Raw genomic sequence first — 57,026 nt, 5'->3', positions numbered from 1 at the left:
GTGACCTTCACGGAGCCGGAACCGGTCCCAGGCAGCGCTCCCGCGCCGTCCGCGACTGTGACCACCACGGCCTCGGCCAGCAGGTCGACGGGCACGGATGCTCCGGCGACGACGCGAGCACCCTCGTGCAGGGCCACCCCCGCCATGCCGCCGGCACCGCGCCCCTGCGGGCGCACCTTGGCCGCCTCGAAGCGCAGCAGGCGGGCATCGGAAGTCACCAGCACCAGCATGTCGGAGTCCGCGGCCGCCCCGGCGAAGACCACCCGGTCGCCGTCGGCCAGTGCGATCACCTCCCAGGCATCGCTGTGCTTGGGTTCGCTCCCCGGCTTCACCCGCTTAACCACGCCGCCGGCGGTGGCCAGCACAATCGGGGTGCCAGACGTATCTCCGGGGGAGCCGACGGGCACCAGGCCCACGATCCGCTCGTCCGGCTCGACATCCGCCAGCAGCCGCGCGGGCTGCCCGCCGGCCAGAGACGGCGCCCCCTCCAGGCGCGGCACCTCCGGGGTGGACAACACCTCCATGCGCACCAGCCGACCCGTATCGGTGATCGCACCGACGTGCCCGCGCGCCGTCGTCGCCACCTGGGAGACGAGGGCGTCATGGCGCTGCCGCCCGCCCGAGCGCGGCACCGGCTCCGCCCCACCCACACGGGCCACCAGCCCGGTGGCAGACAGCAGCACCCGACACGGGTCATCCGGCACCGTCAACGGCACCTCCCCGGCCCCTGCCATCAGGCTGACCGCGGCGGCCTGTCGCATCGCCTGCGAGGCGCCGCCACCGGCACCACCGGGCGCGCCCACGCCGCCGTTCAGCGCCCCCGCGCCCGTGCCCGCAGCCTCCAGCAGCACGGTGCGCCGCGGCGTGCCGAACTCCTCCGCCACCGCCGCCAGCTCGCGGGACACGGTGTCACGCAGCAGCGACTCGTCGTTCAAAATCGCCTCCAGCTCGGCGATCTCGGCCGCCAGCTCGTCGCGCTCCTTCTCCAGCTCGATCACGGAGAACTTGGTCAGGCGCCGCAGCTGCAGCTCCAGGATGTAGTTGGCCTGCGGCTCGGACAGGTCGAACACCTGCATCAGTCGCCGGCGGGCCGTGGCCGCGTCCTCGCTGGAGCGGATCACCTGAATGACCTCGTCGATGTCGACGATCGCGATCAGCAGGCCCTCCACCAGGTGCTGGCGCTCGCGTCGCTTGCCCAGGCGGAACCGGGTGCGCCGCTCCACCACCGTCAAACGGTGGCGGACGAATACGTCCAGCAGCTCCCGCAGGCCGAGCGTGCGCGGCTGGCCGTCCACCAGGCACACGTTGTTGATGCCGAAGGAGTCCTCCAGCGGCGTGTGCCGGTACAGCTGCGCCAGCACCGCCTCGGGGTTGTAGCCGTTCTTGACCCCGATCACCAGCCGGGTGCCGTGCTTGCGGTCGGTCAGGTCCGCGACATCGGTGATGCCCTGCAGCTTCTTGGAGGACACCGTCTCCTTGATGCGGGCGATCACCTTCTCCGGCCCCACCAGGTAGGGCAGCTCGGTGATCACAATGCCCTTCTTGCGGGCGGTGATGTTCTCAATGCGGGCCGTGGCGCGGGTGGAGAACTTGCCGCGGCCGGTGCGGTAGGCCTCCCGGATCCCGTCCAGGCCCACGATCATGCCGCCGGCCGGAAGATCCGGCCCCGGCACGAAGGCCATCAGCTCCTCCAGGGTGGCGTCCGGATGCGCCAGCAGGTGCCTGGCCGCCGCCACCACCTCGGTGAGGTTGTGCGGCGGCATATTGGTGGCCATGCCCACCGCGATGCCGGAGGCGCCGTTGACCAGCAGGTTCGGGAAGGCCGCCGGCAGCACCTCCGGCTCGGTGAGGGTGTAGTCGTAGTTGGGGGCGAAATCGACCGTGTCCTCGTCGATGTCCGCCGTGAGCGACAGGGCGGGTGCGGCCAGCCGCGCCTCCGTATAGCGGGGCGCGGCGGGGCCGTCGTCCAGGGAGCCGAAGTTGCCGTGCCCGTCCACCAGCGGCAGTCGCATGGTGAAGGGCTGCGCCAGCCGCACCAGCGCCTCATAAATGGCCACGTCCCCGTGCGGGTGCAGCCGCCCCATGACGTCGCCGACCACGCGGGAGGACTTCACGTGCGGCCGGTCCGGGCGCAGTCCCATCCGGTCCATCTGGAACAGGATGCGCCGCTGTACCGGCTTGAGCCCGTCCCGGGCATCCGGCAGGGCGCGCGCGTAGATGACGGAGTAGGCGTACTCCAGGAAGGAGGTGCGCATCTCCGTGGGCAGGTCCTGCTCGACGATGAGATGGTCGGTGGGCGGGGGCGTCGGCGGGGCGGACTTCGGCATAGTCGCATTGTGGCCCGCCGCGGCTTCGCCAAGGGGGCAACGACACCCGGGTGCGGCGGCAACAATGGCATGATCTGCCCCATGACGTGGACTGCACAGGCTCGCCCCGGGGATGAGGCCCCCACCCCGATGTCGTTGGTCGACGAAGTCACCCGCGCCGGCTACTACCCAGAACTCGTGCTCGGCACCCTGAACACGGCCGTCGCGGGAGAGGAGATCCTCGCGGACCTGGTGCAGGCCGAGACCGTGTTCGACGACGCCGTCCACCGGCACCTGACCGTTCTGGCCCTGACCTCCACCCGCCTGGTTATCGTCCATGTGGACGACGCCCCCCGCGAGGACGGCCTGCCCGGGGCCCTGGCCACCAGCGAGGCCGTGCCCGTTTCCCGCATCAACTCCGTGGGCCTGACTCGCGGCGTGTCCGAGCCGGCCAACGGCGGGGGCCGGCTCACGGAAATGACCCTCGCCCTGGCCTGGGGCTCGGTGCGCCGCATCGACCTGGAGCCCGCCGCCTGCGGTGACCCCGAATGCCAGGCCGACCACGGCCTGACCGGCGTGTCCGTCCCCGACGACATCGTGGTGCGTGTGGCCGCCGGCGTCGAGGGCGACGAGGCCCTGGCCCGCGCCGAACACTTCGCCCGGGTCCTGTCCGCCGCCACCGCCCGGGCGGCGGCACACGCATGAGCACTCCACAGCTGCGCCAGGTACTGGCCGCTGCCGCCGTCGGCGCCGGGCTGACGCTGCAGGCGGGACCACCGGGGGCGATCACCGCCGCCGAGGCCCTGTCCGCCGCCACCGATTGGGGATTGGCCAATCCAGACGCCGACACCCGCGCAGGGGTCGTCGTCGTCCTCGTCGACGGACTCGGCTGGCGGCAGCTCCAGGAGCGTCGCGGACACGCCCCCACCCTGCGTGCCTGGCTGGGCGACGCCGATTCCACCCCCGGTGGGGGCGTCGCCCGCACCTGTGCCCCCTCGACCACGGCCGCCGCACTGACCACTTTGGGCACCGGCGCGCTGCCCGGGGTCACCGGCATGGTCGGCTACAGCGTGCTCAACCCGCGCGTGGGCCGCGACCTGCCCGGTGACACCACCCCGGACGCCGCCCAGAACCTGTGCCTGATCACCTGGGAGGGCACCGCCCCCGACCCGCGCCGCTGGCAGGACGTGCCCACCGTGTTCGAGCGCCTCGCCGCCGGCCCGCGCGCCGCCGGGCCCACCTCGCTCGCCGTCACCATCGGCCCGGCTCGTTTCGCCGGGTCGGGGCTGACCGAGGCGGCCCTGCGCGGCCCGGCGCACCTGGGCGCCGACCGCATGGAGGACCGGCCCGCGCTCGCCGCCGGCGCCCTGGAGCGCGGCGTGCCCCTGGTGTACCTGTACGTGGGCGAACTCGATCATGCCGGCCACCGCCACGGCTGGCGCTCACAACAGTGGCTGCGTCAGCTCGAACGACTGGACGTCACCATGGCGGAGTTGCTGCGACGCGTGCCCACGGGCACCCGCGTGCTGCTGACCGCGGATCACGGCATGGTGGACACCGACGCCGCGCACCGCCTCGACCTGACCGCGCACCCCGCCCTGGCTCGTGACGTGGTCGCGGTCGCCGGGGAGCCGCGCTTCACTCAGCTGTACGTGCCGCACTCCGACCCGGAGGCGGCCGCGGCGGTCGCCGACCGCTGGCGCAGCGTGCTGGGGGAGCGGGCCGCGTGGGTGGGTACTCGCCGGGAGGCCGCCGGCCTGCTGGGCCCGGTGGGGGAGCGCGCCGAAAGCGTCCTGGGGGACGTGCTGGTGGCCATGGCCGACAACTGGGTGGTGGTCGACCCGCGCGTCCACTCCGAGAGCGCAATCGCCATGCCGGGCGTGCACGGCTCCCTTACGGACACCGAAATGACGGTGCCGCTCCTGCTGGCTCGGGCCTGAAGTCTGGAGGCCCGGGGCGGGCACGCGCCCCTGTTGGGGGAGTGCGGACGGTTACTCCGGTTTGGCGCCGAAGACGATCTCATCCCAGGAGGGCACCGACCGGCGGGAACGCCGCTTGGGCTTGGGCGCGGGCGCCGCCGGCATCTCCGGGAGGGCGTCCTGAGTGGCGGCAGCGTCACCGGAGGCGTCACTGGACTCCGCCTGCTTCGGAGTGGGGGCCGTGGGGGCGGCGTGCAGTCGGCTGCCCGCCGGATGGTTGCCGGTGTGGGCGCGGCGCCGCTCCGACATGGAGACCACCTGCGCCTGCCCCTGGGCGGGAGTGTCCGGTGCCGGGCTCTCTGATTGCGCCGCGGTGGTGTCATCCTCCTCGGGGGCCTGCGTCTCGATTCGGCGGCCACGGTTGGAGGCCAGGTCCGCCAGCAGCGCCTCGGTGGAGTCTGCCGGCGGCTCCGGGGCCGCGGCCGGGGTACGCGCCGACGCCGGGGAGGCCGCGCCCGGTGCGGCGGAGTCCTGGTCGAAGACGGCCGGTCGGCGTCCGGTTCCGGCCTCCGTCAGCCAACGGGCCTCGTCGTCCAGGGCCGACACGGAGCGGGCCGTCAGGTCCAGCTCCCAGCGCGCCCGCTTCGCCTGCGCGCCCTGCACGAAGGTAAGGATGATCTGCCATGGCTCGCGTCCCTCGCGCAGCGCATCCCACTCCAGGCTGTCCGGTTCGACGCCGCGCGTGGCCAGCCGGTCCACGGCCAGCTCGCCCAGCACGGGGGAGTCCTTCTCCCAGCCGATGCGGCAGGCCTGCGCCTGCTGCACCGCCCACAGGCGTTCGGCGATGACCGGCCCCTCGAAGCGGCGCACGTGCTCGACGTCCAGTCCGGTGGCGGAGGCGACCTCCTCCGCACTCGCGCCGGCGCGCATGAGTGCCTGCAGCTCCCGGGGGCGGACGGTCTGGCCGGGGGAGGGCGGAGGCGGAGTGGGGGCCGTGGCCGCGGGGCGCGCGCGTCTGACCGCGGCCCGCAGTGCGTCGTCGACGACGATGCTGTAGCGCTCACCGCGTGCGTCGGTCATGACGATGGTGTCGCCGTTGGCGCCCAGCAGCTCGAGTTCGATCATTTACGTGGGCCTCCTTACAGTCCCCCGCGGCCCGAGGCGGGCGGGCCGCACAGGGCTCAGCGTGCCATCTAAGCCGCCCCGTGTCCGGGAGGCGGGGCCGCGTGGCATCCACCAGCCGCCGCCTGTTCGCCCACAGCCGCTGCTGCTGGCCCGATCAGCCGGTTCCCGCCGCCGCCGCCTGGTGCTATGGTGCGCGTGCCCTGGCTCCCTGGGGCGGCGCACGTTCATTGAGCGGGAGCCGTTCCCGGCAGCCCGACGCTGCCCGGGAGCCCTAGGCAGAGCCGTCCACAACAGAAAGTGACGAGGCTATGGCAACCGACTACGACGCCCCGCGCAAGAACGACGACGAGCCCGAAGCGGACTCCATCGAGGAGCTCACGGCTCGTCAGAAGGACCAGTCCTCGGAGGCGATTGAGGAGGACGAGAACGAAGTCGCCGAGGGCTTTGAACTTCCCGGAGCCGACCTGTCCCGGGAGGAATTGAGCGTGCATGTCGTCCCCCAGCTGGAGGACGAGTTCACCTGCTCGGAGTGCTTCCTGGTGCACCACCGCAGTTCGCTCGCCTACGTCGATGACAAGACCGGCCTGCCCGTGTGCACGGACTGCGCCGGCTGATAGGAGGTACTGATGGGCCTGTTCTCCCGCCGTCACCACGACGCCGGAGGCGAGGCAGCCGCCCAGGAGGAGTCCGTTCCGGAGGAGCCGGTGGAGGCCGGCACCGGACCTTGGGATGTCGACGCCGTTCCCGCCGACTCCGCCCCCGCCGGCCGCATCGACCTGGGCGCCCTGCGCGTGCCCGCCGTCGACGGCATGCAGATCCGGATGGAGCGCGCCGGTAGGGATGCGGACGCATCCGCCGCGGTCCTCATCCTGGGCGGCTCGACCCTGGAGCTGCGCGCCTTCGCCGCCCCCCGCACCGCCGGCATCTGGGAGGAGCTGCGCGCCGACATCACCGCCGAACTGTCCCGCGCGAAGGCCACCTATGAGGTGGTCGACGGCGAGTGGGGCACCGAGATCCTCGCCCAGGTGCCCGTGCGCACCCCCGAGGGGCGGGCCGCCACCGTCGCCGCCCGCTTCATTGGCGTGGACGGGCCGCGCTGGTTCCTGCGCGGCGTCCTCCAGGGGCCCGCAGCCACCGACGCCGACGCCGCCCGCCCCCTGCGCGAGGTATTCGCCAACACCGTCGTGGTGCGGGACGGCGCCGCCCGGCCTCCACGCGAGATCCTGCCCCTGCACGCCCCCGGCGTCACGAAGGCGCCGGAAGCCGAGGATCTACCGGGCCTGGATCCGCTGCAGCCCGGCCCGACCATTGCGGAGGTCCGGTGAGTCGACCCGCCCGCTCGCTCAGAAGCCGTCTGACCGACCGGGTGCGCTCCCTACGCGCCAGCCGCGAGGACTTGGCCGCCGCCGACGAGCAGGACTCCGCCTCCCGGCGCGGCACGACTCTCATCAGGGACCTGACGCCCCGTCGGCGTGCCTGCGTGTCCGGCGTGCTGCGCGCCGTCACCTACCGGCCCGCCTCCGCCAAGCCCGTGCTGGTGGGCCGGCTGTTCGACGGCACCGGTTCGGTGGATCTGATCTGGATCGGTCGACGCGCCATCGCCGGTATCGCTCCGGGCACCCACCTGCGCGCCGAGGGCATGGTGGTGGCCGGCCACAGCCGCCCCAGCATCTACAACCCCGTGTACGAGCTCCTCGGGCAGGACGCATGAGCGAGCGGCCCGACACCGACCCGGCCACCCGCAGCGGGCTCGGCGCCCTGGACACCGACCGCTTCGACGCCGCCGCCGCGGTCGGCGGCTGGCGCGGCATCCTGGAATCCGCCGCCCCCACCCTGGTGTTCGTCTGCGTACTCGCCGCGCGCCCCCACGCCCTCGCGCCGGCCCTGCTAGCCTCCCTGGCGGTCAGCGCCGTCGCCCTGGTGGCCCGGCTGTGCGCCCGCCAGAGGCTCACCCAGGTGCTCGGCGGTGCCGCCCTGGCCGTCATCAGCGCCCTGTGGGCGTGGCGCTCGGGCAGCGCCACGAACTTCTACGCCACCGGACTGGTCATCAACGCCTGCTGGCTGGCGGTCACCGGCGGCTCGCTGCTGGTGCGCCGCCCCCTGGTCGGGCTGCTGCTGGACGCCTGGCACGCCGCCGCCGGCGAGTCCCGGCCCGCCGCCGCCGACGCGCGCCGCCGCTACGCGGTCGGCACCGGCATCCTGGCGGCCATGTTCGCCCTGCGCCTGGCGGTGGAACTGCCCCTATACCTGGCCGGTGAGGCGGCCGTGGGCGCCCTCGGCGTGGCCCGGCTCCTGCTCGGCCTGCCCCTGTTCGCCCTGACCCTGTGGTTCGTCTGGCTGATCGTCAACCCGACGCTCAGGCCAGTTCCGCAGCCCCACCCTCAGCGTTGACGTCGGGCTCGGCCACCGGCTCGTCGATGGTGGTGAAGATGGCCGGCACCTCGCTCAGCGCCGCCTCACCCGCCCGGGCGGTGAGGAACAGCAGCTCGTCGCCCCGCTCGAAGCGGTCGTCGCGTCCCGGCCGGATCGGCCGGTAATCGCGCAGGATCGCCGCCAGCACCGTGTGCGGCGGCAGCTCAACGTCGCTGACCAGCTCGCCGATGACGGGGGAGTCGTCCGGCAGCGTCAACTCGTGCATGATGGCGCCGGACTGGTGGAAGGTGAACACCGGCACCAACGAGCCGACGCTGACCGCCTCCTCCACCAGGGCCGTCATAATGCGCGGGGTGGAGACCGCCACGTCCACACCCCAGGTGTCATCGAACAGCCACTCGTTCTTCGGGTTGTTCACCCTTGCGACCGTGCGCGGCACCCCGTACTCGGTCTTGGCCAGCAGGGAGACCACCAGGTTGACCTTGTCATCCCCGGTGGCGGAGACGACGACGTCGCAATCGCCGGCGCCCGCGTCGGCCAGAGAACCCGGGTCACAGGCGTCCGCCAGCTGCCAGTCCGCCTCCGGCACGGAGGCGATGCGCATGGCGTCGGGGGCACGGTCCATCAAGGTGACGTGGTGGCCGTGGCTGATCAGTTCGCGGGCGATCGAGCGGCCCACCGAGCCGGCTCCGGCAATTAGAATCTTCACGCTCAAACCTCCTGGGCGGGCGGACGGGACAGGGCGCGCTGCATGGCCGGCAGCTGCTGGGTGGTGGCCGCCAGGTGCAGGCGATCGTGCTCCTGGATGATGGTTCCCGCCTGTGGGATGACGACCCCGGAGCCGCGGGAGATCCAGGCCACCCGCACCTCGAGCCGCTCCTCCAGGGAGCCGACCGTGGTGCCCACCCAGGCGGGGGAGATGTCGGGCTGGACCAGCCCGGCGGCGCCGGACGGGTCCATGAACTCCCGCGCCGTCCCGCCGGGAAGCACGTGTCGCATCATGTGCTCGGCCGTCTGCCGCACCGTTGCCACGGTGGGAATGCCTAGCCGCTCGTACACGTCGGCGCGAGTGGGGTCATAGATGCGGGCGACCACATGCTCGACGCCGAACAGCTCGCGGGCCACGCGGGCGGCGATGATATTGGAGTTGTCCCCATTGGATACGGCGGCGAAGGCGTAGGCCTCGTCGATGCCCGCCTGCTCCAACGCGTCCCGGTCGAAGCCGATGCCCTTGACCTTACGACCATTGAAGTCGGCCGGCAGCCGCCTGAAGGCGTCGGAGTTCCGGTCGATGATGGCCACCGAATGTCCCATGCGGTCCAGTTGCGAGGCCATGGAGGCCCCCACCCGGCCGCAGCCCATGATGACGAAGTGCACGAGGGGAACGGTACTCCGTCGACGTGGGCCCCGGTGGGCGGGAGGCTTGGCCCGGGCGGGAGGCGGACGTAGCATCGTCGTCCGTGCGTGACTTCGCCGACCGCGTCAAGCGGCTTCTCGTCGGTCGTCCGGTGCCCAGCCGGGCCCTGGGGGAGACCCTCCTCCCCAAACGGATCGCCCTACCGGTGTTCGCCTCCGACGCCCTCTCGAGCGTCGGCTACGCCCCCGACGAGATCCTCGTCACCCTGGCGGCGGCGGGCCTGGCCGCTACCGCCCTGTCGCCCTGGATCGCCCTGGCCGTGGTGGGTGTGCTCGTGGTGGTGGTCGCCTCCTACCGGCAGACCGTCCACGCCTACCCCTCCGGCGGTGGTGACTACGAGGTGGTCTCCACCAACCTCGGCCACCGGGCCGGCCTGCTGGTCGCCTCCGCCCTGCTGAGTGACTACGTGCTCACCGTCGCCGTGTCCATCTCCTCCGGCACCGGCTACCTGGTCGCCGCCGTCCCCGCGCTGGCCGCCTACAAGGTGGAGATCGCGGTGGGCATCGTCACCCTGCTGGCTCTGATCAACCTGCGCGGCAGCCGCGAGTCCGGCGGCGCCTTCGCCCTGCCCACCTACCTGTACATGGGGGCGGTCGGGGTCATGGCCGTGGTCGGCTTCATCCAGGAGCTCACCGGCACCCTCGGGCAGGCGCCGTCGGCCGGCTATGAGGTGGTTGCCCAGTCCGGCTGGGACCAGGGCCTGACGGGCCTGGCCGGCGCCTTCCTGATCCTGCGGGCCTTCTCCTCCGGCTGCGCCGCCCTGACCGGTGTTGAGGCCATCTCCAACGGCGTGCCCAGCTTCCGCCGGCCCAAGTCCAAGAACGCCGCCACCACTCTGCTGCTGCTGGGCATCATCGCCGCCGCCATGCTCATGAGCGTGGTGCATCTGGCCGGTGCCGTCGGCGTGCACATGGTGGAGAACCCCGCCACCGAGCTGCTCGACGACGGCGTGCCACTGGGCACGGGCTACCACCAGGATCCGGTGATCGGGCAGATCGCCGCGACCGTGTTCGCCCGCTTCCTGCCCATGTTCTACCTGGTCACCGTGGTCACCGGTCTGATCCTGGTGCTGGCAGCCAACACGGCCTTCAACGGCTTCCCGGTGCTGGCCAGCGTGCTCGGCCGCGACGAGTTCCTGCCCCGCCAACTGTCCCAGCGCGGCGACCGGCTGGCCTACTCCAACGGGATCATCGTCCTGTGGGCCGGCGCCATCGCCTTCATCGTCGGCTTCCAGGCCAACACCAACCGGCTGATCCAGCTGTACATCGTGGGCGTGTTCATCTCCTTCACGCTCTCCCAGATCGGCATGGTGCGCCACTGGAACCGGGAACTGGCCACCGCCACCGACCCCGGCGCCCGCCGGCGCATGCGCCGCTCCCGCATCGTCAACAGCATCGGCGTGGTCGGTACCGGCACCGTGCTGGTGATCGTCCTGCTGACCAAATTCACCCGCGGTGCCTGGATCACGCTGAGCGTCATGGCGGTCCTCTACCTGGTCATGAACGCCATCCGTCGGCACTACCGCCGCGTGGCCGAGGAGATCGCCATCTCCGACCTGCACGACGCGCGCCTGCTGCCGGCACACGTGCACGCCATCGTCCTCGCCTCCCGCCTGCACCGGCCCACCCTGCGCGCCCTGACCTACGCCCTGTCCACCCAACCGACCTCCATCGAGGCCGTCACCGTCGACACCGGTGACGGCGCCGCCGAACGGCTCCTGGGCGACTGGGAGGACGCCGAGCTGCCGGTGCCGCTGACGGTGCTCGACTCCCCGTTCCGGGACATCACCCGCCCCATCATCTCCTACGTGCGCAGCGTGCGGCGTGAATCCCCCCGCGACCTGGTGGTGGTCTTCCTGCCCGAGTATCTGGTACGGCACTGGTGGGAACAGGCCCTGCACAATCAGACGGCGCTGCGCCTGAAGACCGCCCTGCTGTTCACCCCGGGCGTCGTGGTCGCCTCAGTGCCGTGGCAGCTGGGCCTTCCCGGTGAAACTCACATCCGCCACGGCATGCGGTTCGCGACCCCGCGCGGCATCGCGGACGCCGACGAGGCCACCCGCCATGCGCACGCCAACCGGCTGACCACCCTGGAGTCCCCCACCTCGCCCGAACACTCGAAGACGCAGGAGAACGCATGAGCCCCCACCGCCGCAGTGCCCCGCCCCGGCGACCCGCCCCCGCACCCGCCACACCCGAGTACGTCACGCTCGCCGTCGGCGCCCCCGCCCACGGCGGCCACTGCGTCGCCCGTCCCGTGGACGACCCCTCCGGCCGGGTCATCTTCGTCCGCCACGCCCTGCCTGGGGAAACCGTGCGGGCGGTGATAACGGAGAAGAACTCCAAGATTTGGCGGGCCGACGCCGTGGAGGTACTGACCGCCTCCCCCGACCGGGTGCGTCCCCTGTGGCAGGACGCCGGCCCCGGGGGCGTGGGCGGCGGTGAACTGTCCCACGTGGCCCTGCCCGCCCAGCGCACCTGGAAGCGCTGGGTGCTGGCCGACTGCCTGCGCCGCATCGGCGGAGCAGAAGTCGTGGACGCCGTGACCGCCCTGCCCGGCGCCGCGGGGGGAGCCGTATCGGTTGAGCCAATGCCCGGCGACGCGGCGGCCGAAGCGGACCCGAACCCGCGGGTGCGCGAGCGCGCCGGCGCCGGCACCCGCACGCGCGTGTCGCTCGCCGTCACCGACGCCGGCGCGGCCGGCATGCACGCCTTCCGCAGCGGCACCGTCCTGCCCGTGCATTCCCTGCCGTTGGCGGTGCAGGCCATCCAGGACCTCGGACTGACCGAGCGGGCCCTGTGGCGCAAGCACTTCCGCCCCGGCATGCGCATTACCGCCGTCGCCCCCTCGGACGGCGATCCGCTGGTGCTGCTGGAGGACCCGGACGCCCCCGGGCAGGCCCCCACCGTGCTCACCGCCGCCGGCCACTCCACCGGCCGCCGCCGCGTCGGCGAGGCGGTGGACGCCACCGGCCTGGGCCTGGGACGGCTGCACTACTCGGTGCACGCCGACGGCTTCTGGCAGGCACACCGCGAGGCGCCGACCGTACTCGTCGACCGGGTGGTGCGCGCCGCCCTCGCCGAGACCCCGACGGCCGCCGGCACCCGGCCCGGCGACGAACCGCTGGACGCCGCGCGCACGGCCGGCACCCGCGTGCTCGAGCTGTACTCCGGGGCCGGCCTGTTCACCCTGCCGCTGGTAGCCCTGACCGGACAGGTCCACTCCCTGGAGGGCGATGCGCGCGCCGTCGGCGACGCCCGCCGTACCCTGCACGACTACGACGGCGCCCAGCTGTCGGTGGGGCGCGTCACCCCCGCGGCGGTGGCCCAACTGGGCCGCTTCGAGAACGCCGACGGCGCCGACGTCGTCGTACTCGACCCGCCCCGCCGCGGCGCCGGCCGCGAGGTGATCCAGGCCGTCGCCGCCCTGAACCCGAGCCGGGTGGTGCTGGTCGCCTGCGACCCGGCCGCACTGGCCCGCGACCTGGGGACCTTCCTGCGCGCCGGCTACCGGCCGGCCGCGATAAGCGCCCTGGACATGTTCCCCCACACCCACCACTTCGAGACCATCGCGGTGCTGGAACGCGGCTGACCGGTGCGGGCCCCCGCCGCGTGCGGGCGCCGACCGCCGTTTTCGTAAGCCGCGCGTGGCGTATGCGGCGGCGCACGCACGGCGGGGCTCTCCGGGTTGACACCGAATGACGCCGTATCCGCTAACGTGGCCGGCAGACCACCAGCCGCGTGCGGTCCAGCCGCCCCTGCGCGCCCGCGCACCAGGATGAACAGGAACGAACTTGACGAGTCTTGACACCTTCCACTCCCGCGCCACCCTCGACGTGGACGGCCGCCCCTACGAGATCTTCCGGCTCGACGCCGTCGACGGCCTGGACCGCCTGCCCTACGCCCTGAAGGTCCTGGCGGAGAACCTGCTGCGCACCGAGGACGGCGCCAATGTCACCGCCGACCACGTGCGCGCGCTCGCCTCTTGGGACCCCGCGGCCGAGCCGGACACCGAGATTCAGTTCACCCCGGCGCGGGTGATCATGCAGGACTTCACCGGCGTGCCCTGCATCGTCGACCTGGCCACCATGCGCGAGGCCGTGGCCGAGCTGGGCGGCGACCCGGAGGTCATCAACCCGCTGGCCCCCGCGGAGATGGTCATCGACCACTCCGTGCAGATCGACTCCTTCGGCCTGCCCAGCTCCCTGGAGCACAACAAGGAGCGCGAGTACGAGCGCAACGCCGAGCGCTACCAGTTCCTGCGCTGGGGACAGGGCGCCCTGGCGAACTTCCGCGTGGTCCCGCCGGGCACCGGCATCGTCCACCAAGTCAACATCGAGCATTTGGCCCGCACCGTCTTCACCCGCCAGACCGCCGGGGCCGACGGCGCCCCCGTCACCCAGGCCTACCCGGACACCTGCGTGGGCACCGACTCCCACACCACCATGGTCAACGGCCTGGGCGTGCTCGGCTGGGGCGTGGGCGGCATCGAGGCGGAGGCCGCCATGCTCGGCCAGCCCGTGTCCATGCTGATCCCGCGCGTGGTCGGCTTCAAACTCTCTGGCGCCATTCCCGCCGGGGCCACCGCCACGGACGTGGTGCTCACCATCACCCAGATGCTGCGCGCACACGGCGTGGTCGGCAAGATCGTGGAGTTCTACGGCGAGGGCGTGGCCGCGGTGCCGCTGGCCAACCGCGCCACCATCGGCAACATGAGCCCCGAGTTCGGCTCCACCGCCGCCATCTTCCCCATCGACGACGTCACCCTGGACTACCTGCGCCTGACCGGCCGCTCCGAGGAGAACATCCGCCTGGTGGAGGAGTACACCAAGGCGCAGGGCCTGTGGCACGACCCGTCCCGACAGGCCGTCTACTCCGAGTACCTGGAGCTGGACCTGTCCACCGTGGTGCCCTCCATCGCCGGCCCCAAGCGGCCGCAGGACCGCATCGAGCTGTCCGACTCGAAGGCCGCCTTCGAGAAGACCCTGCCGACGTATGCCGCCGAGCCCCACAAGCCCACGCCGGTCGCGCTCGCGGACGGCACGCAGGTCACCCTCGACCACGGCCACGTCGCCATCGCCTCGATCACCTCCTGCACCAACACCTCCAACCCGTCGGTGATGGTTGCGGCCGGGCTGCTGGCCCGCAACGCCGTTGCCAAGGGACTGCGCTCCAAGCCGTGGGTGAAGACCTCCACCGCCCCCGGCTCCCAGGTGGTCACCGACTACTACGAGAAGGCCGGGCTGTGGCCCGCCCTGAACGAGCTCGGCTTCAACCTGGTCGGCTACGGCTGCGCCACCTGCATCGGCAACTCCGGGCCGCTGCCCGCCGAGGTGTCGGCCGCGGTGAATGATGCCGACCTCACCGTCGTGTCGGTGCTGTCCGGCAACCGCAACTTCGAGGGGCGCATCAACCCCGACGTGAAGATTAACTACCTGGCGTCCCCGCCGCTGGTGATCGCCTACGCCCTGGCCGGCACCATGGACTTCGACTTCGCCACCGAGCCGCTGGGCCAGGACGGCGAGGGCCGGGACGTGTTCCTCGCCGACATCTGGCCCGACCCCACCGAGGTGCAGGCCGTCATCGACGCCACCATCGACCGGGAGATGTACACGCGCGACTACGCCGACGTCTTCGCCGGCGATGCGCGCTGGCAGGGCCTGGACACCCCGGAGGGGGAGACCTTCACCTGGGACGAGGACTCCACCTACGTGCGCAAGGCCCCCTTCTTCGACGGCCTGACCATGGAGCTGACCCCCGTGGAGGACGTGACCGGAGCCCGCGTGCTCGCCCTGCTGGGCGACTCGGTCACCACCGACCACATCTCCCCGGCAGGCGCCATCAAGGCCGACTCCCCGGCGGGCCGCTACCTGGCCGCCCGTGGGGTGGCGAGAGCGGACTTCAACTCCTACGGTTCGCGCCGCGGCAACCACGAGGTCATGATCCGCGGCACCTTCGCCAACATCCGCCTGCGCAACCAGCTGCTCGACGGCGTGGAGGGCGGATACACCCGCAACTTCCTCACCGGCCAGACCGAGTCGATCTTCGACGCCTCCCAGGCCTACCAGGCCGCGGGCGTGCCGCTGGTGGTGCTGGGCGGTAAGGAGTACGGCTCCGGCTCCTCGCGCGACTGGGCGGCCAAGGGCACGGCCCTGCTGGGGGTCAAGGCGGTCATCGCCGAGTCCTTCGAGCGTATTCACCGCTCCAACCTGATCGGCATGGGCGTGGCGCCGCTGCAGTTCCCCGTCGGCCAGTCGGCGGCCTCACTGGGCCTGGACGGCACCGAGACCTTCTCCATCACCGGGCTGACCGCCCTCAACGACGGCGTCACCCCCCGCACGGTCACGGTCACCGCCCGGCGGGACGACGGCGAGCAGGTCACGTTCGAGGCGACCGTACGCATCGACACTCCCGGGGAGGCGGACTACTTCCGCAACGGCGGGATTCTGCAGTACGTGCTGCGCGGGCTGGCCCGCGGCGAGCAGCGGTAGCGAGCCTTCGCGCGGAGGCCTGCGGGTGGAGGTGACCCTGGACGGCCCCGTGCGTGAGCTCGGTTCGCCGGGCGCGGGGCGCGACCTCGCACTCGGAAATTACGGAAAGGCTAAGTTGCCTTTTTGGTGCGGTCACGCGGCTTTTGCGGCGGGTCCCCCGCCCGTGGTTTGCGCGAGTCGGGGGAGCTGAACGCAGACGTTTCCGGCTGTGGCGACTCGGCCCGAATGCAGCCTCGCAGGTGCGGTCCGCCGCGTCTGTTCAGGCCGCGCACGGGCCGCCGGGCCGGACTGCATGGAGTCTCGGAACAGGCTGGAAGAATGGCGAAATTGCGCGGCCGCGGCCGTGGCCGCGGTGGGTGCGCCGCGCGCGTCGGGACCGTGGCGACGGCGTGCGCGGGCCCGGGCGAGGGGCGGCTGCGCAGCTCCGCTCAACGCTCCTAATTGTGCGGACAAATCCGCGTTCCGGTGGATCGCCGTATATGAGCGCGCTCACGAATCCGACACGGCGTCCTAAAGTCGGATCTGAGCGAACGCGGCGCCGAACAGGCACCGGGCAAGGAGGCCAAATGTTCCAGATCCGTATCCACGGTCGGGGTGGCCAAGGGGTAGTCACTGCGTCCGACCTGTTGGCGTATGCAGCCTTCAAGGAGGACCGCTACGCCCAGGCTTTCCCGTCCTTCGGCTCTGAGCGCACGGGAGCGCCGGTGGTTTCCTACTGCCGGATCGACACCCGCCCGATCCGCGCCCACGAGCCCGTCCTCACCCCGGATGCCGTCATCATCCAAGATCCCACCCTGTTGGGTGCCATCGATGTCTTCGCCGGTCTGCGCCCGGGGGGCTATGCGCTCATCAACTCCGCCAAGCCCTTTGACAGCTTTGACCTGGACCCGGCCACGGTGGCCGCCGTTCCCCCGGAGCACCGCCTGACCGTGCCGGCCACGGACCTGGCCATGGAGCACCTGGGACGGCCCCTGCCCAACGCCGTCCTGCTCGGGGCATTCACCGCCGTAACCGACGTACTCGGCATCGAGGCCGTGTGCGCCGCCATTGCAGACCGCTTCCCGGGAAAGGTCGGTGAGCGAAACATTGCCGCCGCCCGGGCCGCCCACAAGATCGTTGCGGACAAGCTCGCCGGCAACGTCTCCGAGTCCCAGACCGGGACCAACCACGATCAGGAGGAGGACGCCGGTGCTGCGTGAGATTGAGGGATCGAAGGCGGTGGCGGCAGCCGTCGCCACCTGCCGTCCGGATGTGGTGTGCGCCTACCCCATCTCGCCCCAGACGCACATCGTTGAGGAGCTATCGCGGCTGGTCAAGGTGGGTGAGTTGGACTGCGAGTACATCAACGTCGAGTCCGAGTTCGCCGCCCAGTCCGTTGCCATCGGCGCCAGCGCCGTGGGTGCCCGCGCCTACACGGCCACCGCCTCCCAGGGCCTGCTGTACATGGTGGAGGCGGTTTACAACGCCTCCGGCCTGGGGCTGCCCATCGTCATGACCGTGGCGAACCGGGCCATCGGCGGTCCCATCAACATTTGGAACGATCAGTCCGACACCATGAGTCAGCGCGAGAGCGGCTGGCTGCAGCTCTTCGCCGCGGACAACCAGGAGGCCGCCGACCTGCACGTTCAGGCCTTCCGCATTGCCGAGGAGTTGAGCCTGCCGGTCATGGTCTGCATGGACGGCTTCGTCCTCACCCACGCCGTCGAACGCGTGGACGTTCCCGAGCAGGAGCAGGTGGACGCCTTCCTGCCCCCGTTCCAGCCCGTCCAGACGCTCGACCCGGAGGATCCCGTCACCATCGGCGCCATGGTGGGGCCCGAGGCCTTCACCGAGGTCCGCTACCTGGCGCACCGCAAGCAGCAGGCGGCCGTTGAGGTGGTTGAGCGCGTGGGCCGGGAGTTCGCCGCGGCCTTCGGCAGGCAGTCCGGTGGCCTCCTGCACACCTATCGCACCGAGGGAGCCGAAACCGTGGTGGTGGCCCTGGGCTCGGTCACCGGTACGCTCAAGGACGCCGTCGACGCCCTGCGGGACGACGGCGTGCCGGTGGGCCTGGTGACACTGACCTCCTTCCGGCCCTTCCCGGAGGCCGCCATGGCGCGCGCGCTGGCCGGGGCCAAGCGGGTGGTGAGCCTGGAGCGCGCCTTCTCCCTGGGACGCGGCGGCATCGTCGAGGAGGACCTGCGCCGCGTCCTTTGGAACCGCGCCGGCGAGGTCACCCTGACCACGGTCGCCGCGGGCCTGGGAGGCCGCGACATCACCTCGGCCTCCCTGGTGGAGGTGCTGCGCCGCGCCGACCGCGGCGAGCTCGCCCCACTGGAGTTCTTGGACCTGGATGAAGCCACCGTTGCCGCCCACCTGGCGGCCGTCGGCCCCCGCACGGAAGGAGCAGCATCATGACGACGTCGACCACCGCCACCACCGCACCACAGCAGTCGGGCGGACGAACCCGTTTCTACCAGGTCGGCTCCTTCGCCGTCGGCAACCGGCTCCTGCCGGAGGTCCGTTCCCTCCAGTCCAGCCGGGAGCGGAACAACACGCTCACCTCCGGGCACCGCGCCTGCCAGGGCTGTGGGGAGGCGCTGGGAGCCCGCTACGTGCTCGACGCCGCCACGGCGGCGGCCGAGCGGGCCGGAGGCAGCCTGGTCACCGTCAACGCCACCGGCTGCCTGGAGGTCTTCTCCTCGCCCTATCCCGAGTCCGCCTGGCGCCTGCCCTGGCTGCACTCCCTGTTCGGCAACGCACCCGCCGTGGCCACCGGCGTGGCCGCGGGGCTGAGGGCCAAGGGACGCGACGACATCCGCGTGGTCGCCCAGGGCGGCGACGGCGGCACCGTCGACATCGGCTTCGGCTGCCTTTCCGGCATGTTCGAGCGCGGCGACGACGTCCTGTACATCTGCTACGACAACGAGGCCTACATGAACACCGGGGTCCAGCGCTCGGGCGCCACCCCGCCGGCTGCCCGTACCGCCACCACGCAGGCGGTGGGGGACGCCCCGGGCAACGTGTTCGGCCAGGGCAAGGACGTGCCCCGCATCGCCATGGCCCATGAAATCCCCTACGTGGCCACGGCCACCGTCGCGGACCTGCACGATCTGGAACGCAAGGTCACCTACGCGATGGGCCTGCACGGTCCGCGCTACATCCACGTGCTGGTGCCCTGCCCCCTGGGTTGGGGGGCGAAGTCCTCTCACACCGTGCGCATCGCCCGACTGGCCGTGGAGTCGGGGCTCTTCCCGGTCTTCGAGGCCGAGCACGGCGAGGTCACCGGGGTCAGTCCCATCCGCCGCCAGGTGCCGGTGGAGGACTACCTGGTGCTCCAGCGCCGCTTCGCGCACCTGTTCCGCCCCACCAAGGATGAGCAGACGATCGGCCGTCTCCAGGCCCTCGCCGACCGCAACATTCGTCGCTACGGCCTGCTGGGGCATCCCGACGCGGTACCCGTCCTGAACGACGAGGCCACCGGCGCCACCTCCACCCTGGGGGCACGCGCGGACCTCAACGACGCCCCCAAGGAGGACTGACATGACCACTATTTCTGCTCCTGAAGCCGCGCCCGCCGGGGGCGGCGCCGGGAAGGTACGTCCCTTCGCCGTCACCCTGGCCACGGCCTCCTCCCTGGCGAACAAGACCGGCGCCTGGAGGGTGGAGCGCCCGGTTTACCGCGACTTCCTCCCGCCCTGCAACGACGCCTGCCCCGCCGGGGAGAACATTCAGAAATGGCTCTATGACGCCGAGGACGGCTCCTACGAGCGGGCCTGGCGCACACTCATGCGCGACAACCCGCTGCCCGCCGTCATGGGCCGCGTCTGCTACCACCCCTGCCAGACCGCCTGCAACCGCGGCAAGGTGGATGAGGCCGTCGGCATTAACGCCGTCGAGCGGTTCCTGGGCGACGAGGCGCTGCGTCAGGGGTGGCAGCCCGACCCGTGCGCGCCGGATACCGGTAAGCACGTGCTGGTGGTCGGGGCCGGCCCGGCCGGGCTCAGCGCCGCCTACCAGCTGCGCCGGCGCGGCCACGCCGTCACCGTCCGCGACGCCGCCCCCAAGGCGGGCGGGATGATGCGGTATGGCATCCCCGCCTACCGTCTTCCTCGCGACGTGCTCGACGCCGAGATCGCCCGCATCGAGGGCATGGGGGTCCACTTCGTCCTGAACAGCAAGGTCGACAACATCACCTCCGAACTGGACTCCGGCGAGTTCGACGCCGTGTTCTTGGCCATCGGTGCTCAGGTCGGGCGGCGCACCTACATTCCGGCCGGTGAGGCCGCCCGCATCCTCGACGCCGTCACCCTGCTCAAGGACGTGGAGGACGACCGCGAGGCCGGCGACGACGCCGCCGACCAGCTCATGCTGGGGCGGCGCGTGGTGGTTTACGGCGGCGGCAATACGGCCCTCGACGCCGCCCGCACCGCCAAGCGCCTGGGCGCCGAGGAGGCGATCATCGTCTATCGGCGCACCCGCGACCGCATGCCCGCCCACGACTCCGAAGTGGTTGAGGCCCTGGAAGAGGGCATCCAGATGCGGTGGCTGTCCACCGTCCAGCACGCCGACGCCGGCAAGCTGCGCATCGAGAAGATGGAGTTGGACGAGACCGGCTTCCCCCAGCCCACCGGTCAGTTCGAGGACCTGGAGGCCGACTCCCTGGTCCTCGCCCTGGGACAGGAATCCGACCTGGGCCTGGTCGACGGGGTGGAGGGCTTGACGATCGAGGACGGCGTGGTGCAGGTCGATGACCAGTTCATGACCGGCCACCCGGGACTGTTCGCCGGCGGTGACATGGTGCCCTCCCAGCGCACCGTCACGGTCGGCATCGGACATGGCAAGCAGGCCGCCCGCGCCATTGACGCCTACCTGCGCGGCGAGGTCTACCAGCACCCGGAGCGCCATCGGCTGGCCGACATCGGCGCCATCAACTCCTGGTACTACTCCGACGCGCCCCAGCAGGTGCGCGAGCGCCTGGAAGGGGCCCGCCGCTCCCAGACCTTTGACGAGGTGGTCCAGGGACTCAGCGCGGATGACGCCCTGTTCGAGGCGCGGCGCTGCATGAGCTGCGGCAACTGCTTCGAGTGCGACAACTGCTTCGGGGTGTGCCCGGACAACGCCGTGATCAAGCTGGAGCCCGGCAAGCGCTACGCCTTCAACTACGACTACTGCAAGGGCTGCGGTATCTGCGTGGAGGAGTGCCCCTGCGGCGCTATCGAGATGGTGCCGGAGATGAGTTGACGGCAGCCCGACGCGGCGGTGCGGGCATACCGCGCCCGCGCCGCCGCGGGGTTAGGCGGGCGTGACGCCCAGGTTCTCGATCACCTCGGCGCCGGGCAGGGCGGCCAGCAGGGCCCCGGGCACCAGCAGCTTGGAGTGGCGCACGCCGGAGCCGATGAGCATCGTGTCGCGCGCGGCCACCTGCGCGTCGATCAGCAGCCGCCAATCGGCGGGCAGGCCGACCGGGGTGATGCCGCCGTAGGCCATGCCGCTCATCTCCACGGCCTGCTCCATGGGCAGGAAGGACGCCTTGCGCACGTCGATGAGTTGCTTGACCAGGTGATTGACGTCGGCGAAGTCGGTGGCCCGCACCACGCAGGCCGCCAGGCGCCGCTCGCCGGTGCGCTTGCCCGCCACCAGTACGCAGTTGCCGGTGGCCTCGGGGTTCAGCGAGTACTCGGCGTTCAGCGCGTCCGTGTCGGACAGGGCGGGGTCGATCTCCACCACCTGCGCCGCAGCAGCCAGGTCATGCCCCTCCGTGGTGTCTGCGAGGGCGTGTAGCGCTGCGGCGACGGGCGGGGCGAGCAGGTCCGTGCGCTCCAGGGCGGGCTGCCAGCCGAGCGTCTCGGCGAAGACATCGGCGGGTTCACGCAGTTCGGTCATACGGCACAACCTCTCAATTCCGGGCGGCGGGAGGAGTCCTTGCCGGAGGGGAGCTCCGCAGGGAGTCTACGGCGCAGTTGCCCCACGGTGGTGACCAACAGTGGGAATGAACCGTGCCATGTGCGGCGTTGCCACCTGCGACAGCAACCGATCGAGGCGCGCGCCTCACGAACACCGCCGCGGACCGGAGGCCCGAGTGGGCATGGGACCGGCCACGGGAAGACCGAGGAGAAGTACATGGGCGACACCACCGCCGTCACCGCATCCCCACAGGTCCAGGAGGTCGATCTACTCGTCGTCGGAGGGGGTAAGGCAGGTAAGTCACTGGCCATGCTGCGTGCCCGCAAGGGCGATACCGTAGTCATGGTTGAGCGCGACAAGGTCGGCGGCACCTGCATCAACGTCGCCTGCATCCCCACCAAGACCCTGATCTCCTCCGCGCGTGTTCTGCACCAGGTCCAGGGTGCGGCCGCCTACGGCGTGTCCCTGCCCGAACTGGGTGCCGACGACTCCAGCTCTCGCGACGACACCGCGCTGCTGACCCGCGCCCGCATCGACCTGGTCGCGCTGCGCCGCCGCAAGGAGAGCGTTGTCGGCGGCATGGTTGCGGCCCACGAGACCATGTTCGCCGACTCCGGGATGGACTTCGTGCGCGGCACCGCGCGCTTCGTGGCCCCGCGCACCGTGGAGATCGCCACCGCCGACGGCGCCGTGCGCCGGGTGCGCGGCAGCCGTGTCCTGATCAACACCGGCACCACCCCGGCCATCCCCAACATTCCGGGCCTGGCCGACACCCCCTACTGGACCAGCGAGGACCTGCTCACGCTGCCCGAGCTGCCCGGGCACCTGCTCATCCTCGGCGGTGGGGTCATCGGCGTGGAGATGGCCTCCCTGATGGGAATGCTGGGTGTGCCCGTCACGCTGCTCCACTCCGGGGAGCACGTGCTGAACCGGGAGGACGACGACGTCGCCGCCGAGGTCACCGCCGGCCTGGAGGCGCTCGGCGTGGAGGTCCTCACCGGCGCCCGCGTGAGCGCCGTGCGTTCCTCCGCCCGCTCCGGGCCGGTGGTGGTGCGCACCGAGGACGGCCGCGAGGCCACCGGATCCCACCTGCTCGTCGCCCTGGGACGGACCCCGGTCACGGCCGGGCTGGGCCTGGAGGCGGCCGGGGTAGAACTGACCGAGCGGGGCTTCGTGCGCGTCGACGACCACCTGCGCACCACCGCCGACGGCGTCTATGCGGCCGGAGACGTGGCCGGCACGCCCATGTTCACCCACGCCTCCTGGAACGACTTCCGGGTGCTGCGGGACCTGCTGGACGACCGCGAGGCCTCCACCGCCGGGCGGGTCATCCCCTGGACCGTGTTCGCCACCCCGGAGCTCGGGCACGTGGGCCTCACCGAGGCCCAGGCGCGGGCGGCCGGGCACAACGTGCGCGTCGCCAAGACCCCCACCGCCGCCGTTCCCCGCGCCAAGACGCTGGGCGCCACCGCCGGCTTCTACAAGGTGATCGTCGACGCCGACACCGACCGGATCCTCGGCGCCGCCATCATCGGTGAGAGCGCCGGAGAGGTCATCACCGCCGTCCAGGTGGCCATGCTCGCCGGCATGCCCTGGCAGCAGTTGCGCGACGCCCCCATCTCCCACCCGACCATGGGGGAGGGGCTCAACATCGTCCTCGACTCACTGGGCTGAGCCGCGTCTTGCGGCCGGACGCCGCGGCGGCGTCAGGACCGGAGGGCGCTTACGCCCCAGGCGGCATCAACCAGTTCGGAGTCGACGAAGTCGAAGATGAGTACGCCGCGCCCATGCGCCTGCCGCAGCAGCCGCAGCACCTGCGGATTGGTGCGCTGCGCATAGGCGATCGGCGTGCCCAGTCGTCCGTTGGTGGCACTGACATGGTTGAGCAGCAGGCAGTCGTCGTCGCCGCGGTGAGTGTAGAGCCGCTCAATCTGGGAGAGCTTCGCCGCGGGTTCGGGACCGTCCCAGTCGTCTTGCAGCAGGATGCGTCGATTGTCGTGCCAGGGCACGGCCCAGGGCCGATCCCCGACAGCCGTCAGGCCGAATTGTGCCGGTGCGCATTCGAAGGCGACCACCTTCCCGCGAATGCTCCCCAGGGCAGGCCAGACGGTGCCCCCGCCCGCTTGCTCCGGAGTCCAGAACAGGTCTCGATTCTTGGCGATGAGGGTCATCAGTGCGTTCCCATACGCCTCGAAGTCGTCTTTCGCCTCATTGGCGTTCTGTATCCGCGCGAGGAAGAAGTCCCGGGGGTGGGCGGTAAGGTGTTCACGTAGGGTCTGCAGGATGGACTCGGCGGAGATGTCACTGATCCATTCACGGTGGGCCGCAACCATGGTGCGCCGTAGCCGCAGGTCCAAGTACCGAACGCCGCAACCGATCTGCTCGGCCAGACCGAGATCCTGGGTGCGGTAGTAGGGATGCGTGCACGCACTCGTCATCGTGTCGTGCGTGCCGGGAATTGTCAGCGCGCACAGGGGAGTGTCGTCGGGCAGGTCGGAAATGAACTCGGCCGGGTCCGCGGTGGTCAACGGTTGCCTCCATCGTGGTGAGCCATGTCGGCCAGGTCGGCATAGAAACGCCTCAGATATGCCTCGATGTCGCCTCGGCCGCAGACCAGCGGGCCGGGAGTCTCCATCTTTAGGGACACCGTCGCGCATGCGGTGAGCAGGGATTGATCCACGTCGTGTCCGATGCGTTCGGTTATGTAGGCGGAGAACACCGTGTCTCCGCGTCCCGTCCGCCCTGCTAGGCTCCTTGGCCGTAGTGGGCACACGTGGAAGCCGGAGTCGTCGAGGATGAGGATCTCGCGCGCGTTGGACACCATGATCTCGTCTGCCCCCTGGTCCTTGAGAGCACGCGCGATGTCGCGCCTGTCGGTGCGGCCGGTGAGGTGCTCGCCCTCGGCGGTATCCACCTTGAGGAAACGGATATGGCTATAGAAATCCGCGCCGTGCTTGAACTCCATGAAGCGCAGCAGGTTTGAGCCCGGTACGCGCTGCCTGATGAAACCCTGCATGTCGACGGCCAGGTCCCCGCGTTGCGACAGCGTCTGGACCAGTTCGGGCGCATAGTCGCCCACCATGAGCCCCGCCAGGTGCTGAATGCGGGCGGAGCAGGCGGGCACGTCGGCCGCACCGATCGCGTCCGCGTAGGAGATGGCCGAAGATGTCCGCCGCTCCTGGTCGGCGGTGGCGTACTCGTTTCGGATCGACGCCGTGTGCGCAGACCCTACGGGAACCACCTGCCGCACGCTCGCCGGGAAGTGCGACAGCAGCCCCCGGTCCGCAGCGGCCACGGTTGCCACCGCCTGGACGCTGTGCCCCAGGGAAGCGGCCGCGGCGGCCGCGCAAATGACCGCCCCACCAACGGCACGGGTGGTCTTCCCAGTGTGATCGACATTAATGTCGACGCAGACGGGACCGATCACCTGGGTGTCGAAGTCCTCCAAGGCGGCGCTGGCGTTGGGCGCGTTCATGCAGCTGCCTTTCTTGCGTCGGCGTCTTGCCGGTTCTTAAGGCGGATCAGCACAGAGGACAGGCAGAAGGCGACCGCCGCGAGCGCCGCCAGCCCGACGAAAGCGGCCCCAAGCGTGCTGGTCGGAGTCAGCTGCTCGGTGATGATGTTGCCGGACGCGTCCGCCTCGGAGGGGACGATCAGCCCGCCGAACACAATCGGCCCGAGCAGGGCGGGAATGTAGCCGAGCGTGATGGCGAACGACATGGCGGCAGAGGACTGCTTTGCGGGCACGTTGAACTCACCGATCGGGGCGTAGTAGACGCCGCGGATCATGAAGCAGCACCCCGAGGCCAGCAGCATCAGGACGATGAGTGCGGGCATGACGCCGGAAGACACGATGTGCGCCGGCGGGTTCCCGGCGGGGAAGCTGGTCACCGACGCGGGATGGGTGAACAGAACGACGGCGATGGCGAGCAGCAGCACGCTGAGGACGGCTGACATGAACCGCATGAAGTGGGACGTGGATTTGAAGACCTTCTCAACCAGAACCGAGGAGACCAGAGGCAGCATGCGCAGGCCGATGACCACGGTGGAGAAGACCGCCGCGACCAGGGCGGAAGACCCGTAACCCGCCTGCAGGAACCGCGCGAAGTAGGTTCCGGCCGCCACAAAGGTGCCGTAGATGCAGAAAACGTTGAGGCCGGCGAGCCAGACGACGGGAAGCTTCGCAACCCTACCGATCCCCTTGATCGCCTCAATGGTGGAGGCGTTGACCTCGTCGTCGTCTCCCACGCGCGTGCCCTTGGGGGCGGCCCAGAAGACCAGGATGGCGGTGGCCAGGACGATTACCGATCCGGTCAGCATGATGCCGCGCGCGCCCACTCCGGCGGCAATGAGCGCCGTCCACAGCAGCGAGACGAGGAACGCGAGCAGACCGCGGCCGAACTCGAAGAACCCGAATGCGGCCCCTTGGTGATCCTCGGAGGTGGAGGTCCGCACCGCCTTGAAGTTGGCGGGTTTGAAGAGCACCTCGCTGAGCAGCAGCATCAGGAAGAAGCACGCCAGCAGGGTGGGGAATGACAGGTTGGGGGAGAACACGGAGATGAACAGCGAGATCGCGCCGACTCCGAGCGTGGTCAGCACCATGATGGTGCGGACGCTGAACCGGTCACCGATCCATCCCAGGAGAATCGTGCCCAGGATGATGACGAGGCCCTGCATGGAGTACAGCTGCCCGGCCTGCGCGTCGGTAACCCCCATGGCGATCGGGAAATCCTTCGGCAGGGTATTGCGGATGTCCCAGAACGCATACAGTAATTGCGCATTGAGGGTTATGAACAACAGTTGGACGAATGTCCTCGGGGCGAACCCGAAGGATTGCAGCAGCTTCTTCAATGATGGTCCTTCTTGTGAACGGTATTCCTCAGCGGGCGTGCGCGGCACCGCACTGAGCGCTAGGGCGCGGCCGTCGCTGTGGCAGGATATCCCGCGTGCTGCACGTCGTCTTCTTTGAACCGCGCATCCCGGGTAACTCCGGCGCCGCTATTCGACTAAGCGCCAACACCGGGGCGACGCTCCACCTGGTGGATCCCCTATTCGACATGGATGACGCCAAACTGCGCCGCGCCGGCCTGGACTACCACGACCTGGCCCGCACCCGCGTGCACGCCACCTGGGAGGAGTGCCTGGAGCAGGTGCCCGGACGCATCTTCGCCTTCACCGCCCGCACCGCCACCCTTTACACCGAGATCACCTGGCATGAGGACGACGCGCTGCTCTTCGGCCCCGAACCCACCGGCCTGCCCGAAGCGGTGATGAGTCATCCGCGCGTCACCGGACGGGTACGCATTCCCATGCTCCCCGGAAGCCGTTCGCTCAACCTGGCCAACTCCGCCGCCGTCGGCCTGTATGAGGCGTGGCGAAGCCTCGGTTTCCCCGGCGCCGCGTAAGCGCGCCGCGTGGGGCGTCCCCGACCGGCCTTAGCGGGCTTCCTGAAGGAACGGGGCGGCGCCGGGCTCGCCGGGCTGGGAGTAGGTGACGGTCAGCAGGGCCCGGGCGATGGCATGGAAGGAGCACTGCGCCGCCACCGTCGTCGGGGAGGCGTCGTCGTCCAGGCCGAGGGTGTCCACGTCCAGGGCGTGCACGGCGAAGATGTAGCGGTGGTCGCCGTCGCCCGCCGGCGGGTAGGGGCCGGACCAGGCGTGCGTGCCCGAGTCGTTGACGGCGTGGAAGGCGGCGCCGTCCAGTTGAAGATCGGACTCGCCCACGCCCTGCGGCAGTGAGGTGACCGACGCGTCCAGGTCCTGGATCGTCCAGTGCCACCAGCCGGCCGGAGAGGGGGCGTCGGGGTCGAAGCAGGAGACCACGAAGGAGCGGGTGGTGGCCGGGAAACCCGACCAGTGCAGCTCGGGGGAGATGTTCTCGTGCACGGCGGTGAACCGGTCGGGCATGCGCTCGCCGTCGACCAGGTCGGCGGAGGCCAGCGTGAATGCGGGAACGGCCGGAAGCAAGTCGTAGGGGAAGGGCGGACGGGGACGTGTCAGATCTGCGGGCATGGCGGACCTCCTTGAAAATCGGACGGCCGTCGGCGGGCTGGCCGGGGCCGTTTCAACCACTGTAGACGCGCCCCCGCGGCGATTCGTGTCAGAGGCCGGCGCTACCCTTGCAAGCAGACATCGAACAGGTGTTCGATAGATGTTCCTTGCTGAGAGGAGGTGCCATGAAACAGACCCGGCGTGGCGCCCGTGCACCCGGGGCGGCGGTGCGCGTGGAGCGCCTCGCCGCCGCCCGCGCCGCCCTCGCCCGTGCCGAGGATCGCGCCGGCCTGCACGGGCGGGCCGCCCGGGAGGTCGCCCAAGCGTTTGCGCAAACCGGGCGGGCGGCGGCCGTATCCGGCGCCGTCGCGCTCGCGGCCCCGGACGCCCTCCCGGAGATGGGGGCCGCAACGCCCGCGGCGCTCCTGCCGCTCGGAGCGGACGCCGTCGGCGCGGTGTCCCTGACCGGATCGGCCGGCGCCCTACTGGCCGTAGCGGCCCTCCGGCAGGGGGCGGAGGACTGGTGTGGGGTCGTCGGCTGTGAGGGGCTGGGCTGGTGCGCCGCCGCCGAGGCCGGCCTCGACCTCTCCCGCGTGCTCGCCGTCCCCGCCGCGGACCTGCCGTCCAACCTGCTCACCTCGGCCCTCGGCGCCCTAATGGACGGTGTCGCCGTCCTCCTGATCTCCGCGACGGCCGCTGCCCGCCTGCGCCCCCGCGACCGCCGCACCCTCCTGGCCCGCGCCCGGGAACGCCGCTGCCTCATCCTCACCCCTTTCCCCTGGGAGGGCTCCCGTACCCTGCATGCCTCGTCCGCCTCACCGGCGTCCGCAGCGCAGACGGGCGGTGTCCTGGTGTCGCTGCGTGGCGCGGCGGTGGTACCGGGGCAGGAACCGGCCGGGGAGCCGGAGCCGGGTGAGGCGCGAGAGCTGGCCGACGGCTACCTGCGGCGCCTTACTTGGAGCGTGCAGGACCCCCACCGCCCCGGGCGGGTCGGCCTGCTGTTCGATGCCGCCGGCGCCCGCCTCGCCCCGGCGGCCGCCGAGGCTCCTGCCGCCAATTCGCCGCGTCGGCACTCGCACCTGGCCCTCGTCACCGCGGCGCGCCGGTCACCGAAAGCGCCGGGACGGGAGGGCGCATGACCTCCTTAACTCCCGCTGCGAGCGTGTTCCCGCCCGCCCCGGAGTCTCGCGGGCTGCGGCTCGTCGCCGTCTGGACGCCGGACTGGCCCGTCGTCGCCCTCACCCTGGAGTCGCGAGAACGACCCGATGTGCCCGATCCGGCCCTGGTTCCCGTTGCCGTCGTGGGCGGCAGGGGCGTCATTGCGGCCTCGGCGCCGGCCCGTGCGGCCGGTGTCGCCCGCGGCATGCGGCTGCGTGTGGCCCGGTCGCTGTGCCCCGAGCTCGTCGTCCTGCCCCCGCAGCCCGAACGGGAGGCCCGCACCTACGAAACCGTCATGGAGGCCCTCACCGAGTTTCTCGCCGATCCGCTCGTCGCCCGCCCCGGACTGGCGCTGTCTGCCGCGCGCGGCCCGGCTCGCTGGGCGGGCGGGGAAGAGCCGCTGGCCGCCGCCCTCGTTGAGGCCGTCGCCACCGGGCCGGGGGTTGAATGCCAGATCGGCATTGCCGACTCCCTGCTCGGTGTCGTCCTCGCCGCCCGCCACGGTGTCATCGTCCCGCCCGGGAGCACGCCCGAGTTCCTCACCCCCTGGCCGCTGCCCTCCCTCCTACACGCCCTGGCCGCCGAGCGGGATCGCCGACAGGCACGAGAGCTGCTGGAGGACTTCGACCGGCTCGGCCTGCGCCGGCTCGGCGACCTCGCCGCCCTGCCCCGCTGCGACGTTGCCGCCCGCTTCGGGCCAGCGGGGGAGCGCCTGCACCGCCTCGCCTCAGGAGACTGGGAGACCCTGCCTCGGGCCGCCCGTCCCGCTGCCGACGTCGTCGCCGAGACCCCGCTGGACCCTCCCGTCGCGCGGTCCGACACCGCAGCCTGGGCCGCCCGCTCCCTCGCCGAGCAACTGTCCCAGCGTCTTGTCGCGCTGGGCCTGTCGGCCGGACGCCTCCGGGTGGAGGCAGAGTGCGAGGACGGGGCAGAGCTGGGCCGCTCCTGGCTGCTGGGCACCACGCCCGCGCCCGCCGACCTCACCGACCGCGTGCGCTGGCAATTGGAGGGCTGGCTGGCCGGTCGCTCCGGCCGACCGCCCGCCGCACCCCTGACCCGCCTGCGCCTCGTTGCCCTAGAGCTCACTCCCGCGGGCGCCGCCCAGGCCGGCCTGTGGACCCGGCCCGGGGAGCAGGTTGAACGCCGAGCCCACCGTGCGGCCGGACGCGTCGAATCCCTCCTCGGTGCCGGCGGTGTGTGCGTCCCCGTGCTGCGCCCCGGACGGGATCCGCGTTCGCGCACCGCCCTCGTCGGCTGGGGGGAGACATCCGTCGGCGGTGCGAACAACATCCGTGAAACAGGCCCCGGAAGTGCGGCCGCGGAGACGGCTCCCTGGGCCGGCGCCCTGCCCGCCCCCTCGCCCACCCTGGTGCCCCCTGCGCCGCTGCCGGCCCGCCTGCTCGACGACGGCGGGCACGACGTCGGCGTCGATGCCCAGGGGCAGCTGGTAGCCGCGCCGGCACGCGTCGACCTGGACCGCGCCCGCGGGGACGCCGCCCCAGCCGCATGGGACGGATGGGGTGAGCCGCTGGAGTACTGGCGCGGGGAGCGGCGGGTCGTGTCTTGGGCGGGACCCTGGCCGGTCGACGAGCACTGGTGGCGGCCCGGGGGCGCGTCGCGCCGTGCCTACCTGCAGGTTGTCACCGACGTCGGCCCGCCTCTGCTACTCGCTCGTGCGGGCCGCTGGTGGGTCGACGGCGTCTACTCCTGACGGGGTCCCAGCACGGTGAGGCTGACGATGCCGACCACGCACAACCACACCAGGGCGATGGCCCAGCCGGCCAATACGTCCGTCAACCAGTGGTAGGCCAGGTATACGCGCGACAGGCCCACAGCGGCGGCGGCCATGCACGCCGCTATGCCCGCCAGCGCCTTGCGGGCAGGCGACGCCGTCGAGACCAGCGCGAATCCCGCCAGCACGCCCACAAACACTCCGGTGTTGAACGAGTGTCCGGAAGGGAACGACCAGGAGGAGGCGGGGTCGCCCAGCAGCAGCGCGGTGGATGGGCGCGCGCGAGCGAAGATGAGCTTCAATATCACCGTTAGCAGCGAAGAGCCGACCATGGCCCCGGCCAGCACCAGGGCGCGGCGCCAATGCCTGCGCAACAGTAGGAACGTGCATACGGCCGCGGTGAGCAGCGTCAGCCCGAGCGTGCCGCCCAGTTGAGTGACCGGCCACGCCACCGCGGTGACCAGCCCGTGCCGTGCCCGCACCGCCCAGGCGGTAACCGCCGGATCGTAGACGGCCGGGGAGTATCCGCACTCGGTGCTCACCGCCAGCCATGCGAACACGGCGGCCGCCGCCGTCGCCATAAGAGCGAGAAGCGGACGGAGGTCCCGCTGCGGGACGGCGATGGTTTGCTGCATTAGACGCGAGCCTATAGGCCCGCCCTGGGTGCAACCTGTGACGCGCGACTGCGGCGGAGCGGGTGCGGGGGAGTGCGCGGTCGGCCGGTAGCATCTACGGCGGGTCGCCCCGGACCCGACGGGCGGGCACCGGAGGTTGCGGAGAGGGCCTTGCGCCCGCTCCGGGAGAGGAATCAGGACGCGCATGGCCAAGCTCTATTTCCGCTACGGTGCCATGAACTCGGGCAAGACCACGGGACTGTTGCAGACCGCCTACAACTACGAGGAGCGCGGGCAGCGGGTACTCCTGGTCAAGGCCGCGATCGACACCAAGGGTAATGACACCGTGGTCTCCCGCCTGGGGATGACTCGCCGCGTCGACCTGCTCGTCACCGCCGACGACGACGTGCGCGCCCTGGTACGCCGGGCCGCCCTGGGGGAGCGCGCCGCCGACCCGCAGGCCGGCCCGCGTGAGACCGTCGACTGCGTACTGGTCGACGAGGCGCAGTTCCTCACCCCGCTGCAGGTCGACCAGCTCATGGAGATCGTGCTCATCGACGACATTCCCGTGCTCGCCTACGGGATCCGCACCGACTTCCGCACCGTGAGCTTCCCCGGATCGCGGCGCCTGCTGGAGATCGCCCACTCGTTGGAGGAGCTCAAGACGATCTGCCGCTGTGGGCGTAAGGCCATCTTCAATGCCCGCAAGGTGGGGGAGGAGTTCGTTTTCGACGGCGATCAGGTCGCCATCGATGGCGTCGACGTCACCTACGAGTCCCTGTGCGGCAAGTGCTATCTGGAATTCGGGGGCGTGCTGCCGGGGGAGTGAGGGCCGGGGGAGGGCGCCGGGCCGCGACGCGCGAGCCGGCGCACACCGGGATATGCGGGCCAGAGTGCACTTCCGAGGAGGTCCTTGTATTGGGGGAAATACAAGCGATACCGTGGAGACGTGGATGTCTACTACGCCATCATCGCCGACATCGTCGGCTCCCGGCGTCTGACCGACCGGCGCGCCGCGCAGGCCACCTTCGCCGATGCGCTCACGCGGGCGGCCGCGGGGCTGTCGCTGCCGCAATCGCCCATCGCCACCGTAGGTGATGAGTTTCAGGCCATCGCCGCCTCGCTGCCCGCTGCCCTGACGCTCACTGTGCGCGTCCAACTGCTTCTTCCCGAGGGGTTGGCCCTGCGCTTCGGCATTGGTGCCGGACGGGTGGGGACGGTCTCCGCCGACGCCGACGGCGCTGGCGCCACCATTCAGGACGGCAGTGCCTGGTGGGCGGCACGCGAGGCCATCGAGCAGGCGCACGCCGTCCAAGACGCGGGCCGAGAGTTCTGCCGCAGCTGGCTGCGTGTGGCGCAGGACGCCGTCGTCCCGGGCGATGCACAGGAGGTTGAGGCGATCGTCAATGCGCTGCTCCTGCTGCGCGACCAGGCCGTCACCCGCCTGCGACCGCGACAGCGGCGCATGACCGCGGCGCTCCTGGCCGGCGCCACCCAGGTCGAGGTGGCTCGGGCGGAGAAGGTCAGCCAGCAGGCCGTCTCCGACTTCTTCCGCGGGCCGGGGGCCGCCCTCATCGAGGGCCAAACCCTGCTCGACACCCTGCTCGACACTGTCGCCGTGGCGCGCACGGGACGCGAACCGCAGGCGGTGCAGCAATGACCGCGCTCGTACTGCTACTCGCCGGGCTCGCCAGCACCTTGCCTGTGCTGGCGCGGCGACTCTTCGGCGAGGGACGTCCAAGGCGGCGAGCCGTAGCAATCGCCGCCGGGACCGGGGCGCTCGTCGTCGTCGGGATTCTTCTCGCCCGGGGACCACTGGGACTTGCGGCCGCCGGTGTCGTGGTCGCCATCGTCGTCCCGGTGGTGTGGAGCGTTTGGGAAATGCTCGCGCCCAGTGAGTGGGGCGGGGCGGTGTCGCTCATTGCGCTCGCCGTCGGCTGTGGGGCCTGTGCCGTGCTAGCCGCCCCCGTCGGCACGTCGGCGGCGCGGGCGTGCGCCGTGGCGGGCGTGGTCATTCTCCTGGGGGCGCCGGCGAATGGGCTGGTGTCGGCCGTCCTCAATCTCGCTCGGGGCTCTAACTCGTCCGCGGGCACGCTGTCGCCGCTGGTTGTGGCGATGCGTGGTGGCCGCTGGATCGGACCGCTTGAGCGCATCCTCATCCTCTTGCTCGCGGCAGCCGGAGCGCAGGCAGCGGTTGCGGCGGTCATCGCCGCCAAGGGTGTGATCCGCTTTCCTGAGATCAACAAGGATCAGGACGGCCGCAAGGCGGAGGAGTTCCTCATCGGCTCAATGACCTCCTGGATTCTGGCGGTGCTTGCCATCGCTGCGGTGTCGGTGGCTTGAGTTGGAGGGTGTGTCGTGTGGTGCCGGGGCGGGCTCACGGGGAACGATCGCGTGAAGTCATCCGATAGGGGTGTGCCACGTGGTGCCGGGGCGGGCTGAACCGATGCGGGGCCGGTTGAAGCGGCTTGCTGGGTGCTGAGAGATGCGCGAGAAATGTGATGCACGTCTCACTGACGTGGGTGCGTTTAGGGCTGTGAGGGGCGAATTCGTGTCGGACCCTCGCGCTACTGTGTACATATGTTCGAAGGTAGGGGTGTTGAGAGCCAGCCCGCCCGGCGTGCCCGGGCGGGTCGGGTGACGTCGCCTGCTGCCGCGAAGCTGACGACCGGGCCCCTGGCAAGTCCTCAACCTCGCCATGCGGCAGGATCCCGGATGGATGGTGAGGTTGAGGACCTGGTCGGTCGTCTGTCGGGGGTGCCGGCGGGCGCTGACCTGGCAGATCTGATTGAGGGCCTGTTGTCGGTGCTGCTGGTGCCCGCCCACCCGGACGTCGCCACTGATGACACCGATGACACCGATGGCGCGGCGGACGCCAATGAGGTTTTGAGTATCCCTGATACCGACGCTGTGTTGGCAGCGGTTACCAGCCCGGCCGAGCGGATGCTGGCCGAGGCGGCCGGGCGGCTGGGTATGGACTGGGGACAGGGTGCAGGGGCTGATGCGCTGGCCTGCTTGGGTGGCCAGGTACTCAGCGAACTGGTGGGGGCCTGCCACCGGCTGGGTGCCTGGGCGGCCTGGGCGGAGGGCGTGGCGGCCGCCTGCCTGACCCGGACAGCAGAGATGAACCGCGGCACCCCGCCCTGGGGGCCGGGCGGCCGGCTTGAGCAGTTCATTACCGAGGATGAGCGGAGGTTCACCGCCAGCGGGGAAATCGCCGCCCGACTCGGCACTACTCGCAGCAGTGTGGACCTACTCCTGGACCGTGGCCAGGCATTGCTGCAACCCGAGTTCGCAGCCACGGAGGCCTTGCACCGGGCCGGTCTACTGGACACCTCCAAGACTGCCTTGATCGTCCGCCGGCTGCAGGACGTCAACCCCGACACGGCGGCAGCGGTGCAGGAACGGGTGCTGGCCCGTGCTCCACGCCGCACCTGCTCGCAGCTGGGGCGGGATATTGATCGGGCCCTGGCCGCCCTCGACCCCAACGGTGCTAGCAGTCGCCGTAGGCGAGATGTGGCGGGGCGGCGGGTGACCCGGCCCCGTCCGGCCGGTGAGGGGACCCACGAAATGCGTCTGCTACTGCCAAGCCTGGACGCGCTACTACTGGACGCCACCCTGGACGCGATCGCCGCCAGCGCACGAGCCGCCGGCGACAGCCGGTCCCTGTCTCAGTTGCGGGCCGATGCCATCACCGGCATGACCCTGCGCACCTTGCAGGGCAGCCAGAACCTGGCCTGTCGAACCGCAAACGCCAATGACGTCAGTGCCTTCACCACCGCCGTCAGTGGGACTGGCCCTGCCCTCGCGACGGTCGGGCCGGGGGCTGCTGGTTTGCTGCCGGATGGGGTGCCGTTGCCAGGCCTGCTGGGGGCGCTAAGCAGCCTGGTGGAGCCATCTCGTCCCTGGTGGACGCCATCCGGCATCACCCCCGTGTTCCCGCCACCCGGAATCAGCGTCAACGTTGACGTCACCGTGCCGTTGAACCAGCTCCTACCCGAAGACGGCAGCGAAGGCCTGCCCGCCTGTGACGGGAGAGGTCTGCCCACCTCGTCCGGGGGAAGAACGGTGCCTACAGGCAGCAGGGCAACTACGCCCGAAACCGCCAGTGGCAGTGGGAGCAGTCTGCCTGAAACCGGCGGCGGGAGTCTGCCTGAAACCGGCGGCGGGAGTCTGGCCGTAGCCAGCGTCCGAGGGAGCAGTCTGCCCACCGACGTCGAGGTCACACGGGCGGCTGGGATCGGATCCGGCGGGGCTGCTACCGTCCCCCGGGCCGTCGAGGCAGCCGAGAAGGCTGGGGCGGCGGAGGTTGTGGTCGGCACCGGTCGCGTGGCGGTTCCTGCCGCCACAGCCAGGGCATTGGCAGCTGGCGGCACCTGGCGCAGGCTGGTCACCGATCCACTATCCGGGGTGGTGCTGGACGTGGGCCGCAGTCACTATCGGCCCCCAGCCGGCCTACGCGACCTGGTGCAAGCCCGTGACCAGGAATGCGTCTTCCCCGGCTGTGGCACCCCCGCAGCCCGCTGCGACACCGACCACATCACCCCCTGGGCTTCCGGTGGGGCCACCAGCCTGAATAACCTCACCACCCTGTGCCAAGCCCACCACCGCCTCAAGCACACTCCCGGATGGACCCTCACCCGTCAGAACACGGCCGACGGCGATGGCGTGCTGATCTGGACCACCCCCACCGGGGCCCGCTACCGGCGCACCCCCGACGGCACCATCACCCTCCTGCCCCGCCGCGTCGGGCCGCGTCAACTGGCCATGCCCGCCCAGCAGGCACCCCAACACCTAGCCGACGCGGTCGACAGCGCAGTGGTGAGTCGGCTTGAGCACGGCTTGAGTCTGGCTGCGCAAGCACAGGAACAAGCACGAGTGCAGGAAGGAGGCCCCGCCGTCGGCTCCGGTGACACAGTGCAGGAAGTCGACTCAGCCGCCGGTTCCGGTGGCACAGTGCAGGAAGTCGACTCAGCCGCCGGTTCCGGTGGCACAGCTCAGGAAGCCGCCCCCGCTGTCGGCTCCGGTGCCGCTATTGCCGAGGCACCTGGCGGCGCCTCCACGCGTCCCAGCAGGCGTCCCGGTCGGCCCCCGCAACCCCCGCAAGTAGTCAGCCGTGGGCCCCGGCCCGGGCACCCCATCGGCGCATTCGAGACCGCCCCCTTTCCCCAAGCCCTCCACGACCTGGGGTTAGCTCCATTACTTGACCAAATCCCGCCCTTCTAAAACACACCCCGGAAAGGCGGCGTGAGGTTCTAGTCGTTGGTGGCGCAGGCCCCGAGCCGTTGGGGGCGTGAGGTTCTAGCCACTGGCAGCACCAGGCCCAGCAGCTCTTCCGAGGACATTCATGAGGGCCGCTTCCATGACTTCCATAACCATGAGGACCACTTCCATGAGTCTCGATACCGACATCGGCGGCCGCGGTTCCGGTGCGCTCCCGCAAATGCCCGCCGGCACCATGGCCCTCACCGGTACGGCGGGGCCGGCAGGCACTACCGGAACCCACCGCTATGCCGAACTACATGCTCACTCCGCCTACTCCTTCCTCGACGGCGCCAACGAGCCCGAGGACCTCGTCGCCGCCGCCGTCGAGCTCGGTCTGGAAGCCCTAGCTCTGACCGATCACGACGGCATGCCCGGCATCGTCCGCCACGCCCAGGCCGGCCGTGCCCACGGAATCCCCACCGTTCACGGCACCGAACTCACCCTCGAAGACGGCGCCCACCTGCCGATCCTCGCCCGTGGCCCACTCGGCTATCACCGCCTGTGCGCCGCCATCTCCCGCCACAATCTCGCCGCCGGGCACCGTACCGATCCAGCTCACCGTTTGCCGATCCTGGCCGACGAGCTGCATTCCACCTGCCTGGTCCTCACCGGCACTGTCAACGGGCCACTGCGTCGTGCCCTCGGCGACCCGCATCGCCCCGATGCCTGGGACCCCGCCGCCGCCGACACCGCCCTCGGGCACCTGGTTGACCTCTTCGGCCACGACGGCGTCGCCGTCGAGATCTGTCTTGACGGCAGCCCCACCGACGCAGCCCTGACCGCCGTCCTGACCAAGCTGGCCTCCGAGCACCACCTCCCACTCGTCGCCACCGGCGCGGTGCGCTGCGCCCGCGCGGCCGACTCCCATCTCGCAGACGTGCTCACCGCCACCCGGCTACGCACCGACCTCGAAAACGCCCGCGGATACCTGCCCGCCATCGGCCGCTGGCTACGCGGCCCACAGGACATGGCCCGGCTGCACCGTCGGGCGCCCCACGCCGTCGACGCCGCCGCCGAGATCGCCCGGGACCTCGCCTTCGACCTCGCCCTCGTAGCCCCCGGCCTGCCCGACCCGGAGGTGCCCGCGGGGCACACCCCCGCCACCTGGCTGCGGGAGCTCACCCGCCGCGGTGCCCTGGCGCGGTACGGCACGGAGGCGGAGGACCCCGAGGCCTGGAGGATCCTCGCCCACGAGCTAGACGTCATCGAATCCCTCGGCTTCCCCGGCTACTTCCTCATCGTCCGCTCCATCGTCGACTTCTGTGCCAGCGCCGGCATCCTGTGTCAGGGGCGGGGAAGCGCCGCCAACTCGGCTGTCTGCTACGCCCTGGGCATCACGGCGGTGGACGCCGTCCGCCACCGCATGCTCTTCGAACGCTTCCTCTCCCCGGGGCGGGCCGGCTACCCGGACATCGACCTCGACATCGAGGCCTGCCGCCGCGAGGAGGTCATCCAGCACGTCTACGCCCACTACGGGCGCGACTACGCCGCCCAGGTCGCCAACGTCATCTCCTACCGGCCCCGTTCCGCGATCTGCGACGCCGCTCGGGCACTTGGCCACCCCGCCGGACTGCAGGACGCCTGGGCCTCCCGGATGTCCTACCACTGGAGAAAGGTTCGCATCGAGGACGGCCCCGCAGCGGATGCTCCTCCCGAGCAGGTCCTCGACGTCGCCGAGCACCTGCTGCGCCTGCCCCGGCACCTGGGCATCCACTCCGGCGGCATGGTGCTCGCCGACCGCCCGGTCACCGAGGTCTGCCCCGTGCGCTGGTCCGCCATGGAGGGGCGCACCGTCCTGCAATGGGACAAGGATGACTGCGCCGCCGCGGGCCTGGTCAAATTCGACCTGTTGGGACTGGGGGAACTGACCGCGCTGCGACTGGCCTTCACCAGTCTTGCCGAGCGCGGCGAGACGGTGCCCGACCTCGCCACCGGGGGAGTCCTGCGCCCCGCCCAGAGGGGCCGCCCCTGGGGGCTGCACACGCTCCCGGAGGAGGACCCGGCCGTCTACCGGCTGCTCAGCGCCGCGGACACGGTCGGCGTCTTCCAGGTCGAGTCCCGCGCCCAGATGGCCACCCTGCCCCGCCTGCGCCCGCGCAAGTTCTACGACATCGTCGTCGAGGTCGCCCTCATCCGGCCCGGCCCCATCCAGGGCGACGCCGTCAACCCCTATATCCGTCGCCGCCTGGGCCGAGAGGAGGTCACCTACCTGCACGAGTCCCTCAAGCCCGCCCTGGCCAAGACCCTGGGCATTCCGCTGTTCCAGGAGCAGCTCATGCAGATCGCCGTCGACGCCGCCGGCTTCAGCCCGGCCGAGGCCGACGCGCTGCGGCAGGCGATGGGTGCCAAACGCTCCGTCGAACGCATGGAGGCCCTGCATGAGCGGCTAGTCAGCGGCATGCAGGAACGAGGCATCGACCACCAGACCGCGGAGACCATCTTTGACAAGCTCCGCGCCTTCGCCGACTTCGGCTTCCCCGAATCGCACGCCTTCTCCTTCGCCTACCTGGTCTACGCCTCCGCCTGGCTGAAGGTCCGCAAGCCCGAGGACTTCTACGCCGGTATCCTCGCCGCCCAACCCATGGGGTTCTGGTCCCCACAGACTCTGGTCGCCGATGCCCGCCGCCACGGCGTGCGGGTACTGCCCGCCGACGTCAACGCCTCACGCGAGCAGGCCTGCGTCGAACCCCAGGACGACGCTGCCGCCCCGCCCGCCGACCCCAATGCCCTCAGCCCCCTCGATGTTCACCCCGACCTGGCCGTCCGCCTGGGCCTGGCCCCCATCAAGGGGCTGGGGAACGACGTCGCCGCCGCCATCGTCACCGAGCGCACCGCCCACGGCACCTACACCGGCGTCGCCGACCTCGCCCGCCGCGTGCGGCTGAGCCGCTCCCGTCTTGAAGCACTGGCCGCTTCCGGAGCCCTGGCCTCCCTTGGTGTCGCCCGCCGCGAGGCCCTGTGGGCGGCCGGCGCCCTGTCCCAGGAGTACGGGCAGCGTCATGCCGTCGGCCGCGAGCGGACCGCCTGGTACCAGCCGCCCCTGCCCGGTACCGCCGTCGGCGCTCGCGCTCCACGCCTGGCCGACATGACCGCCCGGGAGCGGCAGGACGTCGACCTGCGCCTGACCGGGGTCTCCACGGAGGCCTCACCCATCGTCTTTCAGCGCGACCGGCTCACCGCCGCCGGCGTGCTCACCGTCGCGGAGGTCCTGCACCACGAGTCGGGGCGCCGAGTACGGGTGGCCGGGCTCGTCACCCACCGGCAGCACCCCAACACCTCAGCCGGCACGATCTTCTTGAACCTCGAGGATGAGACCGGCCTGCTCAATGTCATCTGTCCCGCCGGCATGTGGCGCCGCTATCGCGACGTCGGCCGGCGGGCCGCAGCCCTCGTTGCACGGGGCATGGTCGAGTCCGGTGACGGCGTGACCGCCCTGGTAGCCGAGCACCTGGAGGTGCTGCCGGGAGTCACCTCACCGGGCAGCCGCGACTGGTGCTGAGGCGGTCGCGCCAGCTGGGTGATCAGCGCGTCGCTCAGTCCTTGTCACCGGTGTAGGCGGGCAGCTCGCCGACGACCGGCGCGTCCTTGGTGTGCAGCTCGGAGTACATCGACCAGGCCACGCTCACCAGCGGCACCGCCACGATCGCGCCGAGCAGGCCCGCCGCATAGGTGCCCACGGCCACGGCAATGATGACCACCACCGGGTGCAGCGACACCTGCCGCCCCATGATCAGCGGCTGCAGGATGTGCCCCTCGATCTGGCCGATACCGGCCACCCCCAGGCCAACGACGACCATGGTGATGAAGCCCTTGGAGGCCAGCGCCACCACCATGGCGATGATCATCGCCGTCGGCGCACCGATGATCGGGATGAAGGCGCCGATGAACACCAGCACCGCCAGCGGCGCGGCCAGCGGCACACTGATGACCTGGAGGAAGATTCCCGCCATGATCCCGTCGGTCAGTGCCACGAGCACGGTGCCGCGGGCGTAACCCGCGAAGGTGTACCAGCCGGCTCCCGCGGCGTGGTGGACATCCTCGCGCATGCGGGCCGGCAACTCGTTGAGGAACCACCGCCACATGCGCCCGCCGGAAGCCAGGAAGAAGATCGTGGAGAAGATTGCCAACGCCAGCACCGCGAAGATGTTCACCACCGTGCCCGCGTTGGACAGCACCTCGGTAGCCAGGGTGGGGGCATTGTTCGCCAGATAGTTCTGCCCCTGTCGCAGCAGGTCTTGCAGCCGCCCCATCAGCTCCTGCTGGGTCAGGTCCAGCGGCAGGGGGCCGTTGACGATGAAGTCCACGATCGTGTCGACGCCGTCCGAGAACTGCGATGCCAGCGTGTTCCACTGGTTGGTAACCGAGGTCACCACGTAGGTGACCATGCCCACCACCAGGGCCAGGGCTGTGAGCAGCGCCAGGAAGGTGGCCGGGTAGCGGGGCATGACCCGGGCGAACAGGTTCACCAGCGGCTGCAGGATCGAGGTGAGCACCAGCGCCATGAACACGCCCACGAACACGGGGACCACCCGGGAGGTGGCGAAGAACACCAGGCCGATGATGATGATCATCCCCAGCAGCAGCCAGGCCCCGAGCCCGCCGCGCACCAGCCAGGAGGGCAGCGAGTTGAGCGGCGAGGGGCGAGGCGCACCGGCTGCCGCCTCGCCGTCTGTGTCCGCGGCGTCGGCGGTGGAGGCGCCCTCATAGCGCAACTGCTGCTCGCGCGCGTCCAGCCGGGCGCGTTCGGCCCGGTCGATGGTGCGGCCCAGCACATCGCGTCCCTCGCGCAGCCGGGAGGTGAAGTGGTGCAGCGCCGAGTCCGATTCCGGCCGCTGCGGCTCCGTTTGGCTCGTCGGCTCCGGCGGGGGCGCGGGTTCGGCCTGCTCCGGCTTGTCTATAGCGTCCGCCATCTCAAACCTCCACTCCGAGCAGTGCGCCCACTTCGGCCGGGGCGGCGGCGAGGGCTTTGGCGCCGCGCAGGATTTCCGGGTTGCCGTATCCCCACAGGGCCCCGATGCAGTCGATGCCCTCCGTCCGGGCGCCGGCGACGTCGTGATCGAGGTCGCCGATGTGCACCGGTCGGCTGACGTCGACTCCCGCCTCGGCCAGACGCTCAATGGCGGCGTGGATGACCTGAGCCTTCCGGCCGCCCAGGTCCCCGGCGGCCGCCCCGCTGACCGCGCTGAAGCAGTCAAGCAGGCCGGCGTGCTCCAGGATCTCGCGCGCGTAGCCCTCATGCTTTGAGGTCGCCACCGCCAGCGGCACCCCGGCGGCATGCAGGGCACGCACCAACTCGGCCACGCCGTCGTACAGGGGGGAGTCGAGCATCGTATCGCGGTAGTGGCGCCGGTAGGTGGCGACCGCCTCGGCGTTGGCCGTGCCGGTCAGTCCGGCGTTAAGTCGGAAGCCGTCCACCAGCGGCGGGCCGACGAAGCGCATCAGCTCCGCCGGCGTCTGCTTCGGCAGGCCCAACTCGTCGAAGGCCAACTCCAGTGCCGCCAGGATGGCCGGCGCAGAGTCGATCAGGGTGCCGTCCAGATCGAACAGGACGGCGGTCGGGGCGTAGGGCAGGGGGAGTTGACGGTCCTCGCGACCGGCTCCGGCGGTGACATGCATGTTTTTCTCGGCTCGCTCTCGCTCGCGGACGCGGCTCAGACTACTAGCGTGGCACCCATGAGCACGCACGCCACACGCCCCCGCCTGCCGCGGACCACCGCCCTGACCCCGGGCCGGGGAGGTCAGCCACGACTGCTGATCGACGCACCCGCCGGCAGTGCTGAGATCTACCTGCACGGAGCGCACCTGACCGCCTGGACGCCGCGCGGCGGCAGGCCGGTCATCTTCACCTCGCGCCGGGCGATCTTCGACGGCGCGGCCCCGATCCGGGGCGGCGTCCCCCTGTGTCTGCCCTGGTTCGGGGCGGGTGTGAGTGGCGATCGGCGCCCCTCCCACGGGTGGGGGCGGATCTCGCCCTGGCAGTTGTCCAGCGTGCAGTCACGGCCGGGCGGCGGTGTGCAGGCCCTGTTCGCACTCGAGCGTGACGGCATCGCCGCCCTGTACTCCGTAGACGTGGGGGAGGAGCTGGGCCTATCACTGTCCCTGCGGCGCACCGGCGGTCCCGGGGCGGACGAACCGGTGGAGGCCGCTCTGCACACCTACCTGGCGGTGGGGGACGTGACCGCTGTGGAAGTGGCGGGCCTGGAGGGAGCGACCTATCTGGACAAGGTGACCGGCCAGGCCGGCCAGGTGCAACACGGCCCGCTGCGTATCACCGGGCAGACGGACCGCGTCTACGCCTCCGGCGCCCCAGTCACACTCTCCGACCCGGCCTTGGGGCGCCGAGTGAGCGTGATCGGTGTGGGGGCAGCCAACACCGTGGTGTGGAACCCGTGGAGCGCCGGCGCCGCCGCGCTGACGGACCTGGATGACGACGAGTTCGCCTCCATGCTGTGTGTGGAGAGTGCCGTGGTGGGCGATAATGCCGTGCGCCTGGCGCCGGGGGAATCGCTGTCGCTGGGTACCCGTATCACCGTCGCGTCCCTGTGATGCACGGCACCCGGGACGGATTTGCCCGCCTTGGCCCGGAGCGTGTTAACTTTCCTCAGTCAGCAATGCGGGCCTGTGCCCTGCGGCGGTGACCACAAGTCCGAGTGGCGGAATAGGTAGACGCGCTAGCTTGAGGTGCTAGTGCCTGACTAAAAGGGCGTGGGGGTTCAAGTCCCCCCTCGGACACCCGCTCGAAGGGCCGCGGCCGGTAGGTCGTGGCCATTAGTCGTATCCACTGAACGTCGGTAGGCTCGCCGCATGCAGCCCTTCGAGATCCGCGTGCCCGCCGAGACCCGCGACGGCGCCAACCTGCCCGCGCTCCTGTTGTCTGTTCCCACCAGCGCCGACGTCGACCGGGTGGCGGAGATCTGCCAGGATCCCGACATTCAGGAGTGGACCACCGTCCCGCGCGGTTACACCCGCGCGCAGGCGCAGGACTTCATCGACCGCATCGTGCGGGCCGGCTGGGAGGCCGGCAACGACCTGACCTGGGCGGTGCGCGAGGTCGCCGCCGACGGCTCCGCCCTGTTGGTGGGCATGATGAGCATTTCCGGACAGGCCGACGGCGCCTGGGAGATTGGTTACTGGCTCGCTCCCGAGGCCCGCGGTCGCGGCACCGTCTCTCGGGCGGCACGCGCGCTCATCGACACGGCCTTTCACTCGGACGGCCCACTGCACGCCGTCGCCCTGCGCTGGCGCTGCGACATTCACGACGGCGTGCCGAACTGGGCGTCCTGGCGGGTCGCCTGGGGGTTGGGTTTCCGCCGCGAGGGGCGAGTGCGCTCCTTCCTCGCCAACGACGGCGTGCTGCACGACGGGTGGGTGGGCACGCTCCTGCCCGCCGACCCGCGCCGCCCCGCCGCCCCCTGGGACGGTCCCGTCACGGTCGGCGGGCAGGTGGCCGGCTCGTCGCACACGCACGGCGCCGCCACGCCACTGGTGGCCGCCGACCCGGTCGGTGAGCGCGAGGGCGACGACCCCGAGGCGCTGGTGCGCCGCTTCCACTCCACCTACGGGCTGCCCATCCGGACGGATGGGCCGAGTCTGGACCGCGAGAGCCTGCACATGCGCATGAGCCTGATCGCCGAGGAGTTCGGTGAGCTGATCGGCGCCGTCTATGGGCAGGCGGCCCGCGGCGAGGTCGAGGCCGCTTACCGGCGCGCCGTCGCAGCCGACGACGGCACCCGCGACACGGTGGAGGCCGCCGACGCCCTGGCCGATTTGGTCTACGTCATCTACGGCATGGCGCTGGAGACCGGCATCGACCTGGCCGCGGTGCTGGCCGAGGTGCAGCGCTCCAACATGTCCAAGCTCGGGGCGGATGGTCGGCCCATCTACCGGGAGGACGGCAAGGTCCTCAAGGGGCCCGGCTTCTTCCCGCCGGACGTTCCCGGCGTGCTCGGCCTCTAAGAGCCCCGGGACGCAGCCGCCGTCTTCCGGTGCTCCCTGGGATGGGCCGGAGCGCGTGGCAGGATGAGTCCCATGACTCAGGCCGATCCCGCTGCGGCGGACGCACTCCCCGAAACCAACCCCTTCGCCCGCCCCTGGGAGCTCGACCTGGAACTGCCCGATTTCGGCGCCGTCTCGCCTGCGGACATCGAGCCGGCGGTACGGGCCGGTATGGCGGCTCAGCGTGCCCAGTGGGAGGCGATTGCCACCAACCCCGCCGCGCCGACCGTGGAGAACACGGTCGCCGCCGTCGAACGCAGCGGCGAACTGCTTTCCCGCGCCCTGACCGTGCTGTACGCCCTGACCTCTGCTACCGACAGCCCCGAGTTGGACGCGCTGGAGGAGGCCCTCGCCCCCGACCTGGCCGCCCACGACGACGCCTACAGCCTGGATGCTCGCATCTACCGGCGTTTCAAGACCCTCGACGAACAGGTGCGTGCCGCCGCCCAGGCCACGCCCGCTCGGACCCCGGTGGACGCCGACGGTCAGGCGATCGACGCCGAGACCGCCCGCTGCATCCGCCTGGCCGTGGAGGAGTTCGAACGCGACGGCGTCGCCCTGACCGGCCCGGACGCGGACCGGCTGCGCGCCATCAACGCCCGGCTGACGGCCCTGTCCACCCGCTTCGCCACTCTCACCACCAACGCGATGCACGCCGCCGGCGTCGCCAACTTCACTGCCACTCCCGCGCTGGCCACCACCGCCACCCACGCCGAGCGCGTCGCCCTGCTGAACCGGTCGCTGGGCCGTGGACTGTCCGGTGAACATGACACTCGGGCCCTCGTGCTGGAGGAGGCCAGGCTGCGGGCCGAGCGCGCCCGGCTGCTCGGCTACCCCCACCACGCCGCGGTCGTCGCCGCCGAGTCGGCGGCCCGCACCAGCCAGGCCGTCAACGAGCTGCTCACCCGCCTGGTGCCCCCGGCCATGGCCAACGCCCGCCGCGATGCCGAAACCTACGCCGCCCGCATGGCCGCCGACCCGGCCACCCAACCCGGGGAGAGCTTCGGCCCCGCCGACTGGCCCCGCTACGAGGAGGCCGAGCGCAAGGAACGCTTCGGCGTCGACGACGCCACCCTCGCCCCCTACCTGGAGCTGAACAACGTCGTCGAACGGGGCGTCTTCTACGCTGCGACCCGCCTGTACGGCATCGGCTTCCACGAGCGTCCCGACCTGGCCGCCCACATGTACGCCCCGGATGTGCGCGTCTGGGAGGTCCGTGACGGCGAGGGCGATGCCGCGCCCCTGCTGGGACTGTTCGTCGGCGACTACTACGCCCGCGAGGGCAAGCACGGTGGCGCTTGGATGGACTCCCTGGTGGAGCAGAGCCACCTGACCGGCCGCAGGCCGGTGGTCATCAACTGCCTGAACCTGACCAAGCCCGAATCCGGGCCGACGCTGCTGAGCTGGGACAACGTCATCACCGCCTTCCACGAGTTCGGCCACGCCCTGCACGGACTGTTCGCCGATACCCGCTGGCCCAGCGCGTCGGGCACCAACGTGCCCCGCGACGTCGTCGAGTTCCCCTCCCAGGTCAACGAGAAGTGGGCACTGCACCCGCAGGTCATCGCCTCCTACGCCCGCCACGTGGACACCGGCGCGCCCTTGCCGCAGTCCCTCGCCGAGCAGCTGCGCAGCCAGGGCGCCTTCGGCCAGGGCTACGCCACCACCGAGTACTTGGGGGCGGCCCTGCTCGACCAGGCCTGGCACACCCTGGAGGCACAGGACGTGCCCGACGACGTGACCGCGGTCGAGGCCTTCGAGCACGCCGCCCTGGCCGACGCCGGCATTGACGACGCCCTGGTCCCGCCCCGTTACCGCACCACCTACTTCGCCCACGTCTTCGGCGGCGGCTACGCGGCCGCCTACTACGCCTACATCTGGAGCGAGGTCATGGACGCGGACACCACCGAATGGTTCCGCACCGACGGCGAGGGCGGCCGCGGCGGCGACCTGGGCCTGAATCGCCGGGCCGGGGAGCGCTTCCGCCGTGAGTTCCTCTCCCGTGGGGACTCCCGCGACCCGCTCGTCTCCTACCGCGCCTACCGCGGCCGCGACCCCAAGATCGAACCGCTGCTGCGGCGCCGCGGGCTGAACTAGATCGTGGCCTTGGCGGTAGACGCGGCCCACGGTTGAGCCGGTATCCTTGCCCACATGACGAATGACCCGCGGTCCGCGCTCAACCGACTCATTGCCGCCTTCGAGGCGCACCTGGACGCCGCCGCGACGGGTGACGAGACGTCCCCGGCCGTTGTCGCGGCGGAGGACGCCCTCCAGGACGCCTTCTTCACCTACGACGACGCCCTGTTCACCGCCTACGGCATCGAACTGCCCTTCGACGCCTTCGACTCCGATGAAGACGAGGACGACGATGAGGCGGAGGACGACGAGGACGAGGGCGCCGAGGACGACTACGACGACGAAGACGTGGACGAGGACGACTACGACGACTACGACGACCGGGAGGTCGACGACGACGACTACGAGGGCTGATCGGCCTGCGGGGACAGACTCCCGCCACCCATGGTGAAGGCCCGGTCCGCGAACCGGTCCGCCTCGCTCTCGTGCGTGACCACCAGCACCGCCGCCCCGGCGTTCGCCGCTTCACGCAACAGCTCCAGTGCCGCCACGGTGTTCTCCCCGTCCAGTCCGGCCGTGGGCTCGTCGGCCAGCACGATTCGCGGCTGCAGCAGCAGGGCCCTGGCCACGGCCATCCGCCGCAGCTCGCCGCCCGACAGCTCGCTGGGCCGGGCCTCCCTCAGCTCGGCCAGGCCGACCGCCTCCAGCAGCTCCTCCGCTCGCTGCTGCGGGGGCTCCGCGCGGCCATACAGGACCGCCGGAAGCAGCACGTTCTCCAGCACCGTCAGGCTGCGCAGGGCCGTGTGCCCCTGCGGCACCAGGCCGATTCTCCGGTTGCGCAGCCGCGAGCGCTCGGCCTCACCCAAGGCGTACAGATCCTCCTCGCCGACCATGACGCTGCCGGCGGTGGGCGTCAGCATCCCGGCCAGCATGCTCAGCAGCGTGCTCTTGCCGCTGCCGGAGCGACCCGTGATGACCGTGAGCGTTCCCGCCTCCAGCTCGAGGTCCACCGGCCGCACCACCGTGAATGTCCGGCGGCTCCGTCCCCGGGAGAAGTCCTTCGCCAACTCCCTTGCTCTCAGCTCCATGTCACTCGCCCTCCTGCAGCAGTAGGCTCGTATCCATCCGATTCAGGATGCGGACCCCGATCCACGTGGACATCCCGGCGGCGAGGATCGCCGCAGCGAGCGCGAGGCCCGCGAGTGTGGCCAGCGCGCCGAGTCCGGGAAGCACGAAGCCGACGTTCAGGCCCTGAGAAACAGCGACCCTGAAGGCCCCGAGTCCGACACCCGCGATGACGACGCCGAGGACCCCACCGCCGAGGTTGGCAGCCACCGACTCCCGCACCACGATCCTTGAGAGCGTGCCGCGGGCCGCCCCCATCGCCACGAGGCAGGCGAACTCCCGCTTGCGCTCGTTGATCAGCATGCCGAACACCAGGACGGTCATCACCAGGCCGATCACCCACACAACGCCCACGAGTATCCCTACCGTGTCCGAGATCCTGTCGAGGCTGTCCGCGATACCCGCGACCATGCTCGCGGACGTGGCAACGCTGACCCCGTCGACCTGGCTGGCGATGTCTGCGGCGACGGCCGCGGCGTCGTGACCGGGTGCGACCCGCACCAGGACGGAGGAGACCACGTTGTCGGTATCGACGTCGCCGTACTTGTTCAGTCCCTTCGCGACGGAGGATGCGATGAGTACCTTGGCGGTGTCGAAGTCGGTGTATATGGCGTTGTCCAGGGTGGAGCCGGTGGCCGCGAACTGTCCGACCACGTGGTAGTCGTTGTCGAACAGGCGGAAGTCGTCCCCGTCGGTCAGCGCGACGTTACTGCCGACGATGATGCCCAGCGGGCCCAGGTCGGCATCCGCGAGCGTGTCGGTGATCCAGGGCTGGATGACGAAGTCGCTGCCGGGGTCGAAGGCGATGATCTGGTAGTGCCCCGAGCAGCAGCTCGCCTTGGCGGACGCCAGGAACAGCTGCGGCGAGGTGGCCTCCACGCCGGGGACGGCCGCGACGGCGTCGAGCGTGTCCGCCGGCATGTAGAAGTAGCCCGGCTCGGCCTGTACCAGGACGTTCTGGGCGTCGAACTCATTCGCGGCCTCCGTCGGCGTGACCAGGATGTCCGCCCCCAGGCGGGACCGGGTGGTCTCCAGGCCCTCCCGGATGCCCCGGACGAGTAGCGTGCCGCCGAAGAGCACGCTGGACATCAGGGCCGCGATGGCGACCAGCGCCGCCGTCCGGGCGGGGTAGCCGCGCAGGTTGAGCCACGGGAGCCTGTTCAGTGAAAGCATGTGCGTTCGTCTCCTCATCCGGCCGGTGGCCTCCGTCGGTCATTCCTGCGCGCGGCCCATCCGGTTGCCAGCCCGGTGCTCAGGCCCCCGGTGCCGAGCGTGACCAGCAGGGTGAGCCCGGCCGCCGACAGCATGTGCGCCGGCGTCGCCGTGCCCTCGGCCAGCAGGCTCCCGCCCGCCCCGATGAACAACAGGGCGGCGACCAGCACGCCGACGCCGGCGCCCGCCGTGTAGACGAGCACGGCCTCCGACATGATTACGCGGCTTAAGGTCCGGCGCGATGCGCCGATCACGCGCCACACGCGCAGCTCGGGTTCGCGCTCGCGCAAAAGCAGCCACTGGGCGACGGCGAGGGCGAGCAGCAGGAGCAGCCAGGTGCCGGCGGCGGCCGCCGCGAGCACGGCCGTCTGCCCGCCGATGTCATTGGCGGTGGACGTCAGGCTCGCGTCTGCGCCCACGGCGGTCGCCCTGCGCACGTAGATGTTGATCCAGGCGGTCACGCTCTCCACGTCCTGCCTGTCCTCCACCTGCAGCAGGGCGACGGAGTAGTCGCGCTGCGGGTCGACATCGGCATAGGTGTCGACGCCGGCGGCGAGCGAGTCGTCGATCAACTCCGACAGGGTATTCATGGTGACGAAGACCGCGCCGTCCAGCTCGGAGCCGGTGGGTAGCAGGTGCGCGGCCACCGGCCGCTCACGCCCGAACAGCTCCACCGTCTCCGGGCCGGCATCCGGGCCGGAGGCCGCCGCGGCGTCCACCTCGGGGCCGACCGCGACGACGCCGTCGCCCAGCGTGAAGTCGGCGCCCTCGGCCAGCCAGGGGGAGATGACGAAGTCCGTTTCCGGGTCGAAGCCGACGATCCAGACCCGCTGGCCGTCCGCCCGCGTGTCGGACAGGTACAGCTGGTAGGAGAGGGCGGTGATGTCATCGTTTGCGGACAGGCGGGAGAGCGTGGACCGCTGCCGGTAGCACTCCACCGGGGTGCCCTGCATGAGCAGCTGATCCTGGTAGAGCCGGTTCATGGCGGCGGTCGGATACACCAGCACGTCGGCGCCGAGGCGCTGCTCCGCCAGGGCGGCCTCCTGCCGCAGACTCTGCACCAGCAGCAGCCCGCTGAACACGCATGCCGCCTGGACGAGCACCAGGGCCAGTAGTATCGCCGTCCGGGCCGGATGCGCGCTCAGGTTCTTCAGCGGTATCGTCCGCAGGGAGAGGCTACGGTTCACGGCTCGCCGTCACCGGCCTCGGACACGTCCAGCCAGAGGGCCGGGCGCACCCCGTACTCGGCGTCCACGTAGGCACCCGCCTCGGCGGTCTCCCCGGTGGTGGAGACGTACTGGGCGGCGTAGGGGTAGCCGCCCGGCGAGCGCAGCCACCAGTCGGCCATCCCGTCCGCGTCGACATATGCCTGCCCGGTCGCGGCAGCGTCGGAGGCGGCCGCCCTGCCCAGGTAGTCCCGGTCGGCGTCGTCGTGCAGGTAGATCAGTGCCTCGGTGTGGCTGAGCGCGAAAACTCGGTCCGTGGTGTCCACGCCGCCGTCGGTGCCGACCACGGACTGGTCGTCGTTCCGCAACCGCGTGGCCCGGATGATCTGCCGCTCGGTCGGGCTGAAGGCGGCCTGGAGGAAGGCGTCGTTCAGCCAGGTGCGCAGCTCGCTGTCCTCCCAGGTGACGGATGCGAAGGGCTCGGCGTTGTACCGGCGGGAGGCCAGGCAGTCGACGCTCAGTAGCAGCAGCCGGTCGTCTATCCGGTCGAGCACGAACCACTCGACCGGCTCGGCGCCGTCGGCGGCGTCGCCATCCTGCTCGTAGGCGCCGAAGGCGATGACGTCGCCCTTCTGGGAGTCCCGGTAGGGCAGGGCGGGGTCGGCCTGGGCCAGTGCGGCCGCCCGCTCCGCGGCGTCGCGGTAGTCGCCGAGCCCATCGAAGATCCGGTAGGCCTCTGCGGCGTTACCGGATGCGGACAGGCGCACGGCCTGCTGGTAGCTCGATCGCCGCTGCTGGCATGCCGCCGCAGTCATCAGCAGCGCCGCGGTCAGCACGAGCAGGGCCGCCACGCAGGCAATGAGGCTGGTCCTGTGAGTGGTCATTCTTGCGGTCATAGCCCGCGTCGCCGTCCGGAGGAGTCAGGCGGCGCTCGGCCCGGTCGTCCGCAGCGATCCGATGAGCGCGCCGATGCCGGAGCCGACGATGAGCACCGCCATGATTCTGACGAAGGGCTGGAAAACCGTGTAGCAGCGCATGGTGCGCATCATGCACAAGGGGCAGATGACGCCGGGGATGAGGAACACGACGACGCCGCCAACGGTGGCGACGACTTGCAGCGCGATCCGGAGGGGAGGGTTCTTCACCCAGGCAGACGCGCCGAAGAGCACGAGGAGACCCGCTCCGCCGGCGGCCACCGCGTTCTGACAGTCGTGGCAGTGCATCCAGGTGCCGTCATCCTTCGGCCCGCATGCGGAGAAGGCCGTCAGCACCCCAATGACGAGCAGAAGGCTCAAGGCCGCCGGGATCAGGGGGATGAGGATGCTGTTCTTGAGTTTCTTCGGCATGAGCGTTCTCCTGTGTCACTGCTTCCGTGCCGTCGGACGGACCTCGGCAACCACGACCAGAGGCAGGTTAGGATGGCGTAACCTACGCGTCAACGCGGTCCCGGCAGCCGGTCACGTTCGAACTCTCGTTCCGGCCGAGTGTCAGAAGCGCTCGGGGTAGCCGACCTCCGGCGCCGTCACCTCGTTAAGGACGTGGCGGATCTGCGCCGGCAGGTCCAGGTCCTCGGCGGCCAGGGCGCCGCGCAACTGGGCGGGGGTACGCGCCCCGACCACGGTGGAGGCCATCCCGGCGGCGTCGCGCGCCCATGCCAGGGCCACTTCCACGGGCCTGCGGTCCAACCCGGTGGCGGCCGTCGCCACCGCCTCGACTACCCCGCGATGGGACTCACCCAGGTAGGGGGCCACGTAGGAGCGCAGGTGGGGGGAGGCGCCGCGGGAGTCCGGGGGAGTGGTGGCCCGATACTTGCCGGTCAATACTCCGCGTCCCAGCGGGGCGTAGCCGATCACGCCGAAGCCAAGGCCCGCCGCCGCCGGCAGCAGTTCCCGCTCGATGCCGCGTGCCAGGAGCGAGTGCTCCACCTCCACGGCGGCCAGCCCCGGCCCGCCGGCCTCACGCAGCAGGTCCGCCAGGTGCACGCTCACCCAGGCGGGGTGGTTAGACACCCCCACGTAGCGGGTGCGGCCGCTGGCGACGGCGATTCGTAGCGCGTCGGCGGTCTCCTCAAACGGAGTGGTCGCATCGGGGACCTGCACCAGCCATAGATCCAGGTGGTCGGTGCCCAGACGCGTCAGCGAGTCATCCAGCGTGTCAAGCAGGGTGCCGCGAGAGGCATCGGCCGCCGTCGAGCGGGCGCCGGTGCGCCAGGTGCGCACACCCGCCTTGGATACCAGCACCACGTCGCGCCGCTCCACCGTCCCGGCGAGCAGACCGCCGATCACCTCCTCCGAGGCGCCCTCGCAGTAGGAGGCAGCCGTGTCCAGCAGGGTGCCGCCGGCGTCGAGGAAGATCTCCAACTGGTCCTTGGCCTCCAACTCGTCGGTGTCCCGGCCCCAAGTCATGGTGCCGAGGCCGACCGCCGAGACGCGCAATCCGGTGCGCCCGAGCCGCCTGTGTTCCATGGCCCAACCGTATGGCGTCGTCGGCGCCATACCGGGCAGGCCGCCGACGGCGCGCCCCGTCACTCGCCTCGATTGACATTCGGAGGCGGGTGGCGGGGCGCCCTCCGACTCACTTGCGGACTGTGATGGCCCAGGAGGCCTCGCCGGTCTTGGTGAACTCGGTGACGGTGTAGCCGTTGTCCGCCGCCCAGGCGGGCAGCGACTGGGTGCCCTGGGTGCAGTCGAAGGCGATGACGAGCTCGTCGCCGATCTCCAGATCGGCCATCGCCTCCTCGGCCTCCATAACGGGGAAGGGGCAGATGAGGCCCTCGGTCTCCAACACGGTACGCATGACTGGGTCCTTTCGATGAGTGAATGAGGATGGGATGACGGGGGTGCGTGGTCAGCGGCTCGCGAGTGCGCCTGCCGCCTCGGACTCACCCAGGCGCTCGGAGGAGGCGGCGGAGGCCGCTGCTGCGCGCGCGGCACGCCGCTGATTGCGTGGGCGGATAAGGGTGACGTACGCGGCGGTGCCCACGCCCAGCACCTGGAAGACGAGCGCGGTCCAGCCCTGCCAGGACAGCAGGGAGGTCTGCACCAGGGCGTTGCCAATGGAGCAGCCGCCGGCCCAGGCCGCGCCCACGCCCATGAGCAGCCCACCGGCGATCGAACGGCGAATGACGGTGGCGGAGGGTACGCGGACGCGGAACTCGCCCGAGGCGCGGGCGCTGAGATGGGAGCCGAGGAGGATGCCGAGCACCAGCAGCACGCCCCAGTCGAGCCGGTCGGCGTCCCCGGTCACCAACCAGCCGACCAGGTTCGACGACGGCGTGGTGATTCCCAGCCCGTCGTGGCGGCCGCTGGCCCACGAGGTCGGCCAAGCGATGATCGCCACGAGTCCGACGAGCACGCCGGTCACCAGCGGGTTCCAAGCGCGTTCGAACAGCAGGTGGTTCAGACCCGTGCGCTGGGGAGCCAGCTGTAGTACGGCGGGCCGGTCCGCCGCAAGCCGGAGCTGCCAACGCACCAGAAGAGCGACTGCCGCCACCAGTGCGAGCACGCCGACCCAGTCGGGTAGCCCGAAGGCGGCGGGAATCGTGGTCAGCTGCGTGGTCCACAGGCCCTTGATCCAGGTGGTCACCGGGGCGAGCACGCCGGTCTTCGAAGCCGCCGCCGTGCCGGCATAGGCGATGAGCGCGAACCAGGACCCCACCAGGCCCTCTCCGGCGCGGTAGTAGGTGCCGGTGGCGCAGCCCCCGGCCAGCACAATGCCGACGCCGAACAGTAGAGAGCCGACCGCTGTCGCTACGACCGACAGCGTGGGCACCTCGGGGGTGATGGCGCCGGTAGCCGTAAGCAGGGTGACGCCGACGGCCTGGACGGCGATGGCCAGCAGGAAGGCGGTCATCCACCGCCAGGATCCGGAGACCCAAAGGTCTCGGAAGGCGCCGGTGATGCAGAAGCGGCCGCGTTGGAGGACGAGTCCGAGCACGCCGCCGACGAGTAGTCCGGTGAATATCAATGGAGGTCCTTTGTCCGACTGTCCGGGCCGCTGGGAGAGCGGCCTGCAATCTGTGGTCAAGGACGCAGGTGGGGCGACTGCTTCGGCGCGATGACGCCGTCGGCCACAGGCGTGGCCCACCCGCGACTGTGATGGGGGTTGGGCTTTGGCCTGGCCAGGGATGCCTACCGGCGCGTGCCGTTGCGCCGGTGGGCCGGGGGAAGAAGCAGGGTTACGTACTCGCTCGAGTGTGCTGTATTTGGGTGCTGCTGCCTCAGTGAGCCCTGGCCAGGTCGAGCATGCAGCAACACGCTCCGCGCCGGGCGCGAAGGTTGCGGGCTGCGATCTGGGAGCTCATGAGTGCTTTCTTCCGTGCAGGGGAGGGGTTGATGACCGTCACCGACTGAGGTCGGCAGCGGTGGCCGGAATCGTAGGCGCGGGCGGTGGCCTCATGCCAAGGGGATACCACTTTGTGAGACGCGGGGCCGGATCAGGCTCGGGCTGTAGGCGCGCGCCGGGCGGTGAGCAGCCGCGCGACGCCGTCGGCGGGCAGCTCGGGGGTGGTCCCGCCGAACAGCGGGCACTGGGCCTGGTAGGCGCACCAGTCGCACAGGCGGGAGCGGCGCGGGGCGAACTCGCCGGCGGCGGCACAGTCCTCCACCTCGTCCCAGATGTGGGCGAGCTTGGTCTCGGTCGCCTCCAGCTCCGGCAGGCGCGGATCGTGGGTGAGGGTGCGGCCGTCCTTGAGATAGACGATCTGCAAGCGCGCCGGAGCCCGCCCGCGCAGCCGCCAGAGCACCAGGGCGTAAAAGCGCATCTGGAACAGCGCATCCTCCTGGAAGCGCGGGCTGGGGGAGCGGCCGGTCTTGTAGTCGACCACCCGCATGGCGCCGCCCGGGGCCACGTCCAGGCGGTCGACGAAACCGCGCAGCAGCAGCCCGTCGCGCGTCTCGGTCTGCACGAACAGCTCCCGCTCGGCCGGCTCCAGACGAGTGGGGTTCTCCAGCTGGAAGTAGGCGCTGATCAGCGTCCTGGCCTCGTCCAGCCAGGGATCGATCGCGGCGGAGTCCGGGAACAGGGTCATGACCTCCGGATGCTTCTCCCGGTGCGTCTCCCACTGTCCGGGCAGCATGTCCAGGGCGGCCTCGCGGGTGCGCTCGCGGGCCGGCAGGTCGTACAGGCGCTCCAGAATCGCATGTACGAGCGTGCCCTTGTGGGTGGCCAGGGAGCCGGGCTCCGGGAGGCGGTCCACGGTGCGCAGGCGGAACAGCAGCGGGCACTGCATGAAGTCCTTCGCCCGCGACGGCGACAGCGCCGTACGCCCCGAACCGCGGCGGCGGCCGCTCCCGCCGGGGCCCGTGGGGCGCACGCCGACGGCGGGACCCGCGGCGGGCGTTTCGGCGGGTGCGGCAGCGGGGGTTGCGTCGGGGCGGTCTGGTTGCTCACTCACGGTGCGAACCTACCGCCGTCGGCCGACATCAATGTTGGCGAGCAGCCCGTGCATCCACAGGTCGACGTGACGCCCTGCTCCGGGCGGGTCCTGTGGACGGCGGCGGTGCTCCCATAGGCACCGCCGCTAGGGTCGGGGCATGACTGCATCTGCTGCCCGACGCCGTTCGGACTCCTGGACGCTGTTCACGCTCGGTGGTGCCCCCGTGGTGGTCGCCCCCACCTCGCTGCTGCTGGGCCTGCTCATCGCCGGGAGCTGGTATCCGCTGGTGTCCTCTGCACTGGCCGGATATAGCCCCGCCATCGTGGTCGGAACGGTGGCGGCCACGGTGCTGGGCGTGGGGGTGAGTGTGATGTGTCACGAGTTCGCCCATGGGGCGGTCGGTGCGCTGCTGGGGCGCAGGCCGGTGCGCTACGAGCTGTACCTGTGGGGCGGACGCACCAGCTTCGGCCCGTCGTCCCGGTGGCGCCCCTGGAAGGACGTGCTCACCTCCCTGGCCGGGCCGGCCGTGAACCTGGCCCTGTGGGCCGTCGGGCACGGCCTGCTGGATCGGGCCTCCTCCGCACCCGTTTACGTGGCGGCGTGGGCACTGACCTGGGTCAACCTCGCCCTGGGCGTCTTCAATGCCCTGCCGGGGCTGCCACTCGACGGCGGCCATGCGCTGGCCGCACTGGTCGAGCAGCTGAGCGGCCGGCGTCGAATGGGCCAGCGGGTGGCCGCCGTCGGCGGGCTTGCCGTCGTGGTCGGTATCGCCTGGCGCTGGGTGCTGGCGCCGCTGCTGGCCGGCGCACGGCCCGACTCCTTCAGCCTGATCCTGGCAGTTATGGTCGCCTGGCCCATCGCCACCACCTCCTGGCGGGTGCTCGGCCTGGGGCGGGGCACCCGCGCCGCCGCCCGGCTCGACCTGCGCGCCCTGGCCCGGCCGGTCGCCGTCGTCGGCGCCGAAACACCTCTGGTCGCTGCGCGTGAGCAGCTCGACGCCGGAGCGGGGCTGGTGCTCGTGGCCGACGGCGCGCGGATTCTGGGCACGCTGGACGGTCCCGCCCTGGCCGAGCTGGAGCGATCCGGCCTGCCCGACGCCACCGCCGTCACCGTCGGCCAGGTATGCACCGTGCTGCCGGCGGCCGCGGTCACCACCCAGATGACCGGGCAACCGGCCGCCGACGCCCTGGCGCGGGCGCGCACGGTCTCCCGGTGGCTGGTGCTGGTGGAGGGCGGGCGCGTCACCGGCGCCGTCCCCACCGGCGCCCGCTGACTCGACGCGGTCGTGGCCCACTTGCCGGAGCAAACCGGAGGTCAGTGACCCCGGTGGCGGCGTTTAGCCCGAATCCGGCGTTGCTCATAGCGCTCCTGTTCACGGCGACGTCGTGCGGCGGTCGACGCCTGCGCTCGCGTGGCGGCCTGCTGTTCTCGGGCGCGTGCCAAGGCCTCCTGCGAGGCCGTTGAGGGTGCGTGTTGGGCCGCCTGCTTGGCCGCCTGGCGGGCGGCGCGTTTGGGATTGACGCGCTGCGGCCCGCCCCGGGAGGTGGATTGCACTCCGGGGCCGGCAAGTGCGGCGTCGATCAGCTGTCCGCCGTGGGCCAGTAGCCACGCGTACAGCTCGGCGTCGCTGGGCAGGGCGCCGAGTATCTGGCCTGAGTCCTGACAGTTTAGTGCCCTGCGGCGTTCAGGTTGTTGAGGATTTGCTGTGCGGTCTGGGTGGTCTGGGGCTGGGCGGTTATTTGGTGTCCGTTGATGGTGATGGTGGCTTCCTGAAGTGGCTTCAGTTCGCGTACGAGTCGC

At 71.0% G+C, this 57,026-nt stretch carries 49 protein-coding genes and 1 tRNA gene (1 of these 50 cut by a window edge); 28 read left to right on the top strand and 22 right to left on the bottom strand.

Annotated features, from left to right (window positions below):
* On the bottom strand, positions 1-2,327 hold the 5' portion of the coding sequence (locus DRB06_RS14635; protein WP_111820340.1) for a DNA topoisomerase (ATP-hydrolyzing) subunit A. 217 nt of this gene lie to the left of the window's left edge; 2,327 of the gene's 2,544 nt are visible here — the first part of the coding sequence; the start codon lies at positions 2,325-2,327; its stop codon lies beyond the left edge, outside the window.
* Between the two features lie 81 nt (positions 2,328-2,408).
* On the opposite strand from DRB06_RS14635, the gene DRB06_RS14630 reads away from it, so the two are divergent.
* The gene (locus DRB06_RS14630; RefSeq protein ID WP_073332615.1) at positions 2,409-3,011 is read left to right on the top strand and encodes a DUF5998 family protein; all 603 of its coding nucleotides are present in this window, start codon (positions 2,409-2,411) and stop codon (positions 3,009-3,011) included.
* Positions 3,008-4,246, top strand: a complete 1,239-nt coding sequence (locus DRB06_RS14625) for an alkaline phosphatase family protein (RefSeq protein ID WP_111820339.1) — start codon at positions 3,008-3,010, stop codon at positions 4,244-4,246. The genes DRB06_RS14630 and DRB06_RS14625 overlap by 4 nt, the downstream gene beginning before the upstream one ends.
* Positions 4,247-4,297: 51 nt before the next feature.
* Here the strand turns inward: DRB06_RS14625 and sepH are convergent, their stop codons facing one another.
* A complete protein-coding gene (sepH, locus tag DRB06_RS14620) occupies positions 4,298-5,350 on the bottom strand; it encodes a septation protein SepH (RefSeq protein WP_073332610.1) in 1,053 nt (350 codons plus the stop codon).
* 308 nt (positions 5,351-5,658) lie between these two features.
* Here sepH and DRB06_RS14615 point away from each other — a divergent pair, with 308 nt between their 5' ends.
* The 4 genes from DRB06_RS14615 to DRB06_RS14600 are packed head-to-tail and all read left to right on the top strand — an operon-like array spanning position 5,659 to position 7,741.
* Complete coding sequence (locus DRB06_RS14615; protein ID WP_073332607.1) at positions 5,659-5,964, top strand: DUF4193 domain-containing protein; 306 nt, start codon at positions 5,659-5,661, stop codon at positions 5,962-5,964.
* Between the two features lie 12 nt (positions 5,965-5,976).
* A complete protein-coding gene (locus DRB06_RS14610; protein WP_073332604.1) occupies positions 5,977-6,675 on the top strand; it encodes a DUF3710 domain-containing protein in 699 nt (232 codons plus the stop codon).
* Positions 6,672-7,061: an OB-fold nucleic acid binding domain-containing protein gene (locus tag DRB06_RS14605; protein ID WP_210580714.1), complete on the top strand. Its 390-nt coding sequence runs from the start codon at positions 6,672-6,674 to the stop codon at positions 7,059-7,061. The genes DRB06_RS14610 and DRB06_RS14605 overlap by 4 nt, the downstream gene beginning before the upstream one ends.
* The gene (locus DRB06_RS14600; protein WP_111820338.1) at positions 7,058-7,741 is read left to right on the top strand and encodes a DUF3159 domain-containing protein; all 684 of its coding nucleotides are present in this window, start codon (positions 7,058-7,060) and stop codon (positions 7,739-7,741) included. Before DRB06_RS14605 ends, DRB06_RS14600 begins: the two co-directional genes overlap by 4 nt.
* On the opposite strand, the gene DRB06_RS14595 is transcribed toward DRB06_RS14600, so the two are convergent.
* Together DRB06_RS14595 and DRB06_RS14590 are read right to left on the bottom strand one after the other, a co-directional pair.
* The gene (locus DRB06_RS14595) at positions 7,707-8,432 is read right to left on the bottom strand and encodes a TrkA family potassium uptake protein (protein ID WP_083565900.1); all 726 of its coding nucleotides are present in this window, start codon (positions 8,430-8,432) and stop codon (positions 7,707-7,709) included. The two genes, DRB06_RS14600 and DRB06_RS14595, sit on opposite strands and share 35 nt — an antisense overlap.
* Positions 8,433-8,434: 2 nt before the next feature.
* Positions 8,435-9,100, bottom strand: a complete 666-nt coding sequence (locus DRB06_RS14590) for a TrkA family potassium uptake protein (RefSeq protein WP_073332599.1) — start codon at positions 9,098-9,100, stop codon at positions 8,435-8,437.
* An 83-nt stretch (positions 9,101-9,183) separates the two neighbouring features.
* Between DRB06_RS14590 and DRB06_RS14585 the strand changes: the two genes are divergently transcribed.
* The 7 genes from DRB06_RS14585 (at position 9,184) to DRB06_RS14555 (ending at position 20,853) form a co-directional block, all read left to right on the top strand.
* Positions 9,184-11,280, top strand: a complete 2,097-nt coding sequence (locus DRB06_RS14585; RefSeq protein WP_108966915.1) for an APC family permease — start codon at positions 9,184-9,186, stop codon at positions 11,278-11,280.
* A complete protein-coding gene (locus DRB06_RS14580; RefSeq protein ID WP_111820337.1) occupies positions 11,277-12,731 on the top strand; it encodes a class I SAM-dependent RNA methyltransferase in 1,455 nt (484 codons plus the stop codon). Before DRB06_RS14585 ends, DRB06_RS14580 begins: the two co-directional genes overlap by 4 nt.
* A 202-nt stretch (positions 12,732-12,933) precedes the next feature.
* A complete protein-coding gene (gene acnA, locus DRB06_RS14575; protein WP_111820336.1) occupies positions 12,934-15,630 on the top strand; it encodes an aconitate hydratase AcnA in 2,697 nt (898 codons plus the stop codon).
* A 566-nt stretch (positions 15,631-16,196) separates the two neighbouring features.
* Positions 16,197-16,829 carry a 2-oxoacid:acceptor oxidoreductase family protein gene (locus DRB06_RS14570; protein ID WP_073332590.1) on the top strand — a complete coding sequence of 211 codons (633 nt, stop codon included), beginning with the start codon at positions 16,197-16,199 and terminating at the stop codon, positions 16,827-16,829.
* Entirely contained in the window at positions 16,819-18,027 is a 1,209-nt protein-coding gene (porA, locus tag DRB06_RS14565; protein ID WP_073332587.1) for a pyruvate ferredoxin oxidoreductase, read from the top strand. Before DRB06_RS14570 ends, porA begins: the two co-directional genes overlap by 11 nt.
* Entirely contained in the window at positions 18,024-19,151 is a 1,128-nt protein-coding gene (locus DRB06_RS14560) for a thiamine pyrophosphate-dependent enzyme (RefSeq protein ID WP_111820335.1), read from the top strand. The genes porA and DRB06_RS14560 overlap by 4 nt, the downstream gene beginning before the upstream one ends.
* A gap of 1 nt (position 19,152) precedes the next feature.
* On the top strand, positions 19,153-20,853 hold the full coding sequence (locus DRB06_RS14555) for an NAD(P)-binding protein (RefSeq protein WP_111820334.1): 1,701 nt from the start codon (positions 19,153-19,155) through the stop codon (positions 20,851-20,853).
* Positions 20,854-20,904: 51 nt separating this feature from the next.
* Here the strand turns inward: DRB06_RS14555 and DRB06_RS14550 are convergent, their stop codons facing one another.
* Positions 20,905-21,495, bottom strand: a complete 591-nt coding sequence (locus DRB06_RS14550; protein ID WP_073332579.1) for a YbaK/EbsC family protein — start codon at positions 21,493-21,495, stop codon at positions 20,905-20,907.
* 237 nt (positions 21,496-21,732) lie between these two features.
* Between DRB06_RS14550 and DRB06_RS14545 the strand changes: the two genes are divergently transcribed.
* Positions 21,733-23,190, top strand: coding sequence for an NAD(P)/FAD-dependent oxidoreductase (locus DRB06_RS14545; protein ID WP_108966923.1), 1,458 nt, complete (start codon positions 21,733-21,735; stop codon positions 23,188-23,190).
* A gap of 32 nt (positions 23,191-23,222) precedes the next feature.
* On the opposite strand, the gene DRB06_RS14540 is transcribed toward DRB06_RS14545, so the two are convergent.
* Genes DRB06_RS14540 through DRB06_RS14530 form a run of 3 tightly spaced genes read right to left on the bottom strand, consistent with a single transcriptional unit; the run spans position 23,223 to position 26,367 of the window.
* Entirely contained in the window at positions 23,223-24,044 is an 822-nt protein-coding gene (locus DRB06_RS14540) for a hypothetical protein (protein ID WP_181575282.1), read from the bottom strand.
* Positions 24,041-24,991, bottom strand: a complete 951-nt coding sequence (locus DRB06_RS14535; RefSeq protein WP_108966925.1) for a PfkB family carbohydrate kinase — start codon at positions 24,989-24,991, stop codon at positions 24,041-24,043. Before DRB06_RS14535 ends, DRB06_RS14540 begins: the two co-directional genes overlap by 4 nt.
* Positions 24,988-26,367, bottom strand: a complete 1,380-nt coding sequence (locus DRB06_RS14530) for an MFS transporter (protein ID WP_073332569.1) — start codon at positions 26,365-26,367, stop codon at positions 24,988-24,990. Before DRB06_RS14530 ends, DRB06_RS14535 begins: the two co-directional genes overlap by 4 nt.
* Positions 26,368-26,462: 95 nt before the next feature.
* Between DRB06_RS14530 and DRB06_RS14525 the strand changes: the two genes are divergently transcribed.
* Positions 26,463-26,921 (top strand): tRNA (cytidine(34)-2'-O)-methyltransferase, encoded by a 459-nt coding sequence (locus DRB06_RS14525; RefSeq protein WP_108966927.1) that lies wholly within the window; start codon positions 26,463-26,465, stop codon positions 26,919-26,921.
* A gap of 30 nt (positions 26,922-26,951) precedes the next feature.
* Here the strand turns inward: DRB06_RS14525 and DRB06_RS14520 are convergent, their stop codons facing one another.
* Positions 26,952-27,527 carry a YbhB/YbcL family Raf kinase inhibitor-like protein gene (locus tag DRB06_RS14520; protein ID WP_108966929.1) on the bottom strand — a complete coding sequence of 192 codons (576 nt, stop codon included), beginning with the start codon at positions 27,525-27,527 and terminating at the stop codon, positions 26,952-26,954.
* A 164-nt stretch (positions 27,528-27,691) separates the two neighbouring features.
* On the opposite strand from DRB06_RS14520, the gene DRB06_RS14515 reads away from it, so the two are divergent.
* Both DRB06_RS14515 and DRB06_RS14510 read left to right on the top strand, forming a co-directional pair.
* On the top strand, positions 27,692-28,645 hold the full coding sequence (locus DRB06_RS14515; RefSeq protein ID WP_108966932.1) for a hypothetical protein: 954 nt from the start codon (positions 27,692-27,694) through the stop codon (positions 28,643-28,645).
* Positions 28,642-30,375: a DNA polymerase Y family protein gene (locus tag DRB06_RS14510; RefSeq protein ID WP_111820333.1), complete on the top strand. Its 1,734-nt coding sequence runs from the start codon at positions 28,642-28,644 to the stop codon at positions 30,373-30,375. The genes DRB06_RS14515 and DRB06_RS14510 overlap by 4 nt, the downstream gene beginning before the upstream one ends.
* Here DRB06_RS14510 and DRB06_RS14505 read toward each other — a convergent pair.
* A complete protein-coding gene (locus DRB06_RS14505; protein ID WP_159097658.1) occupies positions 30,366-31,031 on the bottom strand; it encodes a phosphatase PAP2 family protein in 666 nt (221 codons plus the stop codon). The two genes, DRB06_RS14510 and DRB06_RS14505, sit on opposite strands and share 10 nt — an antisense overlap.
* Before the next feature lie 184 nt (positions 31,032-31,215).
* Here DRB06_RS14505 and DRB06_RS14500 point away from each other — a divergent pair, with 184 nt between their 5' ends.
* The 5 genes from DRB06_RS14500 to DRB06_RS14480 all read left to right on the top strand — a co-directional run bounded on the left by DRB06_RS14500 (position 31,216) and on the right by DRB06_RS14480 (position 39,774).
* The gene (locus DRB06_RS14500) at positions 31,216-31,839 is read left to right on the top strand and encodes a thymidine kinase (protein ID WP_073332556.1); all 624 of its coding nucleotides are present in this window, start codon (positions 31,216-31,218) and stop codon (positions 31,837-31,839) included.
* 120 nt (positions 31,840-31,959) lie between these two features.
* Positions 31,960-32,670, top strand: a complete 711-nt coding sequence (locus tag DRB06_RS14495; RefSeq protein ID WP_108966939.1) for a SatD family protein — start codon at positions 31,960-31,962, stop codon at positions 32,668-32,670.
* On the top strand, positions 32,667-33,353 hold the full coding sequence (locus DRB06_RS14490; protein ID WP_111820332.1) for a hypothetical protein: 687 nt from the start codon (positions 32,667-32,669) through the stop codon (positions 33,351-33,353). The genes DRB06_RS14495 and DRB06_RS14490 overlap by 4 nt, the downstream gene beginning before the upstream one ends.
* Positions 33,354-33,725: 372 nt before the next feature.
* The gene (locus tag DRB06_RS14485; protein ID WP_111820331.1) at positions 33,726-36,236 is read left to right on the top strand and encodes an HNH endonuclease signature motif containing protein; all 2,511 of its coding nucleotides are present in this window, start codon (positions 33,726-33,728) and stop codon (positions 36,234-36,236) included.
* A 232-nt stretch (positions 36,237-36,468) separates the two neighbouring features.
* A complete protein-coding gene (locus DRB06_RS14480) occupies positions 36,469-39,774 on the top strand; it encodes an error-prone DNA polymerase (protein WP_111820363.1) in 3,306 nt (1,101 codons plus the stop codon).
* 34 nt (positions 39,775-39,808) lie between these two features.
* Here DRB06_RS14480 and DRB06_RS14475 read toward each other — a convergent pair whose 3' ends face one another.
* A complete protein-coding gene (locus DRB06_RS14475; protein ID WP_111820330.1) occupies positions 39,809-41,185 on the bottom strand; it encodes an AI-2E family transporter in 1,377 nt (458 codons plus the stop codon).
* A 1-nt stretch (position 41,186) separates the two neighbouring features.
* Positions 41,187-41,891 carry an HAD hydrolase-like protein gene (locus DRB06_RS14470; protein ID WP_111820329.1) on the bottom strand — a complete coding sequence of 235 codons (705 nt, stop codon included), beginning with the start codon at positions 41,889-41,891 and terminating at the stop codon, positions 41,187-41,189.
* Between the two features lie 57 nt (positions 41,892-41,948).
* On the opposite strand from DRB06_RS14470, the gene DRB06_RS14465 reads away from it, so the two are divergent.
* From DRB06_RS14465 to DRB06_RS14445, 5 genes are all read left to right on the top strand, one after another.
* On the top strand, positions 41,949-42,821 hold the full coding sequence (locus DRB06_RS14465; RefSeq protein WP_073332542.1) for a D-hexose-6-phosphate mutarotase: 873 nt from the start codon (positions 41,949-41,951) through the stop codon (positions 42,819-42,821).
* Between the two features lie 98 nt (positions 42,822-42,919).
* Positions 42,920-43,007 (top strand) — tRNA-Leu (locus tag DRB06_RS14460).
* A 72-nt stretch (positions 43,008-43,079) separates the two neighbouring features.
* A complete protein-coding gene (locus DRB06_RS14455; RefSeq protein WP_073332540.1) occupies positions 43,080-44,231 on the top strand; it encodes a bifunctional GNAT family N-acetyltransferase/nucleoside triphosphate pyrophosphohydrolase family protein in 1,152 nt (383 codons plus the stop codon).
* Between the two features lie 63 nt (positions 44,232-44,294).
* Positions 44,295-46,367: a M3 family metallopeptidase gene (locus DRB06_RS14450; RefSeq protein ID WP_111820328.1), complete on the top strand. Its 2,073-nt coding sequence runs from the start codon at positions 44,295-44,297 to the stop codon at positions 46,365-46,367.
* Positions 46,368-46,421: 54 nt separating this feature from the next.
* On the top strand, positions 46,422-46,760 hold the full coding sequence (locus DRB06_RS14445) for a DNA primase (RefSeq protein ID WP_111820327.1): 339 nt from the start codon (positions 46,422-46,424) through the stop codon (positions 46,758-46,760).
* On the opposite strand, the gene DRB06_RS14440 is transcribed toward DRB06_RS14445, so the two are convergent.
* The 9 genes from DRB06_RS14440 to DRB06_RS14400 all read right to left on the bottom strand — a co-directional run bounded on the left by DRB06_RS14440 (position 46,748) and on the right by DRB06_RS14400 (position 55,106).
* Positions 46,748-47,434, bottom strand: coding sequence for an ABC transporter ATP-binding protein (locus tag DRB06_RS14440; protein ID WP_111820326.1), 687 nt, complete (start codon positions 47,432-47,434; stop codon positions 46,748-46,750). The genes DRB06_RS14445 and DRB06_RS14440 overlap by 13 nt on opposite strands.
* Position 47,435: 1 nt before the next feature.
* Entirely contained in the window at positions 47,436-48,644 is a 1,209-nt protein-coding gene (locus tag DRB06_RS14435; RefSeq protein ID WP_111820325.1) for an ABC transporter permease, read from the bottom strand.
* Between the two features lie 14 nt (positions 48,645-48,658).
* Complete coding sequence (locus tag DRB06_RS14430) at positions 48,659-49,870, bottom strand: ABC transporter permease (RefSeq protein ID WP_111820324.1); 1,212 nt, start codon at positions 49,868-49,870, stop codon at positions 48,659-48,661.
* Positions 49,867-50,733 (bottom strand): DUF6273 domain-containing protein, encoded by an 867-nt coding sequence (locus tag DRB06_RS14425; RefSeq protein WP_111820323.1) that lies wholly within the window; start codon positions 50,731-50,733, stop codon positions 49,867-49,869. The genes DRB06_RS14430 and DRB06_RS14425 overlap by 4 nt, the downstream gene beginning before the upstream one ends.
* Positions 50,734-50,769: 36 nt before the next feature.
* Positions 50,770-51,195, bottom strand: coding sequence for a DUF4418 family protein (locus DRB06_RS14420; protein ID WP_073332522.1), 426 nt, complete (start codon positions 51,193-51,195; stop codon positions 50,770-50,772).
* A 141-nt stretch (positions 51,196-51,336) separates the two neighbouring features.
* Entirely contained in the window at positions 51,337-52,314 is a 978-nt protein-coding gene (locus DRB06_RS14415; RefSeq protein ID WP_111820322.1) for an aldo/keto reductase, read from the bottom strand.
* A gap of 109 nt (positions 52,315-52,423) precedes the next feature.
* Complete coding sequence (locus DRB06_RS14410; protein ID WP_111820321.1) at positions 52,424-52,645, bottom strand: sulfurtransferase TusA family protein; 222 nt, start codon at positions 52,643-52,645, stop codon at positions 52,424-52,426.
* 51 nt (positions 52,646-52,696) lie between these two features.
* Positions 52,697-53,815, bottom strand: a complete 1,119-nt coding sequence (locus DRB06_RS14405; protein ID WP_073332514.1) for a YeeE/YedE family protein — start codon at positions 53,813-53,815, stop codon at positions 52,697-52,699.
* Positions 53,816-54,284: 469 nt separating this feature from the next.
* Positions 54,285-55,106, bottom strand: a complete 822-nt coding sequence (locus tag DRB06_RS14400; protein WP_073332747.1) for a PD-(D/E)XK nuclease family protein — start codon at positions 55,104-55,106, stop codon at positions 54,285-54,287.
* 277 nt (positions 55,107-55,383) lie between these two features.
* On the opposite strand from DRB06_RS14400, the gene DRB06_RS14395 reads away from it, so the two are divergent.
* On the top strand, positions 55,384-56,499 hold the full coding sequence (locus DRB06_RS14395; protein WP_111820320.1) for a site-2 protease family protein: 1,116 nt from the start codon (positions 55,384-55,386) through the stop codon (positions 56,497-56,499).
* 41 nt (positions 56,500-56,540) lie between these two features.
* Here DRB06_RS14395 and DRB06_RS16980 read toward each other — a convergent pair whose 3' ends face one another.
* Positions 56,541-56,873, bottom strand: a complete 333-nt coding sequence (locus DRB06_RS16980) for a DUF2992 family protein (RefSeq protein ID WP_111820319.1) — start codon at positions 56,871-56,873, stop codon at positions 56,541-56,543.
* Positions 56,874-57,026: the final 153 nt, after the last annotated feature.

Source organism: Actinomyces sp. Z5, from assembly GCF_003287795.1.
GTDB lineage: Bacteria > Actinomycetota > Actinomycetes > Actinomycetales > Actinomycetaceae > Actinomyces > Actinomyces glycerinitolerans.
The sequence above is the reverse complement of the archived record's forward strand: the minus strand, read 5'-3'. Positions and strand labels throughout refer to the sequence as shown.

What these genes read in the sequence shown, in the direction of transcription:
- DRB06_RS14630 (WP_073332615.1), top strand. Translation starts at nt 2,409, where the DNA reads ATGACGTGGACTGCACAGGCTCGCCCCGGGGATGAGGCCCCCACCCCG.
- DRB06_RS14625 (WP_111820339.1), top strand. Translation starts at nt 3,008, where the DNA reads ATGAGCACTCCACAGCTGCGCCAGGTACTGGCCGCTGCCGCCGTCGGC.
- sepH (WP_073332610.1), bottom strand. Translation starts at nt 5,350, where the DNA reads ATGATCGAACTCGAGCTGCTGGGCGCCAACGGCGACACCATCGTCATG.
- DRB06_RS14615 (WP_073332607.1), top strand. Translation starts at nt 5,659, where the DNA reads ATGGCAACCGACTACGACGCCCCGCGCAAGAACGACGACGAGCCCGAA.
- DRB06_RS14610 (WP_073332604.1), top strand. Translation starts at nt 5,977, where the DNA reads ATGGGCCTGTTCTCCCGCCGTCACCACGACGCCGGAGGCGAGGCAGCC.
- DRB06_RS14600 (WP_111820338.1), top strand. Translation starts at nt 7,058, where the DNA reads ATGAGCGAGCGGCCCGACACCGACCCGGCCACCCGCAGCGGGCTCGGC.
- DRB06_RS14580 (WP_111820337.1), top strand. Translation starts at nt 11,277, where the DNA reads ATGAGCCCCCACCGCCGCAGTGCCCCGCCCCGGCGACCCGCCCCCGCA.
- DRB06_RS14570 (WP_073332590.1), top strand. Translation starts at nt 16,197, where the DNA reads ATGTTCCAGATCCGTATCCACGGTCGGGGTGGCCAAGGGGTAGTCACT.
- DRB06_RS14560 (WP_111820335.1), top strand. Translation starts at nt 18,024, where the DNA reads ATGACGACGTCGACCACCGCCACCACCGCACCACAGCAGTCGGGCGGA.
- DRB06_RS14555 (WP_111820334.1), top strand. Translation starts at nt 19,153, where the DNA reads ATGACCACTATTTCTGCTCCTGAAGCCGCGCCCGCCGGGGGCGGCGCC.
- DRB06_RS14550 (WP_073332579.1), bottom strand. Translation starts at nt 21,495, where the DNA reads ATGACCGAACTGCGTGAACCCGCCGATGTCTTCGCCGAGACGCTCGGC.
- DRB06_RS14545 (WP_108966923.1), top strand. Translation starts at nt 21,733, where the DNA reads ATGGGCGACACCACCGCCGTCACCGCATCCCCACAGGTCCAGGAGGTC.
- DRB06_RS14535 (WP_108966925.1), bottom strand. Translation starts at nt 24,991, where the DNA reads ATGAACGCGCCCAACGCCAGCGCCGCCTTGGAGGACTTCGACACCCAG.
- DRB06_RS14520 (WP_108966929.1), bottom strand. Translation starts at nt 27,527, where the DNA reads ATGCCCGCAGATCTGACACGTCCCCGTCCGCCCTTCCCCTACGACTTG.
- DRB06_RS14515 (WP_108966932.1), top strand. Translation starts at nt 27,692, where the DNA reads ATGAAACAGACCCGGCGTGGCGCCCGTGCACCCGGGGCGGCGGTGCGC.
- DRB06_RS14510 (WP_111820333.1), top strand. Translation starts at nt 28,642, where the DNA reads ATGACCTCCTTAACTCCCGCTGCGAGCGTGTTCCCGCCCGCCCCGGAG.
- DRB06_RS14505 (WP_159097658.1), bottom strand. Translation starts at nt 31,031, where the DNA reads ATGCAGCAAACCATCGCCGTCCCGCAGCGGGACCTCCGTCCGCTTCTC.
- DRB06_RS14500 (WP_073332556.1), top strand. Translation starts at nt 31,216, where the DNA reads ATGGCCAAGCTCTATTTCCGCTACGGTGCCATGAACTCGGGCAAGACC.
- DRB06_RS14490 (WP_111820332.1), top strand. Translation starts at nt 32,667, where the DNA reads ATGACCGCGCTCGTACTGCTACTCGCCGGGCTCGCCAGCACCTTGCCT.
- DRB06_RS14485 (WP_111820331.1), top strand. Translation starts at nt 33,726, where the DNA reads ATGGATGGTGAGGTTGAGGACCTGGTCGGTCGTCTGTCGGGGGTGCCG.
- DRB06_RS14480 (WP_111820363.1), top strand. Translation starts at nt 36,469, where the DNA reads ATGGCCCTCACCGGTACGGCGGGGCCGGCAGGCACTACCGGAACCCAC.
- DRB06_RS14475 (WP_111820330.1), bottom strand. Translation starts at nt 41,185, where the DNA reads ATGGCGGACGCTATAGACAAGCCGGAGCAGGCCGAACCCGCGCCCCCG.
- DRB06_RS14470 (WP_111820329.1), bottom strand. Translation starts at nt 41,891, where the DNA reads ATGCATGTCACCGCCGGAGCCGGTCGCGAGGACCGTCAACTCCCCCTG.
- DRB06_RS14465 (WP_073332542.1), top strand. Translation starts at nt 41,949, where the DNA reads ATGAGCACGCACGCCACACGCCCCCGCCTGCCGCGGACCACCGCCCTG.
- DRB06_RS14455 (WP_073332540.1), top strand. Translation starts at nt 43,080, where the DNA reads ATGCAGCCCTTCGAGATCCGCGTGCCCGCCGAGACCCGCGACGGCGCC.
- DRB06_RS14450 (WP_111820328.1), top strand. Translation starts at nt 44,295, where the DNA reads ATGAGTCCCATGACTCAGGCCGATCCCGCTGCGGCGGACGCACTCCCC.
- DRB06_RS14445 (WP_111820327.1), top strand. Translation starts at nt 46,422, where the DNA reads ATGACGAATGACCCGCGGTCCGCGCTCAACCGACTCATTGCCGCCTTC.
- DRB06_RS14440 (WP_111820326.1), bottom strand. Translation starts at nt 47,434, where the DNA reads ATGGAGCTGAGAGCAAGGGAGTTGGCGAAGGACTTCTCCCGGGGACGG.
- DRB06_RS14435 (WP_111820325.1), bottom strand. Translation starts at nt 48,644, where the DNA reads ATGCTTTCACTGAACAGGCTCCCGTGGCTCAACCTGCGCGGCTACCCC.
- DRB06_RS14425 (WP_111820323.1), bottom strand. Translation starts at nt 50,733, where the DNA reads ATGACCACTCACAGGACCAGCCTCATTGCCTGCGTGGCGGCCCTGCTC.
- DRB06_RS14420 (WP_073332522.1), bottom strand. Translation starts at nt 51,195, where the DNA reads ATGCCGAAGAAACTCAAGAACAGCATCCTCATCCCCCTGATCCCGGCG.
- DRB06_RS14415 (WP_111820322.1), bottom strand. Translation starts at nt 52,314, where the DNA reads ATGGAACACAGGCGGCTCGGGCGCACCGGATTGCGCGTCTCGGCGGTC.
- DRB06_RS14410 (WP_111820321.1), bottom strand. Translation starts at nt 52,645, where the DNA reads ATGCGTACCGTGTTGGAGACCGAGGGCCTCATCTGCCCCTTCCCCGTT.
- DRB06_RS14395 (WP_111820320.1), top strand. Translation starts at nt 55,384, where the DNA reads ATGACTGCATCTGCTGCCCGACGCCGTTCGGACTCCTGGACGCTGTTC.